The sequence below is a fragment of the Micromonospora sp. NPDC051227 genome (assembly GCF_044455385.1).
Lineage (GTDB): Bacteria > Actinomycetota > Actinomycetes > Mycobacteriales > Micromonosporaceae > Micromonospora.
The window spans coordinates 150,678-205,813 of sequence record NZ_JBITET010000010.1; the positions used below are offsets into that span (position 1 = coordinate 150,678).

Consider the following 55,136-nt stretch of genomic DNA (forward strand, 5'->3'; position numbering starts at 1 on the left):
ACACTCGGGCGGCAACGGCCCACTCAGCCTCTGTGCATAGCCTGTAGAGGCTGTATAGGCTGCATAAGGTGACCGACTGACTCGGGAGAGTGATCACCAATGCGCCCCTGTCCCCGCGCACGACACACCCGCAAGCGCCCCGCCGAGCAGTCCGACGGACCGGAAGCTGACCCGGTGACAGTCGCTCCGGACCCGGACCCGGATGAGGTCCTGGAAATCGCCATCGACGCCAACTTCAACCGGGTGCTGCGCAGCTCAAGCAGGCCGGAGCGGCAGATCATCGTCGGCCCAGAAGCGTGGGCGGCGTTCGTGGCGAGCATCCGCGCCGGTCAGACCTTCTGATGTACGGGGGCGTCGACACCTCAGTCGGTCGGCCCCCGCCGTCCGGCCCGTCCCGGTGCATGGGCTGCGCGTCGTGGATGGACCGCGGGCACAACTGCGGCGGCGACAAGATTCCCGACCAGGGCCTCGGCTGGTGGTGCGACTGCCCCGAGGACGAATGCCGCCGGCGGCAGGCCGGGCAGTGGCCGACCGCGCCCAAGCGCCAGCGAGCGGGGCGGCCGAAGACGTGACGAGGGGTGGCCGGTGGGCAAGCACCGGCCACCCCTCGATCCTGCGGGGACCGTCGATGTGCCAGATCAACGACGGGCGCCCGTGGGAGATCGCGCAACCGAGGTGGCGCGATCAGGTCCCGCGAGCCACGCGGCTGGACGACGCGATTCGGCCGCCGAGCTCGACGAGGCAGATGGAGGCGACGACCACCAGGCCGTCGACCGACAGCGGGAGCAGGTACTGCGCGCCGCCGGTCTCGCCGTACTCGCTGGCCACGCTCGCCATGTGCCAGTAGCTGACCCACGCGGCGATCCCGGCGATCAGCGCGGTGGCCGCCCACCGCGTGATCGCCAGGTGTCGGCGGTGCACCGGCACTCGGGAGATCAGCTCGACGGTCAGCAGCAGCGCCAGCGGCGACCACGCGCTGATGATCTGGCTGATCAGCTCGTCGCGGGCGTGCAGCACGTTCCCGGCGATCGACGCGGCCACCCCGAGGGCGAGCACGGCCCGGACCGCCCAGCGGACCCTCAGGAGCTGCGAGCGCTCGCCCGGCGTACCCGGGTGTCCGTGCGTCACCACCTGCGGCGATGTCTCCGGACCCGGGTTGCGGTCGGGCTGCTGGGGCACGCCGGGCGTGCCCGGGTCCGGATCCGGGTCTGCGGTGGGCTCGACGAAGACCGGTCGCAGGTCCGGACCGCCCTGGAATTGCGCGCCCGGGTTCGCATTTGGTACTGCGCTGAGGCTGAGATTCGGCACGTGGGTGCCGAACTCTGCGGGTAACTCCGGGGCGAAATCCGTATCGGCCGTACGGATTTCGGGGTCGGTCGGCGCGTCGGATTCTGCAGGAGACTGCGCGATCTGGGACTCGGCCCGGAGCCGGTCGAGCAACTCGCCGGCCTTCGGTGCGCCGATGCGGTACTCCCGCATCAGCCGGTTCCGCGACGGGACCTCGCCCAGCTCGACGACGAGCGTCCGCGCGGCCGGCAGCAGCTCGCCGACGGCCTGCGGGTAGCGGGTGCCGTTGACAGTCGGGGCGGTCACTGGGCATCCCCCCGCAACCATGCCTCCAGCTCGTCGACCAGCTGCCCGCCGTCGACGTGAGCCAGCGGCGTGGCGCCGGCCGCGTCGGCGACGTCGAGCAGGTCGTCGCCGGCGGCTTGACGGGACAGCTCCTCGAGGAGCGACGGATCGCCGTTCGCTGCTGCGTCGGCCGCCGACGCCAGTCGGGTGATTTGCTCGTCGCGCTGGCGGGTCCGCTCCTGGGCGTCGGCATACCCCGCCGCGTACCCGATGTCAAAGACGTCGTCGACCTGCTTGTCGGCATGCCGGCGCCCAGCGATCCGGGACCGCTGGGCCGGCCGCCGGGTCGACGGGGTCGGTCGCCACCACCGCTCAGCCCGGCTCATCGGGTGCCCCGCTCGTCGGCCAGTGCCCGGCACAGCCGCTCGATCGCGCGGACCTGACGGTGGGCGGCGCGGCCAGCGCGTCGACCCTCGACCGAGGTCAGCGGGTGGCGGCCGAACTGACGCTCCGACTCGCCGTACCGGGCGACCATCGCGACGATCGCGCGGAACAGTTGCTCGCGCCGGCTCATCGCGCGCCGCCGAAGTTGCCGGTGAGGTAGGCGTAGAACTCGCTGCACGTCCGGTTGATGCCCGGCAGCATCTCGATGCGGTACGCGGTCAGGTTGACCGTCCAGGCCGCCGCGATGACGTCGGTCTCGTGCGAGGTGCACGCGTAGACCGACGCGTCCAGCGAGCCGAAGGCGTCGCCGTCGACGGGGGTGTAGATCTCGATTCGCCCGGTGGCCGGCTGGTCACACGAGGGCAGGGGGAAGGGTATCTTGCCCATGGGTCGCCTCCTGGGGCGATCAAGGGCCCGGCCAGCGGTTGCGTCGCTGCGTCCGGGCCCGCCTACTTGGCGGGGGCGCGCGGGGCACATCCGGGGCACATGCCACCGGGAATCCACGCGATCTAATGAGAGATGGTGAGTGCCATTTCGGCTGCTCACGGGCCATGTTTGGCCATCACCGCAGGTCGGAAGCCTGCTCGTATCTCTTCAACGCCAAGTGACGGGCGCAGGTGCCCTGACCTGCACCTTAGGCCGTCCGGAAGGCCGTTGAACCATGATCATGCCGTCTCCAGGCCGTCAGCGGCTTCCGGGTCGTCATTGGCGGCCTGGTTCTCACCGAAGGCGGTGTCGATGGCGCGGCGCGTTCGGTCCTCGCTGGTCGGTAGGAGATGCGTGTAGGTCCGCGGGGTGAACCCGGGGTCGGCGTGGCCGAGGTATGTCGACAGGACCTTGATGCTCTCCCCGGCGTCCAGGAGGACCGAGGCGTAGGTGTGTTGAACTTTGAGCGACTGAGCGGCACGCCGTCAGCGGTGGTCAGGTAGAGCGTGACGGTCGTGGGGTCACCAGTCAGCGTTCCCCAGGGCAGGGTGACCTCTACGGGGGCGTACTGCTTGGCGTGGTCGCCCAGGCGGCGGGCTACTGAGGCGGGGAGGGGAACCTCCCGGGTCCTGCCACCTCTGGGCGGGGCGAGAATGAGCGCGCCGCGCCCGAGTTTGATCTGACGGACGACTCGGAGGGACGGCCGGGTCGCGTCCAGGTCGTCAGGGCTTACGGAGAAGATTCCTCCCTGTCGCAGTCCGCAGCCCGCGCCTAGGTCGATGGCGACTCGGTAGCGGTTTGGCCGTTTGGAGCGGAACGCGGCGAGCCGGTCGACTGACCACGGCTGCACCTTGGTGGGGACGTGCCTGGGGCGTTGAATGCTCTTGGCTGTGAACGGATTGCTGACGATCTTCTTATCGTCTACGGCGGCGTTGAGAATCATCGACACGTCGCTGAACAGCACCCGGCGGTAGCCAGGGGACAGTCCTTTCTCCTGCAACCCGCGCGCCCACGCTCGGACCGTCGCCGGTTGGATTAACGCGACCGGCTTGTCACCGAGGGCCGGATACACGTGCAGCCGAAGTTCGTATTCGATGCGGTCGCGGGTGAGGAGATCGGTCGTGGCGGCAGCGAGCCATTCGTTGGCGTACTGCCTGAAGGTCGTCCGGCCAGCATCGGGGTCGACATAGGTGCCATGCTTCGGGAGCGGAACGGCTGGAATGACGTGCTACGGCTGTCGGCCTACGGCCTCACGTTCTTCGACGTGGAGAAGCACGAGAAGCTATGCGTGATGATGGACCGAGTCGCCAGTGCGGAGCTGTCGCCCTCCGAGCCTGGCGCAGTGGGCCGGCGATGGCTTCGCTCGATCGACGAGGTCGCTTGGCGGCTATACATGATGGCGGAGTCCCAGCGGCCTCACACTCGTGAGTGATTAACTGGGTGACGACCAGCACGAGCGCCAGTGGACGTCCACGGACCACTGCGGACCAGCCACGCAGCTAGCTGCACTTGGCGACACAGGTCAAGGAGCCGTGTTGGTTGCCTGGGGGTCGAGGGGTCACCGGATGAAGCGGTTGCCCGCGTCCAGATGTTGGACTCGCAGAATTATTCTTGAAGTTAGTCCATTTCAGCCTCCGCCCGTCGAAGTCGGCTCCGTATCCTCTTGGCTTCTATGAGACCTAAAAGCACAGCAATCCCAACGGCCGCCAGCGCTGCGGCGAAATAAGCATATCCATTCGAGGGGCTAACTGATACTGCAATGAGCCATGCTGCGGTGAAGGCAACGGTTCCTCCCACGAGAATGGTAAGAATTAGAGCATTTACTGCGAGGCTCTGTACGGTCGAGCCTGCGTATCCAACTGCGTTCATTCTGGGAAACCTGGTATCGGTTGACAGGAGCAATGCCCTCCCTATTGTTGGGTCGCTTTCCACAAAGAAGCCCCGAATTGCATTCATGGCCCGCACATACTTGCGGCCCTGAATTTGGAAGTCCAGAGCGCGAAGGTAAGCTATATATGCCAGCAAAAATGTGGGAATGCCGAGTGCAAGGATTGCCCCAGACACCGCCTTCGCGCTCGAATTCTGGGATAAGAGTGCACCGATGAATGCCGCTCCAGCCGCCTGAAGTCCAATGATGAACTGGACGCGTTTTTCGACAATGGAATAAGCCAGGCTGCGGAGTTCTCGGATCGATTCGAACTCCGCGAGAAGGAACTGGACCGACGACTCTTGAATGAACTGCTTCTGGCGAATCGGACCTGGCATGGCTTCCGGCATCACTCACCAACCTCCACGGCTGAGGCTTTCTCGCACATTTAGCTAGCTGGTAGCAAACCCACCGTCGCAGGTCGATGCAAGGAGGATCCCGATCAGAGGTAGGGGGTGGGGCAGCAGCTGACGGAAGCCTGCACACCGCCGAGCGCGGGCAGCGCTGACAGCAACCACCCGGGACGAGGAAGGTCCCAGGCCGCCCAGCACGGACAACCCTCCGAGGTCGCAGACGTGGACGGACTCCGCCGGACGGAGCGACCAGAACTGACAAGCGAAGAGTCCAAACCTCGCCGCTAGAGCAGTCGAGGGCCAAGATCATGCCGTCTCCAGGCCGTCATAGAGGGGAACCCGCAGTGCCCAACGTTGACTATCAATGCCACACGTAACAGCAGCTCAGAAGCCAAGTCGTCCGCTTTGATCGACTACGCCCCGCCGCTGATCAATACAACGCCAAGTGTTGAACGCTTACGCCTGGGGTGGGGGAGTGAGCCAGGCCAGGGGTTGTCCGCTGAGGGCGGCGTCGGCAAGGCGGTGGGCGCTGGCGGTCTTGAGAGCGCCTCGTGAGCTGTCGATCCAGCGCTGCACGTTGTTGACGCCTTGGTGGCGGTATTCGACGGCTTGGATGAGGCATTCCAGCTTGTCAGCGTCACGGGCGACGACGGCTTCCAGTGTCTCGCCAGCTTCGTATTCGGCGACGGCGGCGGTGATCACGTCGGCGACGGCTGGGGGACAGGCGGCGACCTGGTCGGCGGTGACGGCGGTGTTGGGTACGGCGGTGAGGTAGCGCTTGGCGATGTGTGGGATGTCGGTTATTCGGGTTTCCTGGGTGTCGTGCAGGGTGCAGAGCATCGACACTCGGGCTGGGTCGGCGCCCTCCATCGCGGCGAGCATCATTCCGATGAGCGCCGTTCGGAAGGAGTGCTCGGCGATGGACTCGGGTTGCTTGACGCCGGCGAACCACCAGCCGGTCCGGGCGGCGCGTTTGAGGACGCCAGCTTCGAAGATGAAGTTCATCGCTCCGGCGGCGTCGTGGTCGTCGGTCATCTGCCCGTCCCTGTGCCGGTGAGTCCGTCCGCCCGCAGGCTGTAGACGATAGAGGTTAGTTCCTGCCGCGACTGCGCGGAGATCCGGTCACTGTCCAGGAGCGGGACACTGCGGTCGAGGAGCGCCCGAGTCGCGGCGGGGTTGTCGAGAGCGAGACCGCGTCGTGCGGCCAGCAGAGCCCAGACGTTGTGGATGTTGAGGTCCACGAAGGGATGCCCAGTTTCGAGGCGATGGACCAGGTGCTGAAGAAGGATCGAGCCATGCCAGTCAGCGAGCGCTTGGGGCATGAAGGAGTCGTCGCGGTGGCGGTAGGGGATCTCGCCCACCCAGTAGGCCGAGTAGTTGAGGGCTGCTCGCTCGCAGGCGTCGTCGGGGTGTGCGCGAGCGATGAAGTCTCGTAACGGTTCCGGGTCGCCCTGGTTGGCGAGGGACGTGACGACGGAGCGGGCGTCGGGCCACAGCGGTGACCAGGTGCGGAAGGTGGTCGTGCGGTGTGCTCGGGCCGTGGTCTGGGTGAGCCAACCTGCTGCTGCCTTGGTGGGGTCCATGCCGGCAAGGAAGCAGGCTTGCCGGTGCAGCAGCACGTTCCGATGCCGTCCGGCGGCGGCGCGATCGGCGAGCACGTGAAGGTGAGCGAAGAACGCTCGTTGCTCGTCGACGGGCAGGTTCGGCCCGGATGCGACTGGACCCCGCCGGGGATGGGCGATGGGTAGCCCTCTGGCGAAGGTCGGTGTCTGCCCGAGGACGGCCCAGAGGATCAAGTCGGTCAGACGGTGGGTGAGTACGGACCAGCCCAGCGGCTGTTCGGCGATGTCGCAGCGGCCCACATGTTCGTTGAGGACGGCGGCGAGGATGAGATCGGCCTCAGCGGCGTCGTCAAGTGCTGCGAGCAGGAGTGTGTTCGCGCCGAGCCGTCCGAGCCGGCGTCGGACGGCGATCGCCTGCCCGAGCGGTACCGCGGTGAATGGCCGGCGCCCGGACTCCCAGCTCTGCACGGTCACGCGATCGACGTCCAGGTCGACGGCGAGCTGCTCCTGCGTGAGCGGGATGGACTCCCGGATCAGCTTGAACAGGTAGCCGGTCACCTCGCCGCGATGCGGTGCTGATCGTCCGGGACCTCTCATGCGTCATTGCGGTACTGCTGGCATCAGACGAGGCGTTGGATGCGGACCTTCGGGCGCTCGTTTCTGAGATGGCCGTGCTTGTGCTGGCGGACCTGGCCGCTGGACTCCGTCGAGACATTCTCATGCAAAGTCGCCGGTCCGAGACACGGGGAGCGGGCTTGACGCCATGCGGATTCTGGGTGAGACGCTACCTGGATGCGGCAGGTCACAGTGCTGGGCAGTTCCGGTGGCTTTCCCGAGCCCGGCCGTGCCTGCAGCGGATTCGCGGTGGACTGGGACGGCTACCGCTTGGTGCTTGATCTGGGCTACGCCACGCTGCCGAGGTTGCTCAAGCACTGGCCGGATGGCGTGGTGGACGCCGTCGTCATCACCCACGAGCACCCGGATCACTGCGTCGACCTGCACGGTCTGTTCAGGATGCGGTTCTACGGTCAGCCCGAGGGACCGCGGCTGCCGCTGTACTGTCCGCCCGGCGTGCTCGCTCGGCTCGGTGGCCTGGAGCCCGATGTCGACCTGCACGCGGTATTCGACCTGCACCCCCTGCCCGGCAGCTACCGGGTCGGGCCGTTCGACCTCACCGGGCTCTCTCTGCCGCACTTCGTGCCCAACGCCGGCACCCGGATTCAGGCCGACGGGATTGCGTTGGCCTACTCCGGGGACACAGGGCCGAATCCCTCGTTGGCCGAGCTGGGCCGCGACGCCGACCTGTTCATCGTCGAGGCGACGGACCGCGACGGCGAGACCAGACGTCCCACCCGAAACCTCATGACCTCCACCGAGGCCGGTGTGTGGGCTCGCCGGGCGGGTGCCCGCCGCCTGATGCTCACCCACTTCTGGCCCGGCAACGAGCGGGCGGCCGCGGTGGCCGCCGCGCAGGTGGAGTTCGGCGGTGCGGTGCTGGCGGCTGAGGAAGGGCTCACAGTGATCCTCGGGACGCCAGACAGCTGACTGCGTCTGACCGGACGAACGTGCCGCGTGCCGTCCGCACCGAGGACGTCGCGTACATCCTTGTCGCCGAGCGATAAGGCAGTCCGCTCCGGATGTCGAGAACGGCCGGCTGGCTCCGTCTTCGGGGAGGATGCGGTCATCGTGACCGCACCGGAGCAGGGAGATCCAGCATGGCGATCCAGCGGATGGACAACGTCCTCATCGTTGTCGAGGACCTTGACGCGGTCATCGCGTTCTTCGTCGAACTCGGCATGGAGTTGGAGGGGCGAGGGCCGGTCGAGGGGCGGTGGGTGGAGCGTGTCATCGGGATCGACGACGTCCGGCAGGAGGTCGCGATGCTGCGGACCCCGGACGGCCACGGCAAGGTCGAGCTGGCGATGTTCCACCGACCGACGGCGATCGGCGCGGAACCGAAGGACGCGCCAGCGAACACGTTGGGCATTCGACGCATCATGTTCGCTGTCGACGACATCGAGGACGTGATCACCCGGCTGCGCGGCCACGGCGCCGAACTCGTCGGCGAGGTGGAGCGGTACGAGGACATCTTTCGACTCTGCTACGTCCGCGGCCCCGAGGGCATCATCATCGGCTTGGCCGAAGAGCTCCGCTGAAAGCCGCCGCCGCTCGGTCCGCCCGCTACTTCAGGGATGTAGGGGCCTCGCGAGCGGCGGAGACCACTACATCCCTGAAGTAGCGCGGATCTTGGCGGCGCGAACCCAGCGCGGCGCCGCAGCAGGCGACGGGTTCAGGCGATCAGGGTGCCGCCGTCGACGGTCACCACCGTGCCGGTGGCGTAGGTCGCCCGCAGGAGGTAGACGAACGCCTCGGCGACCTCCTCGGGCTCGCCCACCCGGCCGAGCGGAAGCGAGCCGCTGAGCTGCGCGTACATCTGCTCTCGGGTGTCGTTTGGCAGTGAGTCCCAGAGCGGTGAGCGGATCACGCCGGCGGAGACGGCGTTGACCCGGATCGGGGCGAGTTCGACGGCGAGCGCGCGGACCAGCGCGTCGATCGCCCCGGTGATGCTGGCCGCGACCGACCAGCCGGCGCTGGGCCGGTGGTTGGCGGTGCCGGTGGTGAGGGTGATCGACCCGCCGGGGCGCAGGTACGGCAGTGCCGCGTTGACCGCCGACAGGGAGCCGAAGTAGCGCAGGTCGAAGGCGGTGCGGGCGGCGGCGAGGTCGAGGGCGTCGACCGACATCAGCGCGAGGGGTTCGCCGGCGGTGTAGACGAGGTGGTCGAACGAGCCGAGATCGTGGAACAGACGGGACACGGCGCCCGGGTCGGTGAGGTTGGCGACGTACCCCTGGGTGGTGGTCGGCAGGGTTGTCAGGGCGCGGTCCACGCTGCGCTGGTTGCTGGAGGCGACCACGACCTGGGCGCCCTCGCGGGCGGCGCGGGCGGCGGTGGCGAGGCCGATCCCCGAGGTGCCGCCGAGTACGACGACGCGCTTGTCGATGAGGGTCATGATCGTGTCCTTCCGGATCGTGTGGTGGAGACGGTCACCACCGTGCTCCGCCGGGAGCGTCCGCGTCCAAGACCTCTTTCACCTGCTGTGATACCCGCAGGGTATCGTGCAGTGGTAGGGCACAGCGGGATGTGAACGGGGGCACGGTGGACGTCGATCTGCGTAAGCTCCGCTACTTCGTGGCGGTCGCGGAGGAGCTGCACTTCGGTCGGGCCGCGGCCCGGCTGCACATCGCCCAGCCGGTCCTGTCGCGTCAGATCCGGGCCTTCGAGCACGAACTGCGCGCCGAGCTCTTCGTGCGGGACCGCCGTTCCACGGTGCTGACCGAGGCCGGCCGCCAACTGCTGACCGACGCCCGTCCACTGCTGGCCTCGGCGGACGCCCTGCGGCGGCGGGTGCAGCGGGCCGCGCACGGCAGGCCGACGTTCACCATCGCGTTCATGCCCGGCATCATCGTCACCGCCGAGGCGCGCGCCATCGCCGCGCGGCATCCCGATCTGGCCGTCAACGTCGTCCGTACGTCCTGGGACGACCAGACCGACATCGTCCGCGAGGGGCGCGCGGACGTCAGTTACGTACGGCTCCCGGTCGACCAGCGCGGCCTGCGCCTGCGGCCACTGTTCACCGAACCCCGGGTCGTCGTCCTACCCACCGATCACCGGCTGGCCGGCAAGGAGTCGATCGACCTCGCCGAGCTGATCGAGGAACGGCTGTTGCAGGACCCGGACGCGGTGCCGGAGTGGCGGGACCTGCCGAACCGCCCCATCGACCCCGATCCCCGCCCTCGGCCCGAGCTGAACTCCGTCGAGGAGAAGCTGGAGCACGTCGCCGCGTACGCCGGGGTGGTGATCCTGCCCCTCTCGACCGCGACCTTCTACACGAGACCGGACGTCATCCACGTGCCCGTCGCCGACCTCGGCCCCAACCAGGTGTGCCTGGCCTGGGCCGAGGGCAACCGGTCACCTCTGGTGCACGAGTTCGTGGACCTCGCCGTGCGGTAGGCCCCGCCACCTGACGATCAACACCGAAGGGGGTCAGGCGGCGCCCTTCGGGAAGGTGTCGCGTAGGGCCGGGTCCAGCGGGCGGCCCGTCGTCGGCTCGATGAAAAGGTCGGCGAGCAGGAGGTCGCCGAGGTGGCTGGGGTTGATGCCCGACTCCTTGCGGCCGAGGGCCTGCGCGGCGCCGCCGAGCCGCAGCGCGGCCCGCGCCGCGCCGGCCGGCAGACGACCGACCCGGCGGGGCCGGCCCACCGCCGCGGCGATGCGCGCGATCATGTCGTGCCAGGTGAGGTTCTCGTCGGCGACCGGGAGGTCCGCGCCGCTGGCCTGCTCCAGGGCGTCGGCCGCGACCTCGGCCACGCTGCGCGCGGAGGCCGCGGCGCTGCCGCCGGTGGGGGCGACCAGCGGGGTACGAGAGCGGGCCCACCGGTCCAGCGGACCGGCCCAGTTGGGCAGCCGGTCGCCGGCCCGACCGAAGACGAACGGCAGTTCGAGTACGGCGACCGGCAGACCCGCGCCGGCGGCCGCCCGCCCCTCCCGGGCCTGCTCCAGGCGACACTGGATGTACGTGTGCCGCTCGGCCAGGCGCCACTGCGGGTGGAGCCGATCGAAGTAGGTGTAGTAGGAGCCCATCACCACACCCCGGGTGAGACCTTCCAGGCGGGCGGCGGTGAACAGACGCACCACCGGCTCGACGTTGTCACGGCGAAACGCGGGATAGATCGGCTTGGGCAGCGGCCGCTGCTCGTCCGTGCGGGTGGCATAGACGACGCCGTCATGACCGGCGAGCAGTGCCCGCAGTTCGTCGATCGGGGCCGACTCCACGTCGAGCAGGTGATCGACACCCGCACGGGCGGTACGCGCCACGGTGGTCGCGGCATGACCGCGCTCGCGCAGTACGTCCACGACATGGGCACCGATCAGACCACTGCCACCCACCACAAGAATTCGCACGCTGAATCGTCCACTCTGGAACCCGTGTCTTGTCAACCCTCGATCAGCACGACCGCCGACGCACGGAGCCTCCCGAGGTTGATGGTCGGAGCCGATACGCTCCGACGTCCTCCCGCAGACGCTAGGCTCGGGCAGAGGGTCTACAGTGGGCGTGTCGTTCACGGTCAGTGACGATTGCCTGACTGTGAGATGCGCCACCGTGTGTCCGGGAGCTTCTCATAAACGGGGGTTGAGGATGCCGGAGCCGCGCGCCTTCTGGCTGGACGAGCAGTTCGACCGTGAGCACGGCACTGACGGGCGCGGCCGGTACGAGGTCGAGGTGTTTCGTCGGATCGACGAGTTCGCCGACACCTGGGGTGACTTCGCGCCCGTGGCGTTCGCGGTGGCCGCCTGGCGGGTGGCCACCGAGCTGTCGCCGGGCTTCGTGCGTTGGCACCGGCGGATCATCTCGGCGACCTGCGCGCGTAGCCCGTGGGACGGCAGCCTGGTCTGCGCGGTGACAGTGGCCTCCCGCTGGCCGGCCGAGCTGACCTGGACCAAGCAGTGGCAGCGCGACCGCGGTTGGCAGGACTGGCCCCAACTGTTCGGCCAGTTCACCACACCCACCGAGCAGGACCAGACGCGCCGCCCGCATCTGCGCGCGCTGCTTCAGGTGGAGGCGCCGGTCCCGCTCGACGACCTGCCGCCGACGCCCGACGGTCCGGACGACGAGGTCGCCGCGGCGGCGCGCCGCGCCGTGGCGGTGCTGGCCCGGGAGCTCAACGACCTTCTCGCACCGATGATCGGGCAGCTCGACGCCGGGGTGCCGGCGGACTCCTGAGATGCCCGCCGGCCGGTAGGGTCGTCGGCGTGGATCTGGACGACATCGCGGCCCGACTCGGGGTGCCCGTCGAGGAGGTCGACCGCGTGGTCCGGCTCGCCGGTGACGGGCCGTCCGCTCCGTTGCCAGCCAAGGTCGACGCGCCCGCGCTCCTCGACCGGCTCGCCGTGCGGCCGGACGACGCCGCCGAGATCATGGCCGGCTGGCCCGACCCCGACTCTCCGCTGTGGACCCCGGAGCTGCGCTGGCTGCTCGACCGCTCGATCGCACTGGTCCGCGCCGATCTGTCGGGCTACGACTGGATGTCGCCCGGCCCGGAACTGCCGCGAGAGCGCGGGCCCGCCTGGCGGCACCTCTACGTGTACGCGTACCTGGCCCTGGTCGACGTGGTGCGCGGGTACCACAGCGACCACGGCGTCCCCGACGCCGTGACCTGGGTGACCCTGGCTGACCTGGGCCGCAACCTCGCCATCGACCGACGGATGCGCGGTGAGGGTTGGCCGATCATGCAGAGTTGGCTGACGCTGCACTCGCGCGGCAGCGTCTACGAGCTGGGCCGGCTCCAGCACCAGCGTGGCGACGCCGCGATCGGTCTGCACGTCCCCGATTCGGGGCCGTTGACCCCGGCGGCGGTCGCGGCGTCGCTCGACGAGGCCCGCGCGTTCTTCCCCCGACATTTCCCCGACGAGCGCTACACCGCGTTCTCCTGCGCCTCGTGGCTGCTCGACCCGCAGCTGCGGGAGTACCTTCCCGAGGACTCCAACATCGTGCGGTTCCAGCGTCGGTTCGAGCTGGAGCCCTACGACGAGTCGGCGGGGCCGGACGCCGACATTGAGGTGTTGCGGTTCGGGTTCCGGACCCTGACCACGCCGCTCGACGAGTTGCCGCGCCGCACGGTGCTCCAGCGCGCGATCATCGACCACCTGCGGGCCGGCGGCCACTGGCACTGGCGCCACGGCCGCTTCCCGATCTAGGCACCCGCGTCCCACCACGCCCCGTTGGCGGCCGCCTGGCCTGCCGGTTCGATGACCTCCCACCCCTCCGCGATCAATCCGTCGGCGATCCGCAGGACGTCGACCACCACAATTTCCGGCCCTCCATCGGGGAGTCGGCGTCGCGAGTGCACCACGACGTGGTCACCGTCGGCCAGCAGGTGCAGGATGTCGACCCGCATGCCGGCGGTCGGGCCCAGCGCGGCGCGGACCGCGGCGAGCCACTGCGCCCTGGTCGAGGTCGTCGAATCCGACCGGTGATGGGTGAAGTCCTCACTCAGGTACGAGGCGAGCGTGTCGACGTCGCCGGTGTCGACCAGCCCCGCCAACGCACGTCCGACGATGCTCTTGTTCTCGATGGTCATGGCCGCAGTGTTTCCCCGGCCTCGTGCGCTTGTCGATGACATCGCACTTCATGGCGTCCCGGGCGACGACGAGTAGGCTCATGATCGTGTATGCGGTCGGGGAACTCCTGCGGCAGTGGCGCAAGCGCCGGGGGCTCAGCCAACTCGACCTGGCGATCGCCGCGGATGTCTCGGCTCGGCACGTCAGCCTGGTCGAGACCGGCAAGTCCACGCCGAGCGCCGACATGATCCTCCGGCTCGCCGACCAGCTGCACGTGCCGCTGCGTGATCGCAACCAGCTGTTGCTCGCCGCCGGCTTCGCGCCCCGGTACGCGCAGCGCCCGCTCGACGACGCCGCCCTGTCGGGTGCCCTCGACGCGGTCCGCAGGGTGCTCCAGGCGCACGAGCCGTATCCGGCGCTGGTCTTCGACCGGCGGTGGAACATCGTGCTGACCAACCGCGCGGTCGACCCGTTCTTCGCGTACGCGGCGCCCGAGCTGTTACGGCCGCCGGTGAACCTGGTTCGGCTGGGCCTGCACCCGCGCGGGCTCGCCCCCCTGGTCGTCAACCTGGCGGACGTGCGGGCGGTGTTCCGCAGCCGGATCTCGCGCCAGCTCGCCGCCGCGCCCGACGCGGAACTCGCGGCGCTCTACGACGAACTGCTGAACCCGCTGCCCGAGGAGCCGACGGGCGAACCGGTCGACTCCGACGTGGTGATCCCGATGATCCTGCGGGTCGGTGGACGCGAGCTGCGGCTGTTCTCGACAATCACCACGTTCGGCACCCCGATGGACATCACCGTCGAGGAGATCGCTGTGGAGTCCTACTACCCGGCGGACCGGCAGAGCGCCGCCTACTTCACGCGGTAGGGCCCGGCCTGGCCACCAACCAGACCGGGCCCCACCTCTCGTTCGTCAGCCCGTGGTCAGGATGAACCTCTCCCAGGAGCCAACGGAGGTGCGGTTGGCGATGAGCGATCCCGCCCCGGCGTTCTCGGCGGCCACGATCTGGTTGTTGATCGTGGCGCGCAGACTGACCGTCCCGTCGGAGTTGTTGATGAGCTGGAAGGTCTCCCACGCACCCACTGACGTGCGGTTGGCGATCAACGGCTCCGCGCCCGCGTTCTCGGCGGAGACGTAGAGCCCGTTGGCGCGCGACCGCAGGGCGATGGTGCCGTTGCCGGCGTCCACCCTGTCGAACTGCTCGGTGGTGCCCACACTTGCCTTGTTGGCGATCAACGCGCTGGTGCCGACCGCCGACACGTACTGGCTGTTGACCTGCGCCCGCAGGGTGCTCGCCGGTGCGCTGCTACCGGTGCCGGTCGCGAAGGTGAACGCGTCGACATCGAACAGGTAGCCCGACCCACCCTTGAAGACCAGGTACAACGTCGTCGACGCGGTGGGTGGGTTGCTGATCGTGCCGGACGCCTCGACGAAGGTCTCCCAGTTGCCGGTCACCGGCACCGTGACGGTGCCCAGCAGGGTGCCGGTGGCCGACCCGGCCCGGACCTCGATGGTGCCACCGGCGCCGGCTGACGACGCCCTCACGGTGAAGCGGTTGGCGTTGGACAGGTTGTACGGCTGGTACGAGATCCAGTCGTTGTTCTCGATGAAGCCGGCCGTGCGGCCACCCTCGGCGTTGGTGTGCTCGGTGGCCTGGACACCGGACTGGGCGCCGAAGTGCTCACCCTGGCGGTGCTTGGGTTGCAAAGTCTTGATGCTGTGCGTGGTCAGCCCGCCGTTGTCGGTGTACGCGGCGTCGAAGACCCCGTAGATGTTGGCGGCCGAGTCATGCTCACCGTCGGTCGGCAGGGTGATCGAGCCACTGCACCCGGTCTTCGAGGTGATCTGGTGGGCGTGGCTGTCGTGGCCCAGCGCGTAGGTCAGGCTCACCTTGGAGCAGTCGATCGTGCCGTCCTGCGGGTCGCTCACCGAGATCTGGTACGGCACCGTGTCACCGAAGCTGAACAGTTGCCCGTTGGTGGGCGCGGTGAGTGACACCGTCGGTGCGGTGTTGCCCACGGTGACGATCAGGCTCGCCGTGCCGGACAGGCCGGTCGGGTCGGTGACCTTCAGGGTGGGGCTGTACGAGCCGTTGGTGGTGTACGTCTTGGTGGGGTTGGCCGCCGTCGACGTGGTGCCGTCGCCGAAGGTCCACAGGTAGCTGAGCGCGCCGCCCTCGGGGTCGGAGCTGCCGGCCGACGAGAAGTTGACGGTCAGCGGGTTGGCCCCCGACGTGGGGTTCGCCGAGGCGACAGCGATCGGGCTGCGGTTGCCACCACCGATGTACTCGATCCGGAAGAGCGCCTGGTTGTTCGAGCCGGTGCCGTAGTCCAGCACGTAGAGCGCGCCGTCCGGGCCGAAGGCCATGTCCATGACCTGGGTGCCGCTCCACGGGAAGTTGGAGATCTCCCCGCGCGAGCCGTCGGAGTTGACAGCGATGGCCTTGATCCAGCGGCGGCCGTACTCGCCGGCGAAGAACTGGCCGTTGAGCGACTGCGGGAACTTGATGCTGGAGTTGAGCGAGGCGTCGTACCGGTAGACCGGCCCGCCCATCGGCGACTCCGAGCCGCTGCCGAACTCCGACGGCGAACCGGAGTCGCCCGCGTACTTGATCCAGGCCGGCTTCGCCGCGGGCAGCGTGCCGAGCCCGGTGTTGCGGAACGAGTTGTTTGTCGGCCCGCCCGTGCAGTTGTACTTGGACTGCGACGGCCCGGACGGGAAGGTGTATTCATTGTATGTTTCCGTGCTGGTGTTGCTGCCGGTGCAGTACGGCCAGCCGTAGTTGCCGGGCGCCGCGATGCGGTTGAACTCGACCTGACCCTGGGGGCCCCGGCTGGAGTTGGTGCTGCCGGCGTCGGGGCCGTAGTCGCCGAGGTAGACGACGCCGGTCCCCTTGTCGACGCTCATCCGGAACGGGTTGCGCAGACCCATCGCGTAGATCTCGGGACGGGTGTTGGCCGTGCCGGGCGCGAACAGGTTGCCCGCCGGGATCGTGTACGTCCCGTCGGCCTGCGGCTTGATCCGCAGCACCTTGCCCCGCAGGTCGTTGGTGTTGCCCGCCGAGCGCTGGGCGTCGAACTGCGGGTTGCGGTTGGTCCGCTCGTCAAGCGGCGCGTAGCCGGACGACTCGAACGGGTTGGTGTCGTCGCCGGTGGTCAGGTACAGGTTGCCGGCGGCGTCGAAGTCCAGGTCACCGCCGACGTGGCAGCACTGCCCACGGTCGTTGGCGACCTGGAGCACGATCTTCTCGGTGCCCAGGTTGAGCGTGTCGTCGCTGTTGAGGGTGAACCGGGACAGCCGCAGGTGCCCCTTCCACCGGTCCCAGTCGGACTGCGAGCCGGTGGTCGGGGCGTCCCCGGACGGGGTGCTCAGCGTGGGCGAGTAGTACAGGTAGATCCACCGGTTGGTGGCGAAGTTGGGGTCGACGGCGACGCCCTGCAACCCCTCCTCGTCGTGGGTGTAGACCGACAGGGTGCCGGAGACCTTGGTGTTGCCGGCCACGTCGGTAACCCGTAGGACACCGTTGCGGGCGGTGTGCAGCACCGAGCGGTTGGGCAGAACGGCCAGGGACATGGCCTCACCCAGCTCGCCCGAGCCGGTGGCGAGCTTGACCTGCTGATAGTCGGAGGCGGGAATCACCGCAGCCTGCGCGGTGGACGGAGCAGCCACAGCGAGGGCCGCGCTTGCGACGGTGAGAACCGCCGCGAAGAGCGCCCGGGGCCAGCGCCGGGGATACCAGAGCATGATCGTCCTTTCTCGACGACCGGGGGACGGGCGCGCGGGGGCGCACCACGACCAGGTGGTGGTGGAGAGCGAGCGGGGGGACCAGGTCAGTTGGTGGTGACCAGGTCGAACTTCTCCCACTGACCGATGGAGGTCCGGTTGGCGATCAGCGGGGACGCGCCCGCGTTGTCGGCGGCGACGTAACGGTTGTTCACGGTGGCCCGCAGGCTCACCGTGCCGTCGGAGTTACGGACCAGCTGGAACGTCTCCCAGGCGCCGGCGGTGGCCCGGTTGGCGATCAGCGCGGCGGCCCCGGCGTTCTCGGCCGCGACGAACTGCCCGTTGCCCTTGGCGCGCAGCGCCACGTTGCCGTTGGCGAGGTTGACCAGGTCGAACCGCTCGGTGGTGCCGACGGAGGTCTTGTTGGCGATCAGCGAGGTGGTGGCGTTGGGCGCGCTCACGTACTGGTTGTTGGCGCGGGCCCGCAGGGTGGAGCCGCTGGCGGTGGGCGGCGGGGTCGTGGTGCGCGGCGAGCAGTCGGCCGTCACGGAGCCCGCGGCGACCTGGAGGCCACCGAGCAGCATGCGGGTGAAGTTCGGGTCGGTGTACGACGCCTCGGTGTGTCCGAGGCCCGTGTACCAGGCACGCCCGCCGCCGTACGCCTTGCACCAGGTGATCGGGTGGTCGCCGCTCATGTTGCCGCCGCTGTAGGACGACTCGTCGAGGCTGGCCAGGACCCGCGCGCTGGACCGGGGGTTGGTGCGGTAGTTGTACCACTCGTCGGAACGGACCCAGGTGGTGCCGAGGTGGGCGGTCGACGGGTTGGTCTGGTCCTCGATCTTGACGGTCGCCGTCTGGATCGCCGGGTGCGAGTCGAACCAGGCTCCGACCAGCGAGCCGTACCACGGCCAGCTGTACTCGGTGTCGGCCGCGGCGTGCACGCCGACGTAGCCACCACCGGCGGCGATGTACGACTCGAACGCGCTCTGCTGGCTGGCGTTGAGGACATCGCCGGTGGTCGACATGAAGACCACCGCCTGGTACTGGGCCAGGTTGGAGGTGGTGAACTGGGCGGCGTCCTCGGTCGAGGTCACTGTGAAGCCGTTTGCCGAGCCGAGCTGCTGGATCGCGGCGATGCCGTTGGGGATGGAGGAGTGCCGGAAGCCGGCGGTCTTGCTGAACACCAGGACCTCGGTCAGGGGTGCCGCCGAGGCGGGGGTCGGCAGGGCGACCAGGCTGGCCAGCATGACGGCCAGGCCGGTGACGAGTGCCAACAGGCGGGGACGGGAACGCATGGTCTTGCTCCTCTGCTGAGCGTCGACCTCAGGCTGTGGACACGGGCAGACCGGAGGCCGCGATGGCGGTGGTGCGGAAGCCGGGCCGCCGATGCTCGGCTGAGGTGGTGCGGGGTGGTGGGGGTGGGTCGGTGAAACCAGCCGATGATGCGGACCACCCACAGTGGACGGTCAGAATTCATCGACTGACATCATTGACGCAGTAAACCTCCGATGTCTACGCCCCGTCAAGCCCGTGTACTCCGGTCCGAGTACGCCCGTGCACGGTCGGCGTCGGCGTGGAGGTAGGACGTATGGTCGATGGCAGGGCCACCGACGAAGATCGAGAACGGCGCGCCGGGCAACTCGTGGCGCCGCGTGCGCCCTGACCTGAGCGCCACGTCGGCCGACAGTCGCGCGGCCAGCCTCTGCCGCCCTACGCGGGGCTGCGGGTGCCCCGGGTCGCCATCAGAATGAGGTCGGCGATCGTCTCCGGGTGAGTGACCATGGCGAGATGCGATGATTCGACCTCGATGGCCGTCGCGTTCATCCGATCGGCCAGAAACCGCTCCAGCTCCGGCGCGGTCGTGCGGTCCTGCGTGGAAATCGAGTAATAGCAGGGCCGGTCCCGCCAGGCAGCCGTCGTCGTGCGGCCCTGGAAGAGGTCCTTGGCGATGGGGCCCTGCACCGCGTACAGGGCGCGGGCGCGGGTCTCCTCGATTCCACCGGCGAAGTCGGCCAGGAAAGCGCTCTCGCTGAGCTGCGCGTACCCGTCGTGGTGCACGAGGCCGGCGTTCGCCGGCGGCGTGGGGTATTTCGCCGCGAGAGCGGCGTAGTCCTCGCCGGCGTCCGGCGCGCGGGCCGCGACGTACACCAGGGCGGTGACGCTCGGGTGGTTGCCGGCCTCGCTGATGATCGTGCCGGCCCAGGAGTGGCCCACCAGCACCGTCGGGCCGTCCTGGCGGTCGAGGGCGCGATTGGTGGCCGCTACGTCGTCGGCCAGGGAGGTCAGCGGGTTCTGGACCGCGGTGACCGTCAGCCCGGCCCGCTGTAGCAGCGGAATGACGTCGGACCAGGAGGAGCCGTCGGCGTACGCGCCATGGACCAGGACGACGTTGCGGGCGGGCGTGGCCGGAGACGTGTCGCTCATCGGGAACCCCCACGTGCTCGCTGGTCGACGACAACTCTCGCCCGTCACTTTTCCCCACGCCGGTCGACCCGGTGGGCCAAACGCCCAGGCTTCAGCCGCTCAGCGCACCGGGTCCGGTGCGAGGGCGCGCCAGTTCAGGTGGTCCCGGTAGTGGTGTCGCAGGACCAACCAGCTGACCGAGAACGGAATGGCCCCCATGGCCACCACGCCCAGGACGTCCGCGCCGACCACGTCGAAGACCGCCCCGACGTCGCCGAACAGCTGAGCGACCGTCTGGAACGCGACGTGCAGGCCGATGCCGGCCCAGATGTCGCCGGTGGCGGCGCGGAAGGCACCCAGCAGCAGCGCGAAGACGAAGAAGAGCGCCAGTCGGTCGACGGATCTGGCCGCCCCGACGAGGAACCCGAAGACTGCGAACAGCGCTGCCTGCCCGAGGACCGCCTGCCCGGCGGGCAGCCGGGTGGCGAGGTTGTGTTGCAGGTGCCCGCGGAAGATCAGCTCCTCCGGCAGCGCCTCCTTCAGGAAGACCAGCACGAGCAGCAGCGCCGCCACCCGCAGCACATCCCCGACGGACGTCCGGACACTGATCTCGACCCAGCCGAGGCCGAGGCAGAGCGCGAACCCCGCCGCAGCGGGCACGAGCCAGCAGGCCATGCCGAACAGCAGACGGCGCCAGCCGGCGCGCAGCGACGGCAACCCGAGGCCCGCCCAGGGCCGTCGGTCCAGGACGCGACGGGCGACGACCACCAGGGGTACGACGACAGCGGTGGTGAGGACCGCCCCGACCGCATGGGTGGGTCGGTCGTAGTCACGGTCGAGCAGGGCGCCCAGGAACAGCCACACCAGCACGGCGGCGGTGGCCACCACGAGGATCCGCCAGGGCAGGGCGAGACGGGATCCGGCGCTCACCACGCGCAGCGTAGCCAGCGGCGTCAAGGGCGGACGGTCAGCGGCCGAGGACGAGGTAGCCCAGGCCGAGGACACCCCGGTAGCCGCCGACGTACTGGCGCAACCGGTCGTCGAGTTCCGCGCGGACCTCGGCCGCCCGGGGATCCTCCGGGTACGCCAGCAGCCACTCCTGTCGGCCGGCGAGCCAGGTGGACTCGAAGTCGTCCCATTCCCGCTGGTCGGCGGTGCTCAGGTGCAGCAGTCGCCAGCCCCGCTGGCGGGCGGCCTCGACCAGCCCGGGAAGGGTCGGGACCTCCGGTCCGAAGACCTCGGCGATCTCCGCCGTGGGAGACCGCTCCCAGTACGCGTCGCCGAACAGCAGCCGCCCACCGGGCCGGACCACGGCGGCGAGGGCGTCGAGGGCGGCCTCGGTGCCGCCGAAGGCGTGTGCCGAGCCGATGCAGAGAACCCGGTCGGCCGGCTCCTGCCAGGCCGCCGCTTCCCCCATCACGAAGGCGACGTGCCGGTTCAGCGACCGCCCCGCGGCCAGCCGCCGCCCTCGGGCGAGCGCGGCCTCGTCGGTGTCGACGCCGACGCCGCGCGTCGCGACCGGGCCGGAGGCACCGCCGGCGGCGACCGCCCGCAGCAGCAGCTCACCCCAGCCACAGCCGAGGTCGAGCACACGCGCGCCGGGGCGGACGTCGAGCCGTTGCAGCAGCAACGCGGCGTGCTCCGGGGAGAGCGGGGTGTTCCAGCGCATCCGCGCGTAACGGCTGGCGGCGAGGTGGTCGGTTGACTGCATCCGTTGAGGGTGTCAAGCCCTGCGCCGGGTCCGGCACCGGGGCGTACGGCAGGATCGGTGGGATGGACGCGCAGCGTGCCGGGCCGGCGCGGCGGCCGACCCCGCAGGAGGTGGCGGCGGCGGCCGGCCGGGGTCTGCCGGACATCGTCGGTCCCGGGCTGCGCGTGCTGTTCTGCGGCTACAACCCGGGCCTCTACTCGGCCGCGGTGGGGGAGCCGTTCGCCCGTCGGGGCAGCCGATTCTGGCCGGCCCTGCACGGAGCCGGCTTCACCGACCGCCGGCTTCACTCGTGGGAACGCGACGAGCTGTTGCGGCAGGGCCTGGGCATCACCAGCCTGAGCAACAGGGCCACCGCCCGCGCCGCCGAGCTGACCCCGGAGGAGCTGGTCGCCGGGGTGACCGGGTTGGCGGTGAAGGCCGAGCGCTACCGGCCGCGCTGGGTGGCGATCCTCGGAGTGACCGCGTACCGGATCGCCTTCGCCCGACCGAATGCCGGGCTGGGCCCGCGACCGGACCGGCTGGGGCCGGCCCAGGTCTGGGTGCTGCCGAACCCCAGCGGCCTGAACGCGCACTTCCCGCTGCCGGCGTTGACCGCCGAGTTCGCCAAGCTTCGGCGGGCCCTCGACCCCTAGCCGGCCGTGGCGATCAGCCCCTGGTAGTAGGGCTGCATGGCCGGGTGGTAGTCGTCGAACTCCGGGCGGGGCGAGCCGTCCCGGGAGGCGACCAGCAGGTCCAGGTAGTACTCCCAACCGGCGCCCACCTCGGCGATGCCCTCCACGCTGCTCAGGTGCTGCACGAACCGCAGCTCGGTGGTGCCGTCGGTCTCGGTCAGCGACAGCTCCAGCAGCCAGCTGCCGTAGCTGTCGACCATCGACACGGCGAGGCGCTGCTGCGGTTCGCACGCGTCGATGCGCATCTCGCACCAGGGCTGCTGCTCCTCGTACGCCATCTGGACCCGGATGGTCCGTCCGGGCCCGGCGTCGCCTTCCCACGGGCCGAACCAGCGGGCCGTACGCTCCGGCTCGGTCAGGCTGGCCCAGACGTCCGCCGCCGGGGCGCGGAAGGTTCGGGTGAGGACCAGATCGTGGCCGGTATCGGTCTGAAACAGGCGTCCGGCGGGTGTGCGGGTCATGCCGTGTGCTCCCTTCGGTGCTCCGCCGGGCCGCGGCTGCGGCGCTCTCGGCGGGTGCGATAGACCTCGGTCTCCAACGCGTCGAGGTGCCAGCCCCACCGGTCGACTGTGGTGAGCCCGGTGAGCCAGTCGAGCAGCGGGGCGAGCGGGCCCGGGTCGAGCCGGTAGATCCGCTGCCGTCCCACCAGCTCGTCACGGACCAGCCCGCTGTCGCGCAGCACCCGCAGGTGGCGGCTGATGGCGGGCCGGCTGATCGTGAAGCGCCGGGCGATGTCGCCGGCGGAGAGCGGCTCGGCGCGCAACATGGTCAGGATGTGCCGCCGCACCGGGTCCGCGATCGCGACGGCCACCTCATCCACCCGGGAAGCGTAACCCATGTGTTACGGGTTTGCCCGGTGTGGACCGTCGGCACCGCAGGTCGGTGCGTCGATGGTGGGCACATGATCACCTGAACTGGCACCCTTTACGGCATGGCCGCCCTGCTTCGTTCCCGCCTGACCGACTGGACCTTCGTCGTACCGGTGCTCGCCGTTCTGGTGTTGATCGTCACCTGGGGGCGGAGCCTGCCCGGCCCGGTCATCGTGGTGGTAGCGGTGCTGCTGGGGGGTGCCGTGCTCGCGGCCGTGCACCACGCGGAGGTGGTCGCCCACCGGGTGGGGGAGCCGTACGGGTCGCTGGTGCTCGCCGTCGCGGTCACCGTGATCGAGGTCGCCCTCATCGTCACGCTGATGATCAGCGGCCCGGAGAAGACCCAGTCCCTCGCCCGGGACACCGTCTTCGCCGCCGTCATGATCACCTGTAACGGGATACTCGGCCTGTCCCTGCTGCTCGGAGCGCTGCGCCGCCGCGTCGCGGTGTTCAACCCGGAGGGCACCGGCGGGGCCCTGGCCACCGTGATCACCCTGGCCACCCTGAGTCTGGTCATTCCGACGTTCACCACGGCCCGGCCCGGCCCGGAGTTCAGCCCGGCACAGCTCGCCTTCGCCGCCGTCGCCTCGCTCGCGCTCTACGGGCTGTTCGTGCTCGTGCAGACCGGCCGGCACCGCGACTACTTCCTGCCGGTCGACAGCCAGGGCCAGGTGATCGACGCGGAGGAGCACGCCAAGCCGCCGACCACTCGTGCGGCGCTGATGAGCCTGGGGCTGCTGCTGGTGGCGCTGGTCGCGGTGGTCGGCGACGCCAAGACCGTCTCGCCGACCATCGAGGCCGGTGTCGCCGCGGCGAACCTGCCGCACGCGTTCGTCGGCGTGATCATCGCCCTGCTGGTGCTGCTGCCGGAGACCCTGGCCGCCGCCCGTGCCGCCCGCCGCGACCGCGTGCAGATCAGCCTGAACCTCGCGCTCGGCTCGGCGATGGCCAGCATCGGCCTGACCATCCCGGCCATAGCGATCGCCTCGATCTGGCTGGACGGCCCGCTGCTGCTCGGCCTCGGCGGCACCCAGCTCGCCCTGCTCGCGCTCACCGCCGTGACCGCCGTCCTCACCGTGGTGCCCGGCCGGGCCAACGTGTTGCAGGGCGGCGTACACCTGGTGCTGATGGCCGCCTTCGTCTTCCTGGCCGCCAGCCCGTGACCCGCACGGCTCGCCGGCTCAGCCCGTGACCCGCGCGGCTCGCCGGCTCAGCCCTTGACCCGCGCGGCTCGCCGGCTCAAACCGTGACCCGCACGGACGGTGCGGCTCAGCCGGCGCGCGGCGGGTCGCCCGCGAGGCGCTCCGCGCGGGCGTTGAGGTAGCGCTGCTGCGCCAGGTTCGTCGAGCGCGCCGCCGCCATCCGGTACGCCTCCCGCGCCGCGACCCGGTCACCCTCCAGCTCCCATAGGTGGGCGCGGGCGGCCGGCAGTCGGGGGTCGTCGGCGAGACGAGGGTCGTCGGTCAGGTCGGCGAGCAGCGCCAACCCGGCCGGCGCGCCGCGGCTCATGGCCACCGCCACCGCGTGGTTGAGCGCCACCACCGGGTTGTCGGACATCCCGAGGAGCACCTCGTACAGGGCGGTGATCTGCGCCCAGTCGGTGGCCGCCGCGCTGGGCGCCTCGTCGTGCACGGCCGCGATGGCCGCCTGGAGCTGGTACGCCCCGACCACCCCGCGTGGCAGCGCCCCGGTGATCAGCTCGACCCCCTCGGCGATCTGCTCGGCCCGCCACCGGGAGCGGTCCTGCTCGGCCATCGGCACCAGCTCACCGTGCGGGCCGATCCGCGCCGGAGCGCGGGCGTCGGTGAGCAGCATCAACGCGAGCAGCCCGGTGACCTCGGGGTCCTCGGGCACCAGCCGGTGCACCAGCCGGGTCAGCCGGATCGCCTCGGCGGTCAGGTCGGCGCGCAGCAACCCGGGCCCGACGGTGCGGGCGTACCCCTCCGTGAAGATCAGGTAGAGCACGTGCAGCACGGCGGCGAGCCGGTCAGCGCGCTCCGGGCCGGTGGGCGGCGCGAACCGTAGCCCACTGTCACGGATCCGCTGCTTGCCACGGCTGATCCGCCGGGTCATCGTCGCCTCCGGCACCAGGAACGCGCGCGCCACCTCGGCGGTGCTCAGCCCGCCCACCGCGCGCAGGGTGAGCGCGATCTGCGACGCCGCCGACAACGCCGGGTGGCAGCACAGGAACAACAGGATGAGCGTGTCGTCGGCGTCCGCCGGCGGGTGGTCGGCGGCGGGGGAGCGCCACTGCTCCGGCAGCACCCACCGCGCCACCGTGTCCTCCCGCCGCATCCGGGCCTGCTCGCGACGCAGCAGGTCGGTCAGCCGCCGGGACGCCACGGTGATCAACCAACCACGCGGATTCTCCGGTACGCCGTCGCGCGGCCAACCCTTCGCGGCGGCGATCAGCGCCTCCTGCACCGCGTCCTCGGCCGTGTCGAAGTGCCCGTAGCGGCGGACGAGCGCGCCGAGGACCTGCGGCGCCAGCTCGCGCAGCAGGTCCTCGGCGGGAGTCTCCGGCACCGGGTCAGCCGGCCAGGTCCTCGACACCGTCGAGCACCGGCCGCACGTCCACGTACCCACCGGGGGCGTCCGGGTCGACCAGGCCGGCGGCGATCTCGGTGGCCCGGTCGAAGCTGGCGCACTCCACGATGGTGTAACCGGCGAGGACCTCCTGCGTCTCCGGGTACGGGCCGTCGGTGATCACGGGTGCCCCCTCGCGCACCTGCACCCGGCGGGCGTGCACCGGCTCGCTCAGGCCCCGGGCGTCGACCAACTCCCCGGACTCGGCCAGCGACTGGTGGAAGGTCTCCATGTGCTGGTGCATCGCCGCGATCTGCTCGGCCGACATCGCCGGCCGGTCGGATGCCCGCCCGGACAGCACGTCGTAGTCCTGCTGCGACCCGTAGAGCAAAATCATGTACTTCACGGTTCTCTCCTCCTCCTGCAAGGACACCACCCCGGCGCCCACAGGAAACGTCGAACCCCAACGCCCCACCCGGACACCCCACCCACCCCGGGTCTGCCTCCTCCCACCCGAACCGGTGATCATGAAGTTGGCGTCACGACACGCCGAGCGGGATGACGCCAACTTCATGATCACCGAGGTTCGGGGTGGTGGGCGGGGCCTAGGTTGGCGGGATGACTGTGGTGTGGGTGGTGGTCGGGGTTTTTGTGCTGGTGGCGGGTGTGGCTGGGGGAGTTCTCGTGTGGCGGGGTCGGGGAGGCGGCGGCGTCAGTTTTGATCGTGGGGCGGAGCGGGAGGCTCGTGGTCGACAGCACAGGTACGAGGCCGAGCGGCACGGTGACCAGGGCGAAACGTGGCATCGCGGTCGGGAGTCGGGCGGGTGAGCAGCGCCCAGCCGAGCCCACCGTGCCGCAGTCCGATCGGGCCCGCCGTGCGTGAACCGTCCGGCCACCTCGTGCGTGAAACCGGTGACGGGCGTTTCGGTCCTACCGTCGGGGTACTACCAGCCTGAGCACCATGTCTGGGGAGGCGCAGTGGGGGCACGGTTCGGACGCGACGCGCGGAGCCCGTTGGCGGGTCTGCTGATCGCCGCCCTGGTCTCCCTGGCCTGCGCCGGCGGTGGGCTGGCCGAGCCGGAGGCCGAACGCCCCGGGGCGAACCCGCCGGCAGCCTCACCGGGCCCGAACACCACCCGGGCCGACAGCACCACCAGCGTGGCCGAGTTCGAGCAGGACGTCGCCGACGCGCAGGCGGTCGCCGAGCGGTACTGGGCGGCCCGGTTCAAGGAATCCGGGCAGCGGTTCCGACCGATCCGGCGGATCATCCCGTACCAACGCGAGGGCGAGGTGTCCTGCGGCGGCCAGGCGTTGCCCCGCAACAACGCCGTCTACTGCTCGCAGGGCGACTTCATCGCGTACGACGTCGCCTGGTCGGTGGCGGCGTTCCGCCAGGTCGGCGACGCGTTCGTGTTCTACCTGCTGGGGCACGAGTACGCGCACGCCATCCAGGTGCGGCTCGGCATCAACTACAACTTCACCATCCAGCAGGAGTTGCAGGCCGACTGCATGGCCGGGGCGTACCTCGGCGACTCGGTGCGCTCGGAGGCCCTGACCCTCGCCGAGGGCGACCTGGACGAGTTTCGGGAGGGGGTGGCGGCGGTCGGCGACGACCCGGACCAGCCGTGGTTCGCGGAAGGGGCGCACGGCACCGCCGAGCAGCGCACCGACATGTTCTTCCGGGGCTACGAAGGTTCCCTGAAGGAGTGCGACCTGGGCTGAACGGGGTTGCCCGGATCACCCTGGCGCCCGTTGCCGCCACCGGCCCCGGGGGGTGCTGGCAGGATCGCCGGTGTCGGTCACGACCCTGGAGGTTCCGCTGAGCAGCCATCACCCCGCCGCTGTGCTCTTCGACATGGACGGCACGTTGGTCGACAGCGAGAAGCTGTGGGACGTCGCGTTGCAGGAACTCGCGAAGGAGTACGGCGGGGAACTCTCCGTCGACGCCCGCCAGTCGATCATCGGCACCGCCATGGCCGAGTCGATGCGCATCCTGCACGATGACCTGGGGCAGCCCGAACGGGATCCGGAGATCAGCGCGGCGTGGATCAACGCCCGGATCCTGGAGCTGTTCCGCACCGGTCTGCGCTGGCGGCCGGGTGCGTTCGACCTGTTGCGCGCGGTCCGCGCGGCGGGAATCCCCACCGCGCTGGTCACCTCCAGCCCTCGGGCGCTGGTCGAGATCGCCCTGGACACCCTCGGTCGGGACAACTTCGACACGGTGGTCGCCGGCGACGAGGTGGTGGCGGCCAAGCCACACCCCGAGCCCTACCTGACCGCGGCCCGGCTGCTGGGTGTGCCGATCGAGCGTTGTGTGGCGATCGAGGACTCACCGACCGGGGTGGCCAGCGCGTTCGCCTCGGGCGCGGCGGTCCTGGCCGTACCGGCGGAGGTGGCCTTGCCGAGCACTGTCGGCGTACACCAGGTGGAGAGCCTGACCGGCGTGGACCTGGCGCTGCTCGCGGCGCTGCTGACCGATCGGGCAGCAGCGACCGGCTGACGCACCCGGCGCGGGTCAGGGGCGCTCGGCTGTCGCGACCGGCCTCGTTCAGGGGCGCTCGGCGAAGACCGCGGCGACCACCTGGTAGCTGTCGAACGCCCGCGCGGCCCCCGCGTACGCGGCCAGGTGGATGAACAGTTCGACGATCTCCTCCCTGGTCACGCCCGAGGTCAGCGCGATGCGCAGCTGCCCGCGCAGCGGTTCGTGGGTGCCGAGGGCGGCGGCGATCGCCACCGAGACCAGGCACCGGGTGCGCAGGTCCAGGCCCTCCCGGGGCCAGGCCGCGCCGAAGGTCTGCACGGTGGCGAGACGACGGAAGTCCTGCCCCACCGACGGCTCACCCTCGCCGAGCGGCAGGACCAGCGGCTGCCCGAGCAGCCGCTCGGCGTTGTCGAGTGCCCGCTGGTAGGCGTCCTGATCGGTCATGTCAACGGCCCCGGCCCTCCGGCCGCCCGCTTGCGGGGCGGGCCGGCGCCCTGCCGGCACCACCAGCCTGGCAGTCGCGTACGTGTCGCCGAGGGGGAATGGAACAGGCCGAGGCCCCCGGTCGCGCGGATGGCGACCGGGGGCCTCGGCAGTGCCGATCAGTCGTGGGCGATGGCGCCCAGGACGTTGATCCGGGCCGCCCGGACGGCCGGGAGCACAGCGGCCACCACGCCGATGATGGCGGCGAGACCGAGGAAGACACCCATCTGCCCCCACGGCAGAATCAGGTCGGTGATGCCCTCGTCCTTGAGGGCCTCGACCACCGCGGCGCCGAGGCCGGTGCCCACCGCCACTCCGAGCAGCGCGCCGAACACCGAGATCACCACCGCCTCCACGGTGATCATGCCCATGGTCTGGGACCGGCGCAGGCCGATCGCCCGCAGCAGACCCAACTCGCGGGTCCGCTCCAGCACCGACAGGGCCAGGGTGTTGATGATGCCCAGCACGGCGATCACGATGGCCAACGCGAGCAGGATCTGGATCATCGTGAGCAGCCCGTCGAGCGAACTGGTCTGCTGCTTGATGAACGCGTCACGGTCGGCCACCGACACCTCGGGGCTGTCCGCGAGCAACGCCTCCACCTGCGGCTGAACGTCGGACACCCGGGTGCCCGGGTCCAGCTGGATGAAGCCCTGGATGGGCTGCGGGATGGCGAAGTCCTTCGCCGCGGTCACCGGCAGCGTCACCGGGTTGGTCAGCTGCGACGACTCGTAGATGCCGCTGATCGTGTAGGTGCGTGCCTCGCCCCGGGTCAGCTGCACGTTGACCGTGGAGCCCACCGACCAGCCACGGGATGTGGCCGTGTCCGAGCTGGCGAGCATCTGGGTCGGCCCGAGCCGGTCGATGTCACCGGCGGTGGGCTTCGCGCCGAAGATCTGCCGTAGCGAAGCGATGTCGCTGCTCGCCGCGACCCAGGTGCCCTCGCCGTCGATGCGCGCCATGTCGCCGTACTCGCCGTCGACCAACCGCACACCGGGCAGGGCCTTGGCCTGGTCCAGCACACCCGGGTCGAAGGTCGGCGGACGCGGGCCGCCCTGCTGGCCGGCGATCACCAGCTCGGCCTTGATGGTGTCCTTCGCGAGCGCGCTGATGCTGCCCTTGGCCGAGTCGAGGATGACCGTGACGCCGGTGACCAGCGCGATGCCGACCATCAGCGCGGCGGCCGTGATGGCCGTACGACGAGGGTTGCGCCCCGAGTTGAGCCGGCCCAGCTTGCCCGGCACCGACCAGGAGAAGATCGCCCCGAGCAGGCTCACCACCGGCCGGCTGATCAGCGGAGTCAGCAACGCCACCCCGATGAAGGCGAACAGCACCCCACCAAGGATGGTCGACAGCGTCTGACCACCGGCGTTGCCGCTGAGCCCGAGGAACAGCAGCACCGCGCCGATACCGGTGACCAGCGACCCGGCCACGGTGATCTTGGTCAACGGCCGGTCCGGGGTGGCCACGTCCTGCATGGCCGCGATCGGCGGGATCCGGGACGCCCGCAGCGCCGGCAGCAACGCCGCCACCACGGTGATCACCAGACCGACGGCGAACGAACCGATCACCGCCGCCGCCGGCACGCCGATGCCGGCCAGGGTGAGCCCGCCGGCGAGCTTGCCGAACAGGAACGCCAGCAGCGCGCCCACCCCGATACCGGCGGCGAGGCCGAGCACCGACGCGATCAACCCCACCGCGATGGCCTCCAGCACCACCGAACCGATGATCTGCCGGCCGCTGGCCCCGATGGCGCGCATCAGCGCCAACTCCCGGGTCCGCTGCGCCACGATGATCGAGAAGGTGTTGAGGATCAGGAAGGTGCCCACCAGCAGCGCCACCGCGGCGAAGCCGAGCAGGATCTTGTTGAAGAAGGACAGGCCCTCCTTCAGGCTGGCCGAGGCGTCCGCGGCCACCTGCTCGCCGGTCTTCACCTCGAAGTCCGCGCCCAGGGTGCGGGCCACGTCGTCGCGCAGCTTCTCGTCCGAGACCCCGTCGGCGGCCTGCACGGTGATGCTGCTGAACACGTCCGGCTCGCCCAGCATCAGCCGCTGCGCCACCGGCGTGGTGAAGAAGACCTCGTTGACCCCGCCGATCGAGTCCCGGTCACCGCTGTAACCGAAGACGCCGACCAGGGTGAAATCCCGCTTCTTCGACTCGAACGCGGTCAGCACGCCGACCTTCTGGCCGACCTGCACCTTCGCGGCCGTGGCCAACGCCTTGTTGATGACGATCTCGTCCTCGGCCTGCGGCGCGCGCCCCTCACGCAGCTGCAGCAGCTCGCTCTCGCCGGTCCAGTTCTCGCCCAACTGCGGAGGACCGAACGACGTGACGACCTTGCCGTTGCTGCCGATCACCCGGGCGCCGTCGGCGTTGACCACACCGGTCGCCGAGGCCGCCCCCGGCACCTGCTTCACCCGGTCCACCAGGGCGGCCGGCAGGGGGGCGACGGTCTGCTCGCCCTCCATCTCGTTGACCTGCACCTTCGGCTTCGCCGCGACGTTCACGTCGATCTCGGAAAAACCGTCGGCGAACACCGAGTCGAAGGAGCGACCCAGCGTGTCGGTGAGCACGAACGCGCCGGAGACGAACATCACCCCGAGCACCACCGCCAGGCCGGACAGGATCAGCCGGACCTTGCGGGCCAGCAGACTCTTCAGCGTCGCGCGGAACATCAGTTGCCCACCTCGGCCGGAGTGTCCAGCTTCTTCATGGTGTCCAGCACCGTCTCGGCGGTCGGCTCGATCAGCTCCGAGACGATCTCGCCGTCGGCGAGGAAGACCACCCGGTCGGCGTACGCGGCGGCCGTCGGGTCGTGAGTGACCATCACGATGGTCTGGCCGTGCTCCCGCACCGAGTCACGCAGGAAGTTGAGCACCTCCGCGCCGGAGCGCGAGTCCAGGTTGCCGGTCGGCTCGTCCGCGAAGATCACCTCGGGGCGGGAGACCAGCGCCCGGGCACACGCCACCCGCTGCTGCTGCCCACCGGAGAGCTGCGCCGGCCGGTGGTCCAGCCGGTCCTTCAGACCCACCGTCTCGATCACCGTGTCGTACCAGGCCGGGTCCGGCTTGCGCCCGGCGATCGACAGCGGCAGCAGGATGTTCTCCTTGGCCGTCAGCGTCGGCAGCAGGTTGAACTGCTGGAAGATGAAGCCCACCTTGTCGCGGCGCAGCTTCGTCAGCCCCGCGTCGCCCAGCCCCGTGACCGTCGTCTCACCGATCGACACCGTCCCCCGGGTCACCGAGTCCAGGCCGGCCAGGCAGTGCATCAGCGTCGACTTACCGGAACCCGACGGGCCCATGATCGCGGTGAAGCGGCCACGTTCGAACTCCGCGCTGACCCCCCGCAGCGCGACGACCTGAGCCTCGCCGCTGCCGTACACCTTCCACACGTCGTTGGCCCGGGCCGCGGCCTGCGCCTGCTGGCCTACCGTCGCGGTCACGTCATCTACCTCTTCCGTCTGTCCGAAAATGCACGCCGCCCCCCGATGGTCCGGCGCGACTGTTCAATCATCGGTGCTGGGTACGCCCGTCCCGTCCGACCCTGGGGGGACCCGGCGCGGATTTCCCGCTGCGGGTGCACCCCCATGTCGGATCAGGGTTGCCCCTGAGTCGACGGCCGGTCGACCGTTTTTCCCCTCGGTGGCGGGCGGCCGCACCGACACTTGCACCTGACGCCACAGGAGGGTCAACCGAACCAGGCCATCTCCGGTCACGGTAGGTGACGACGGCAACGGCAGCCGTCCCCCCACGGAGGGATCTTCGAGTACGCCGGGTGAGGTACCCGGGCCGGTCCGGCTACGCCCGGGGGCGGACCAGACCCGACTCGTACGCCAGCACCACCGCCTGCACCCGGTCGCGCAGCCGTAGCTTGGTCAGCACATGCCCGACGTGCGTCTTGATGGTGGTTTCGCTCACCGACAGGACCGTCGCGATCTCGGCGTTGGACAGCCCCCGGGCGACCTGCACGAGCACCTCGCGCTCCCGGTCGGTGAGCGCGTCGAGCGCCGCCGACGGCGTCGCCGCCGGGTCGGGCAGCAGTTCGGCGAAGCGGTCCAGCAGTCGCCGCAGGATCCGAGGTGTGACCACCGCGTCCCCGCCGGCGACCGTGCGGATCGCCGCGATCAGATCCTCGGCCGGCACGTCCTTGGCCAGGAACCCGCTGGCACCGGCCCGCAACGCGCCCACCACGTACTCGTCCAGGTCGAAGGTGGTGAGCACCAGCACCCGCACCGGCAGCCGGGCGTCGACGATGGCCCGGGTCGCCGCCACCCCGTCCATCCGGGGCATCCGGATGTCCATCAGGACGACGTCGGGCAGCAGCCGGCGGGACAACTCCACCGCCTCCACGCCGTCACCGGCCTCCGCCACCACGTCCAGGTCGCTCTCGGCGCCGAGCACCATCCGGAACCCGGTCCGCAGCAGCGGCTGGTCGTCGGCGAGCAGGATCCGTACCGGCCGCGCCGAGGGCGCCTGATCGCTCATGTCGTCTCCCGTCCCGCCGACGTCCTGGCGCGCACCGGTCATCCTCGCGTACCCGAGCCGGTGCGTCGCGGATCACCGTAGAGGCCGGCCGGTCGCCCTGTCCCGACCGCGACGGCACCGCTGCGGTCGGGTTTCCGGCGTCGGCCCGCGGCAGGCGATCCCGGCGGGCCCGAATCGCCCGCCGGGCGGACGCGTCGGTCAGGAGGCCGTCACTCGTCGGCGCCCGGCGCCACCGGAGTGGACCGGGAGTCGCGCAGCGGGTCGGCGCTCGCCGCGGCGACCGGGAACGGCGGCGGGGTGCCGCCGAAGCTGGGACAGAGTGCCTGGTGGCTGCACCAGTCGCAGAGCCGGCTCGGCCGGGGCCGGAAATCCTGTCGGGCGGTGGCCTGCTCGATCGCCCGCCACAGCGCCACCACGGTGCGCTCGAAGCGGACCAGCTCGTCGGCATCGGGGGTGTAATCCAACACCTCGGCGTCGCGCAGGTAGAGCAGCCGCAGCACCCGGGGCACCACCCCCCGGGTGCGCCACAGCACCAGGGCGTAGAACTTCAGCTGAAACAGCGCCCGCGCCTCGAACGCCTCCCGCGGAGCGCCGCCGGTCTTGTAGTCGACCACCCGCAGCGCGCCGTCCGGAGCGACGTCGAGCCGGTCGAGATAGCCCCGGATCAGCAGCTCCTCGTCGACGACCGCGGAGATCAGGCTCTCGCGTTCGGCCGGCTCCAGCCGGGTCGGATCCTCCACCGCGAAGTAACCCTGCAACAGCCCGGCGGCGGAGCGGAGGAACTCCACCGGGCCGGCGGGCTCCGCGCCGTCGAAGATCCCGGCCAGCTCCGGCTGCTCGGTGACCAGCCGGTCCCACTGGGGGGCCACCAGGTCGCCGGCCGCCTCCGGCGTGCGGCCGGTGGCCGGCAGGTCGAACAGGCGCTCCAGCACCGCGTGCACCAACGTGCCCCGGGCCTGCTCGATGGTGGTGCGCTCGGGCAGCCGGTCGATGCTGCGGAACCGGTAGAGCAGCGGGCAGGTCTTGAAATCCGCCGCCCGCGACGGGGACAGCGAGGCCCGCACCGTTGGCGGCGTCTGCGCCGCGGGGGAGGGCTGGGAGGTGGTGACCGATTCCGCCGTCATGTCGGCAAAGGTTAGGGCACCGGTGTGACACCGACCGCCGCCCGCCCCACACAACGACGGTCCGTAGCATCGTGGCGATGGAGCAGACAACCAGGCCGCCGCGCCGACCGGACCGACGTCTCGGCCTGACCGTCGGCAAGGTGTTCGGGGTGCCGCTTTACCTCAACGGCTCCATGGTCCTGCTCGCGGTGCTCATCGCGGTGCTGTACGGCGAGTTCGCCCGCCGACAACTGGACCTGCCGCAGCTCAGCGGCTACCTGATCGGCTTCGGGTTCGTCGTGTCGCTGCTCGGCTCGGTGCTGCTGCACGAGCTGGGCCACGCCCTCACCGCCCGGCGGTACGGCATCGGTGTGCGTGGGATCACCCTGGAGCTGCTCGGCGGTTACACCGAGATGGACCGGGACGCCCCGTCGCCCCGCGTCGACCTGCTGGTCTCGCTGGCCGGCCCGGCGGTCTCCGCGGTGCTCGGCGTCCTGGCGGTCGCCGCCACGCTCGCCCTGCCCGAGGGGACCGTGGCGCACCAGCTCGCCTTCCAGCTCGCGGTCAGCAACGTCATCGTGGCGCTGTTCAACAGCCTGCCCGGGCTGCCGCTCGACGGCGGCCGGGCGCTGCGCGCCGCCGTGTGGGGGCTGACCCGCGACCGGCACCTCGGGACCGAGGTCGCCGGGTGGGCCGGCCGGGTCGTCGCCGTCGGCACCGCGGCCCTGGTCCTGCTGCTCACCGTCGAGCGGCGGCTGGCGCCGCTGGCGCTGCCGCTGATGCTGCTGGTCGCCGTCACCCTCTGGCGTGGCGCCGGGCAGTCGATCCGGGCCGCCCGGGTCAGCCGCCGGTTCCCGCTGATCGACCTCGCCCGGCTGGCCCGTCCGGTCTGGCCGGCGGTCACCGGCACGCCGCTGGCCGAGGCTCAGCGTCGACGCGCCGAGAGCGGGCAGCCCGACGCCGCGCTGCTGGTCACCGACTCCAACGGTCGACCGGTGGCGCTTGTCGACCCGGCCGCCGCCGACGCGGTGCCGGTCGAGCGCCGACCGTGGCTGTCGGTCGACGCCGTCGCCCGGTCGCTGGGCACCCTCCCCACGTTGTCGGTCGGGTGGGACGGCGAGCGGGTGATGGAGGCCGTACAGACCCACCCGGGCGCACAGTACGTGGTGACGTCAGGCGAAGATGTCGTCGGCATTCTGCACATCGCGGACCTGGCACAGCTCCTCGAACCCAACCGGAAGATGACACCGTGACCGCAACTCCCTCCACCGTCGCCGCCGACCCCGCCGACCCGGCGCTGACACCCGTGCACCGCGGGCCGTTCCGGCCCGGCGACCGGGTCCAGCTGACCGACCCCAAGGGGCGGATGCACACAGTGACGCTGGAGCCCGGCAAGGAGTTCCACACCCACCGTGGCATCCTGGCCCACGACGCGCTGATCGGGCTCCCCGACGGCAGCGTGGTGACCACCTCCGGTGGGGGCACCGCCTTCCTGGCCCTGCGGCCGCTGCTGTCGGACTACGTGCTGTCCATGCCGCGCGGCGCCCAGGTGATCTACCCCAAGGACTCGGCGCAGATCGTGGCGATGGGCGACATCTTCCCCGGCGCGAAGGTCCTCGAGGCCGGCGCCGGCTCCGGCGCGCTGAGCTGCTCCCTGCTGCGTGCCGTCGGCACGGAGGGCGAGCTGCACTCCTTCGAGCTGCGCGACGACTTCGCCCAGATCGCCAAGCGCAACGTCGAGGCGTTCTTCAACGGGCCGCACCCCTCGTGGAACCTGCACGTCGGTGACGTCGCGCAGTGCCGGGAGACCGGCTTCGACCGGATCATCCTGGACATGTTGACCCCCTGGGAGACCCTCGACATGGTCGAGCGGGCGCTGGTGCCCGGTGGGGTGTTCATCGGCTACGTCGCCACCACACCGCAGCTCTCCGAGCTGGTGGAGGCGCTGCGCGAGCGCGGCGGCTGGACCGAGCCACGGGCCTGGGAGTCCCTGGTGCGCGACTGGCACGCCGAGGGCCTCGCTGTCCGTCCGGACCACCGGATGATCGCGCACACCGCCTTCCTGGTGTCCGCGCGCAAGCTGGCCCCGGGGGTCACCGCGCCGCCGCGCCGGCGCAAGCCCAGCAAGGGCACCGAGGCGTACGCGCAACGCCGCCAGGACCTGCGCGAGGCGGAGGCGGCCCGACAGGCCGCGGCCGCGCAGGCCGCGGCCGCGCAACCCAACGGTGCGGGGGAGATGGACAGGCCGTGACCATCGAGCTGGGTGTCGGCAGCGCCGAGCAGGGGGAGACGCTGGCATGAGCCGACCGGGCTACGGCGGTGGAGACCTCCCCGCGGTCTTTCCCGACTGGTCGCCCTACCAGGACCTGGAGTCGGCGGCGCGGGCCTACCTGCGCGACCCGGACGTCGCCCTGGAGGCGCTCGGCGGCGTGCTGCGCGGCGCGTCGGTGCTCGGCTTCACCCTGGAACGCTTCGTCAACGAGGTCAACGGGGTGTGGCAGGAGGTTGTGGTCTGCGACGGCAGCCGGCTCATTCTCTGGCACGGCGAGGACGTACCGCCGGAGGAGGGTCCGCCGGGCTCGATGACCTCGTCGCTGCGGGTGGTGCCGGTCTCCACCGTCACCGAGGTGGGCTGCCGGCGGCGGCTCAACCGTGCCGAGAGCGGCGAGATCCGGGTCGACAGCATCGACGTCTACCTGCTGCTCACCTCGTTGGACGAGGCGCCGCCGAGCGAGGAGATGGCCGGCACACCCCGGCACGACGCGTTGCGCTTCGGCAAGACCCTCGACGACGGCGGGGCCGGGCAGATCGCCCGGTTGGAGGAGTTCGCGCGGCTGGTCGCCTCGGTGGTCGGCCGTCCGATGCTCTGAGGCGTACCCCGTTCTGGACCCGACCGGGCCTTCGCCGCCCGGCCGGTGGGTCAGTCCTGCTCGGCGTCCGGGCCGGCGACCTCGACGCCGTCGCCGCGCACCACGTGGATGCAGTCGCCCGGGCACTCCTTCGCGGAGTCGATCACCTCGAGTCGCAGGTGCGCGGGGACGTCAACCCGGCTGCCCGGTGCCATCCGCAGCTCACCGTCGACGCCCTTGACGTAGGCCAGACCGTCGATGTCGAACTCGAACACCTCCGGCGCGTACTGCACGCAGAGCCCGTCGCCCGTGCAGAGGTCCTGGTCGACCCAGACCTGCAATTCGTCGGTCGCGACCTCGGCCACCTGTGCACCCCCCATGTTCTCCCGTGCCACGCTCCGACGGTACCCGAACGCCGGTAACGGCCCGTCAGGCCACCCTTGGCGATCAAGGTTCGGTGACGAGGGTGTTGCGTGGGACCGAATCGGCCTCATAGCGGCTAGTGTTAGGGCAGAACGTTCAAGCCCCCCGGGGAGGTGGGACGTGGCAGCACGTAGCGACGACGCGGACTCGCGCGCCGCACGGTGGGAGAAGGAAGCCCACGATCTCTCCACGCAGGTCGCGTTCCTGCAAGAGGAACTCGCCCTGGTGCGGCGCAAGTTGACCGAAAGCCCCCGACACGTCCGGCAGCTCGAAGAGCGGCTGGCGGCCACCCAGGCACAGTTGGCGCGGCTGACAGAGAACAACGACCGGCTGGTGAGCACCCTCAAGGAAGCTCGCACGCAGATCGTGACGCTCAAGGAGGAGATCGACCGGCTCGCGCAACCGCCGAGCGGTTACGGCGTCTTCCTGGCCAAGCACGAGGACGGCACGGTGGACGTCTTCACCGGTGGCCGCAAACTGCGGGTCGCGGTCTCGCCCTCGCTCGACGTGGGTGACCTGCGGCGCGGCCAGGAGGTCCTGCTCAACGACGCGCTCAACATCGTCGACGCGTTCGGTTACGAGCGGGTTGGCGAAGTGGTGATGCTCAAGGAGATCCTGGAGGGGCCGAACGGCGGGCCGGGCGACCGGGCGCTGGTGGTCTCCCACTCCGACGAGGAGCGCATCGTGCACCTCGCCGAGACGCTCATCGGCTCGGCGATCCGGGCCGGCGACTCGCTCATGATCGAGCCCCGCTCGGCCTACGCGTACGAGCGGATCCCGAAGAGCGAGGTCGAGGAGCTGGTCCTGGAGGAGGTGCCCGACGTCGACTACGGCGACATCGGTGGCCTCCAGTCGCAGATCGAGCAGATCCGCGACGCGGTGGAGTTGCCGTTCCTGCACGCGGACCTGTTCCGTGAGCACCAGCTCCGCCCGCCCAAGGGCATCCTGCTCTACGGCCCACCCGGCTGTGGCAAGACGCTCATCGCCAAGGCGGTGGCCAACTCGCTGGCCAAGAAGATCGCCGAGCGGCAGGGCAAGGAGAAGCACACCAGCTTCTTCCTCAACATCAAGGGCCCGGAGCTGCTCAACAAGTACGTCGGTGAGACCGAGCGGCACATCCGGCTGATCTTCCAGCGCGCCCGGGAGAAGGCCGGCGAGGGCACGCCGGTGATCGTGTTCTTCGACGAGATGGACTCGATCTTCCGGACCCGCGGCTCCGGTGTCTCCTCCGACGTGGAGAACACCATCGTCCCGCAGCTGCTCAGCGAGATCGACGGCGTTGAGGGGCTGGAGAACGTCATCGTCATCGGCGCCTCCAACCGGGAAGACATGATCGACCCGGCGATCCTGCGCCCCGGTCGCCTCGACGTGAAGATCAAGATCGAGCGACCGGACGCCGAGGCGGCCAAGGACATCTTCTCCAAGTACATCCTCTCCGGGCTGCCCCTGCACCCGGACGACCTGGCCGAACACGGCACCGACCCCCAGGCCACCGTCGCGGCGATGATCGACGCCGTGGTGCTGCGGATGTACTCGGAAACCGAGGAGAACCGATTCCTCGAGGTCACCTACGCCAACGGTGACAAGGAAGTCCTCTACTTCAAGGACTTCAACTCCGGCGCGATGATCCAGAACATCGTCGACCGGAGCAAGAAGATGGCCATCAAGGAGTTCCTCACCTCGGGTCGCAAGGGACTGCGCCTACAGCACCTGCTCGACGCCTGCGTCGACGAGTTCCGCGAGAACGAAGATCTCCCCAACACCACCAACCCCGACGACTGGGCGCGCATCTCCGGCAAGAAGGGTGAGCGGATCGTCTACATCCGCACACTCGTCTCCGGCGGCAAGGGCGCCGAGGCCGGCCGGTCCATCGAGACCGCCAGCAACACCGGCCAGTACCTCTGACCCCAACAGCGAGGGTGCCCACCGGACGGTGGGCACCCTCGCTGCGGGTATGCCAGTGCGTCGGTCAGGCCGCGAAGATCCACCGCTTCGACACCACGTAGTTCGCCGCCGAGAGCGATGCCGTCACCAGCAGCTTCGCCAGCAGGTACGGCATGCCCGCCCAGGTCAACGCGGACACCAGCACCACGTTGGCGGTCAGGTTGGCGAGGACCAGCGCGAAGTAGCGCCCCACCTGCGGCACCATCTGGGCGGACGAGCCGAACGACCACGCCCGGTTCAGCCCGAAGTTGACCCAGAACGAGGTCAGGAACGACATGGCGGCCGCAACGGGCAGGACAATCCGGAGAACTCCGTGGTACACGAAGAGTGATCCCGTGTCCACGGCAACGCTCAGACCACCGACAACCAGGAACCGCACAGCACTGTGTCGGGACAGGTGGCGGACGGAATCGGCAACAGGTGACAGCAAAGAGTTCTCCAAGGGGGGACCCGGAGCGGTGAGGACGACGAGGGAGTCTATCGTCTGTCCATCCACCCAGCGGGGCCTGCCCGCGCGAGCCGCGAGGTTGACGTGCCTGATCCCGGAAGAGTGACGCCGCCGGCCGCCGGCGCAAGCCCGGCAACCACGACGAGCACCGCCCGACGACACTGGGCCCTCGCCTTCGCCGCGTTCTTCCTGATCATCTTCGCCTGGTCGATGGCCGCCCCCTACGACGGCACCCCGGACGAGCGCGAGCACATCGTCCGGGCGGCCGGCGTCGCCGCCGGGCAGATCGCACCCCCGCCGGCCGCCGCGAAGAAGGGCACCGGCGCCTTCCAGACCGTCCCCGGTGGTCTCGTCCGCGAACAGTGCTGGCAGTTCAAGAAGGAAATCTCTGCGGCCTGCGCCCAGCCACCCGGCAGCGACGACACGCCAACCCGGGCCGGCACCGGGGCCGGCCGTTACTTCCCCGCCTACTACGCCCTCGTCGGCGCGCCGACGGTGCTCTGGCCCGGCTGGTCCGGCGTCCTGCTCGCCCGCATGATCAGCGCCCTGTGTTGCGCCGCGCTGCTCGCCTGCGCGTACGTCGTGATCCGCAACCGCTCCCGCCGCGGCCTCATGATGGGTGCCCTGGTCGTCGTCACCACCCCGATGGCCGTGCACATGGCCAGCGCGGTCAACCCGAACGGCCTGGAGATCGCCGCCGGCATTGCCTTCTTCAGCGCGGTCATCCCCCTGCTACTCGGCCCACCCGGCCCACGGCGCGGCCTCATCGTCCTCGTCGGGATCAGCGCGCTGCTCCTGGCGGTGCTGCGCCAGACCGGCCCGCTCTGGCTGGCGACCGCCTTCATCGCGTTCGCCTTCCCACTGCGCCGCAGCAACCTCCTCGGCCTGCTACGGGACCGGGCCGCGCAACTCTGGGCGGGCGGCATCGTCCTGGCCACCCTCGTCGTGCTCGCCTGGTCCGTCCGCCAACAGACCTCCGACCTCGGCAACTACTCCGCCGACCGGCTCACCTACGGGCAGGCGGCGCTGCGCGAGGCCGACCGGTGGCGGGGATACCTCGACCAGATCGTCGGGGTCACCTCCTGGCTGGACACCCGGATGCCCGCCCCGCCGTATGTGATCTGGCAGCTCGTCGCCGGCGCGCTGCTGCTCATCGGTGTCGTCTGGGGCAGCACACTCGACCGGTGGCGGCTGCTCGTGCTGCTCGGCGGCGGCGTGGCCGTCCCCTCCCTCATGCAGATCGCCCTGGTCAACGAGAGCGGCTTCGTCACCCAGGGCCGCTACATGCTGCCCATGCTGGTCGGCGTCCTGCTCTACGCCGCGTGGATCGCCGAACAACGCGGCTTCGAGATCGCCCGGGCCCGCTCGTTCACCCGACTCGCCGTGCTGCTCCTCCTGCCGATCCAGCTCTTCTGCCTGGCGTACACGATGGTTCGCTGGCAGAACGGCCTGCCCGCGAACATCGGGTTGAGCAGTCTCAACCCCCTCGCCGGCGACTGGCACCCGGTGGTCGGCTCGGTGATCCCGCTGCTGAGCGCCAGCCTCGGCCTGGTGCTGTTCGGGTGGCTCGTCTGGACCACGCGCTCCACCGCGAGCGACGACCCGACGCCGACCATTGAGCGTTCCGACACCGAATCCACCGAACTGTTCCGCCCCGCCGGCACTCACCTGCAGAGTGCAGGTGCTCAGGGCGGACTACGCTCGACCTGACGGGGGACCGGGTCGGGCGAGCGAAGCGGGTAGGTCGATGAGCGTAAGACGGATCATGGGCACCGAGGTCGAATACGGCATCTCCGTGCCCGGGCAGGCCGGAGCCAACCCGATGGTCACCTCATCGCAGGTGGTCAACGCCTACGGGGCACGCCCAGAACTCAACCGGGGCGGCCGGGCCCGGTGGGACTACGAGGAGGAGTCGCCGCTGCGCGACGCCCGCGGCTTCACCTACTCCGGCGCCGCGTACGACCCCGCTGAGGCCCTCGCGGACGAAGACCTCGGCCTGGCCAACGTGATACTCACCAACGGCGCACGGCTCTACGTGGATCATGCCCACCCCGAATACTCCACCCCCGAGGTCACCACCCCCAGGGACATCGTGCGCTGGGACAAGGCCGGCGAGCGGGTGATGGCCGAGGCGTCCCGCCGGGCCGCCACCATCCCGGGCACCCAGCCGATCCACCTCTACAAGAACAACACCGACAACAAGGGCGCCAGCTACGGCGCCCACGAGAACTACCTGATGCGCCGGCAGACGCCGTTCGCCGACATCGTGGCGTACCTGACGCCGTTCTTCGTCACCCGACAGATCGTCTGCGGTGCCGGCCGGGTCGGCATCGGCCAGGACGGCGGCCAGAGCGGCTTCCAGATCTCCCAGCGCGCCGACTTCTTCGAGGTCGAGGTGGGCCTGGAGACCACCCTCAAGCGGCCGATCATCAACACCCGCGACGAGCCGCACGCCGACGCCGACAAGTACCGCCGGCTGCACGTCATCATCGGCGACGCCAACCTCTCCGAGATCTCCACCTACCTCAAGGTCGGCACCACCGCGCTGATCCTCACCATGATCGAGGAGAAGGCCCTCGGCGCCGACCTCGGCATCGCCGACCCGGTCAGCGAGCTGCGCGCCGTCAGCCACGACCCCGCTCTGACGCACCGCATGCGACTGCGCGACGGCCGTCGGCTCACCGCCCTCGACCTGCAGTGGGCGTACCTGGAGCGGGTCCGGTCCTTTGTCGACGACCGGTACGGCACCGACGCCGACGAGCAGACCATCGACGTGCTCGACCGCTGGGAGAGCGTCCTGGACCGGCTGGGCCGGGATCCGATGCTCTGCGCCGACGAGTTGGACTGGGTGGCCAAGCTGCGGCTGCTGGAGGGCTACCGGGAACGGGAGAAGCTCGGCTGGGGCTCGCACAAGCTCCAGCTCGTCGACCTTCAATATTCCGACGTCCGGCCGGAGAAGGGCCTCTACCACCGCCTGGTCAGCCGGGGGGCGATGAAGACGCTGCTCACCGACGACGAGACGCGCAGCGCGATGACCGAGCCGCCGGAGGACACCCGGGCCTACTTCCGCGGTCGCTGCCTCGCCCAGTACGCCTCCGAGGTCGTCGCCGCGAGCTGGGACTCGGTGATCTTCGACGTGGGCCGGGAGTCGTTGGTCCGGGTCCCGATGATGGAGCCGGAGCGGGGCACCCGTGCGCACGTCGGGGCGTTGTTCGACCGCTGTGCCAGCGCCAAGGACCTGTTGGAGACGTTGACCGGGGGCTGAGATCCGGTGCCTCCACCGGCGATCACTCTGTGGCATGCTAGGCCGTCCCCCGATCCGTCGACCCACACGGTGATGCGATGCTCCCCTCTGCCCGGCAGGTTGGCCTGCGTGCGATGACCGCTGTACCGCTGTCGAACGCGTACGCCGGGCGTGCCAACAGTTCGGCTTCCTGCGGCTCTGCTTTGCCGTAGCGGTCGTCCTGGCGCACACCGCGGTGATCGGGTACGCCCGACCGTTGACCGAGGTTGTCGACGTGGCCGGTCTCGGGTTGGCTGGCTTCTTCGGCATCTCCGGCTTCCTCATCACCCGCAGCGCCCGGCGGGCCAGCCTGCCCCGCTACCTGTGGCACCGCGCCCTGCGGATCTGGCCGGGCCTCTGGGTGTGTCTGCTGTTCATCGGCTTCGTGGTGGCCCCGATCGTCTGGTACGCCGATCGCGGCAATCTGGACGGCCTGTGGCGGCACCCGGCCGGCGTGGTCAACTTCCTGCAGGCGAACTGGTGGGGTGGCTACCGCCAGCAGGGGATCGTCGACGTCTTCCGGCACACGCCGTACGGCGACCTGGTGCGTAAGAGCGTCCTCGACGGCTCACTCTGGACGCTCAGTTACGAGATCTTCTGCTACCTGATCGTGGCTTCGCTGGCCGTGGTGGCGGTGCTGCGCCGTGCCCGCTGGCTGGTGCTCGCGGCAGCCGTACTCGTCTTCGGTCTGCTGCTCTGGAACCAGTACGAGGCGCTGCGCTTCGGCGGATCGACGTACTTCACCAGCGGCAGCATCGGTCCGCTGCCGCTGCTCGGCGCGCTCAGCAAGATCTGGTTCCTGCGGTTCGGCTTCATGTTCCTGGTGGGCGCCGTGGCGGACCTCTACAGCGACAAGCTGCCCATCAGCGACGTCCTCGGCGTGCTCGCCATCGTCGTGACCGGCTGGCAGACCCTGGAGGGCCACCTGTTCGGCCCGGCGTTGCTCGCCTACGAGTACGCCATCCTCTACCTCGCGGTCCGGTTGCCACGGCTGCTGCACCGCGTGGGCCAGAAGAACGACTACTCGTACGGCATCTACATCTACTCCTTCGTCGTGCAGCAGATGCTGGCCTGGCTGGGGGCGGCGGCCTGGGGCTTTGTCGGCTACTTCGCGGTGGTCATGGTCTGCACCGTCGTGCTGGCGTTCCTGTCCTGGCATCTGGTGGAGAAGCAGGCGCTGCGGTTCAAGGACTGGACGCCCCGCCTGCGGCGCGGGGCGGCACCGGCAGAGGCCTCGGCGGAGCGGCAGCCCGAGCCGGAGCGGGTGCCGGTGCCAGCCACGGCCGACGCGTCGGCTCCTCGGGGCTGACAGCTTCGGCGCAATCGAACGCCCCCGACCCGAACACGGCGGACGTGAGGGCTTTCTGTCGTCTGCGCGGGGTAGATTTCATCCCAGACGATCGTGGAGGAGACAGCCATGGCCACTCATGACAGCGGCGGTCAGTCGCAGTCCGGCAAGTCCCGTCAGGGCGAGGAAATCGAGGACGTCACCACCGAGGCCAACCCCGAGGTGGCCGAGCGGCACGCCGAGATCACCGAGGACGTCGACGACCTCCTCGACGAGATCGACTCCGTCCTCGAAGAGAACGCAGAGGAATTTGTGAGGGGTTACGTCCAGAAAGGGGGTCAATAGAGGCATATGTCCGATTCGCCGGCGAGCCGGCGTAAGCGCGGCATCGCCCCACAGCGAAAGTCGCCCACGCCCGTCGGTGAAGGTCTCAAGTGGTGTCCAGACCGCGAGCAGATCAAGTCTCTGGACGACTTTCCCACCACCACTACCAAGGCCAGTGGCCGGCACAGCTACTGCAAACCCTGCCATAATGCCCGCGGCAAGGAGTCAGCGCAGCGACTCTACGGCGGAACTCGCGAGTACCACCTGCGGCGCCGATACGGCATGGGTGAGAAAGAGTTTCAGGAGTTCCTGGCCGAGCAGGGCGGGGTCTGCGCCATCTGTGGCGGTGCCGACCCTCAACATCTGGACCACGATCATCGCACCGGATGGGTGCGCGGGATACTCTGCTTCAACTGCAACGGTGGTCTTGGCCAGTTCCGTGACAGTCCCATGAGGCTGGCCAGGGCGATCACGTACCTGAGAGGAACCACGTGGCAGCGGGCTTTGATCCATCCGGGCGTCTTCCAGATGTGTTCACCAACGCGGGGACGTCCTCCTTCACGACGTTTCTGAGTCGGGTGGCCCCCGAGATGTTGCCCGGTCGGCGACCGCTGCCGCCGGGCATGGCCGCCGACCTGGCGCCGCACGCGACCACCATCGTGGCCATCGCGGCCGCCGAGGGTGTGGTGATGGCGGGCGACCGACGGGCCACCATGGGCAACCTGATCGCTCAGCGCGACATCGAGAAGGTGCACCCCGCCGACGCGCACTCGCTGGTCGGCATCGCGGGCACCGCCGGTATCGGCATCGAGCTGATGCGACTGTTCCAGGTGGAGCTGGAGCACTACGAGAAAATCGAGGGCGCGATGCTCTCGTTGGACGGTAAGGCCAACCGGTTGGCCTCGATGATCCGGGGCAATCTGGGGGCGGCCATGCAGGGGTTGGCCGTGGTGCCGCTCTTCGCCGGGTTCGACCTGGCCGCCGCCGACGCGGCGCGCGCCGGTCGGATCTTCAGCTTCGACGTGACCGGTGGCCCGTACGAGGAGACCGGCTACGACGCGATCGGGTCCGGGTCGCTGTTCGCGAAGTCCGCGTTGAAGAAGCGGTTCCGGGCCGGGTTGTCCGTCGAGGACGCGACGCGGCTGGCGGTCGAGGCGCTCTACGACGCCGCCGACGACGACACCGCGACCGGTGGGCCGGATCTGACCCGCCGGATCTACCCCGTGGTGATGACCGCGACCGCCGAGGGCACCCGCCGGTTGACCGACACCGAGACGGCGGCGATCGCCGAGGGTGTGGTCGCCGGCCGGATGGAGAACCCGGGCGGTTGAGACCCGCACCTCACCAGTCAGCAGTCGTCAGCACAGCGCCGTAAGGAGAACCGCCGACGTGGCCATGCAGTTCTACGCCTCCCCCGAACAGATCATGCGCGACCGCTCCGAGTTGGCCCGCAAGGGCATCGCTCGGGGTCGCAGCGCGGTGGTCCTCAGCTACGCCGGCGGGGTCCTCTTCGTCGCGGAGAACCTCTCCAGCGCCCTGCACAAGGTCAGCGAGATCTACGACCGGATCGGGTTCGCCGCGGTCGGCCGGTACAACGAGTTCGAGAACCTGCGCCGCGCCGGTGTCCGGATGGCCGACCTGAACGGGCTCAGCTACGACCGGCGTGACGTCACTGGTCGGGCCCTGGCCAACGCGTTCGCCCAGACCCTGGGTGCGATCTTCACCGAGCAGTCGAAGCCGTTCGAGGTGGAGATCTGCGTGGCGGAGGTCGGTGCCACCCCGGAGGCGGACGAGCTGTACCGGCTGACCTATGACGGTTCGGTCAACGACGAGCCGGGGCGGATGGCCATGGGTGGTCAGGCCGAAGCGATCACCGGCGTGTTGAAGTCGCAGCATCGGGCGGACATGTCCCTGGCCGAGGCTGTCAGGGTGGCGGTGCAGGCGTTGAGCTCCGTCGGTGGTGAGGGCGGTGCCGCCCGCACGATCGCCGCGAACCAGCTCGAGGTGGCGGTCCTGGACCGTCAGCGGATCGGACGGACGTTCCGGCGGATCACCGGTGCCGCGCTGACGGCTCTGTTGGACGGGGACGCGGCGGCCGAGGGGCAGGCGGCGGATGCGGCGGGAGGCCCCGCCGAGCCGGTCGTGCCGACCACGGAGGGGCACAAGCCGACGAGTTCGGCCGGTTCCGCGGACCTGGAGGACCGGCCCGCGGAGGGCGGCGAGCGCTAAGGTTTCGCCCGCTGGTGCCGGGCCCGTGTCCGGGGCCGGCACCAGCGGTCATCCTCGGCGCAACAGAGGCCGGGCCAGGGCCCAGTAACCGCCGGCGACGGCGTTGAACGCTCCCAGGCCGGGCGTGGTGGGCACACCGGACGGGGTGACCCGACCGGTCATCAGCTCCGCGATGACCCCGTCCGGCACCCGGCGTTCGGCCTGCAGCTGCCGTCGACGGCCGCGAACCCAGTCGCGGTTGCGCCACAACCAGCCCCAACCCCGCAGCTTCTGGCGGGACCAGCCGCCGACGACCGCGGCGGTGAGCATGGCGGCCTCGGTGAGTAGCAGTGCCGGGGCGAGCACCACGAGTGTCCGCGCCTCGTAGGCGGTGAGCAGGGTGACCAGTCGGTTTCGCTCGACCAGGTAAAGCTTCAGGGCGTTGCGGGAGAACTCGTAGTGGTGACGCACGACGGCGTCCGGCACGTACTCCAGTCGTAGTCCGCGCTGCCACAGTCGCAGGCTGAGTTCGGTGTCCTCGTGGTACGCGAAGTATTCGGCGGCGAAGCCGTCGAGCTCGCGCCAGAGTCGCCGGCTGATCACGAAGCAGCAGCCGCTGAGGGAGGGCACGGCCCGCCGCTCGGCGTGGTTGCTGGCCGGTTCGCCGTTGCCGCCGGCCCAGGAGAGGCCGGTGAAGTGCAGCGGGTTACCGCTTGTGTTGATCAGCTCGGGAGTGTCGGCCAACCGGATGGACGCCATGGCCGCGCCGACGCCCGCTTCGGCGGCTACGGCGGTGGTCTTGGCCAGGGCGTCGGGTGCGACGACGGCATCGGAGTTGACGAACGCGAGCCAGTCACCGGTGGCCTCGGCCGCGCCGACCCGGCAGCCGCCGGAGTAGCCGGTGTTCTCCTCCGGTCGGATCACCCGCACCCCGGGGAGGCCCTTGACGATGTCGATGCCGTCCCCGGTGCAGCCGTTGTCGACGACGATGAGATCGATCTCGACGTCGGTGCTGGCCAGCACCGCCTGGGCGGCGTCGACGAGGTACGGCTCCGGGCCGTAGGCGAGCATGACGGCGCTCACCCGGGGTCGGGTCATCGGATGCCTCCGGATGCGGCAGGGGCGACGGCCTCGGCGAGCGGCCGGGTGGGGGTGGTGGCTCGACGGACGCCGCCGCGCAGCAGCAGCATCGCCATGGTGGCCGCCACGATGACTGAGCCGATGGTGTACGCCAGTTCGACTCGGAGGGTGACCGGAGCCGGGATCAGCGTCACGGCGATCAGGGCGGCGACGCCGGCGGTCCAGGCGAGGGCCTGGGCGCGGTGCCGGTCGAGGGCGAGTAGGGCCTGACCGAGCACCATCGCCCACAGGTAGGCGAGCGTGGCGGCCGCCAACCAGGCAAAGTCGCCGTGGCCGAGAACGCCGGGTGCGTCGAAGAGAGTGCCGACCAACCATGGGCCGAGCAGCACGGCGCCGAGGGCGCCGGTGAGGCCGAGTGCGGTGACGATGCCGAGCGCCCGGCGCAGCAGGCTGTGGAAGCCGGCCTGGTCGCCGGTGGTGGCGGTGGTGGCCAGGCCGGGCAGCAGTGACGCCTGGAGGGAGCCGAAGACGAACAGGGGGATGCGGACCAGCACGAGGGCGGAGAGTAGTGCGCCGGCGGCTGCCGCGTCGGAGGGGGCGAGTAGCTGCACGTTGATCACGCCGATGTTCACCACGACCTGGGAGAGCAGGCTGGAGGCGGTGAGCAGGCCGAGGCCGCGTAGCAGGGTGGCCCAGGCCACCGGCGGGCCTCCGCCGATGGCGCCCAGCACCGGCGGCAGGGTGAGCAGGACGCTGACCAGTGGGGCGGCGACGAGCACGAGCCCGTACCAGACGGGTGACGTCACTCCGGCCAGCCCGAGCAGGGCGACCATGATGATCCGCAGGCCGCCGTCGATCCCGAGTTGAGCGCCGTACCAGGGGAACAGTTGCAGGCCGGAGAGGACGCCTCGGGTGGCGTAGGCGACGGCCATCGCGGCGAGCGCGCCGATCAGCACGGTGACCAGGTTGCCGTCACCGGCGAAGAGCTTGTCGGCGAGCGGCTGACGGCCGATGGTGACGGCCAACACCAGCACCGCGAGCATCACGGCGGCGACGGTGACGCCGCGGGCCAGTACCGGCCCGGGGGGCAGGCCCTGGCTGTGTCGGGCGGCGACGACCCGGGCGACCTCTTGCTCGATCGGCATGAACACGCCGATGCCGAGGGTGAACACGATCGACCAGAGCACCGACAGGGACGAGTAGTCGGCCTGGCTGAGGCTGTGGCCGGCGACTGCGAGGTGAACGTAGGAGGCGAGCCCGAGAAGGGCCAGCCCGGCACCGACAGCGACGGTGCCGGGCGGGACCAGGCTCAGTAGCCGTCGGATCACCGGCGGATGAGCGCCAGCGTGAGAACGGCGAACGCGCGGCCGAGGTAGACCATCGCCTTGGCGGGGGAGTGGCTGGGTGTGCCAGCCATCCGCTTGCGCATGGCGACCGGCACCTGGCGGATGCGGTAGCCGCGGCGGGCGGTGTGCACCAGGGTCTCCACCGTGTCGCCGAGGTACTCGGCCGGGTACCAGCCGGCGAACATCTCGATGACCCGCCGGTTGGCGGCCCGGAAGCCGGAGGTGGTGTCGGTGAGCTTGGTGCGGGCGACGCGGGACAGCACGGCGGAGAGCATCACCATCGCCCAGCGGCGGGGGCCGCGGACGTTGTAGTCGCCCTCACCGGCGAAGCGGGCGCCGATGACGAGGTCGTTGTCGTCGAGCAGGTCGACGAGCTTCGGCACGTACCGGGGGTCGTGCTGGCCGTCGGCGTCGATCTGGATGGCGACGTCGTAGTCGTGGTCCCGGGCGTAGCGGTAGCCGAGGCGCATGGCCCCACCGACGCCGAGGTTGTACGGCAGTTTGGCGACCAAGGCTCCGGCGGCGGCGGCGACGGCGGCGGTGCGATCGGTGGAGCCGTCGTCGACGACGAGCACGTCGACGCCGGGCAGTTCGCCACGGACCTCGCCGACGACGTCAGCGATCGAGCCCGACTCGTTGAGAGCCGGGATGATGATCAGTGTGCGCTTGCCGTTAACCATCGGTCGACACCAGTTCGTCTCGGGCTGCCCGGTCCGCGTCGATTTCAGCGCGGAGCAGGGCGAAGTCTTCGGCCAGGGTGCGGGTCTCTTCTTCCAGGGCGCTGACCTCCCAGCTGAGGTGTACGCACACCAGCAGCAGGAAGACGATGCCGAGGAAGAGCACCAGGCTGACACCGGAGGCGACGCCGAGGAGTTCGGCGACGTTGTCGAGCAGCCGGGGGAAGAGGGACAGCGGAATCACGATGATCAGTACGGCGAGCCAGAGCATGCCGTACTTCTCGCGCAGCTGACGGCGGCGCAACAGCTCGACGATGGTGCCGAGGAGCAGCAGGCCGGTCAGGCCGGTGACGAGGGTGAGCTTCATGCGACCTTCCACGGGGCGGGTGGAGCGGGGGAGTGGAACGCGTCAACCAGGGCGCTGTGCCAGTCTGGAAGCGGGGGCAGACCCACGGCTGCCCAGCGGCTGTGCCCTAGCACACTGTACGCAGGCCGGGGGGCGGGACGCGGATACCGGTCGCTGGTGGTGGGTCGGATCCGGTCCGGGTCCAGTCCGGCCAGCGTGAACGCGGCGCGGGCCAGCCCGTACCAGGTCGTCTGCCCGGCGCAGGTGCTGTGGTAGACGCCGGGCGTCGCGTGACCGGCCAGCGCGGCGTCGGCGAGCGCGACGAGCCGCTCGGCGAGCGCGTACGACCAGGTGGGTTGGCCGTGTTGGTCGTCGACCACGTCGAGGTGTTCGCGCTGGGTGGCAAGTCGGAGCATGGTGGCCACGAAGTTCGGGCCGTGCGCGCCGTAGAGCCAGGCGGTGCGCACGACGTACCCGGTGTCGGGCAGCAGCCGCGCGACGGCCTGTTCGCCGACCAGCTTGCCGCGGCCGTAAGCGTTGACCGGCGCGGTGGGCGCGTCCTCCGGGTACGGGGTGTCCGCGTTGCCGGCGAGGACGTAGTCGGTGGAGACCTGGATCAGCCGGGTTCCGTCGGTGGCGCACGCCGCGGCCAGGTTGGCCACGGCGTGGCCGTTGACGGCGGTCGCCGCGGCCTCGTCGGCCTCGGCGGCGTCGACGTTGGTCCACGCGGCCGCGTTGATCACCAGGTCGTGCCCGGCGACGGCGGCGTGGACCGCCGCGCGGTCGGTGACGTCCAGGTCGGCGCGGGTGGCGGCGGTCACCTTGAGGTCGGGCCGTGTACCCAGCACGGTGACCAGGTCCCGGCCGAGCATCCCGCCCGCGCCGGTGACGAGGATTCGGGTCATGCCGTCGGCGCGGACTTGAGGGGTTCCCACCAGCTGCGGTTGTCCCGGTACCAGCGGACGGTGTCGGCGAGGCCCTGGTCCAGGGTGATGCTGGGGTGGTAGCCGAGCTCTTCGCTGATCTTGGTGATGTCGAGGGAGTACCGGCGGTCGTGGCCCTTGCGGTCGGTGACCGGGACGACCCGGTCCCACCCGGCGCCGCAGGCGTCCAGGAGCAGGCCGGTGAGTTCCTTGTTGGTCAGCTCGGTGCCGCCGCCGATGTTGTAGACCTCACCGGCGCGGCCCTTCTGCTGGACGAGGGCGATGCCCCGGCAGTGGTCGTGCACGTGCAGCCAGTCACGGATGTTGCCGCCGTCGCCGTAGAGGGGAACGGTGCCACCGTCGAGCAGGTTGCTGACGAACAGCGGGATGACCTTCTCGGGGAACTGGTACGGGCCGTAGTTGTTGGAGCAGCGGGTGACGACCACGTCCATGCCGTGGGTGCGGTGGTAGGACAGCGCGAGCAGGTCGGAGCCGGCCTTGGATGCCGAGTACGGCGAGTTGGGGGCGAGGGGCCAGCTCTCGGTCCAGGAGCCCTCGTCGATCGAGCCGTAGACCTCGTCGGTGGAAACGTGCACGAATCGGCCGGTGCCGTGGCGCAGCGCCGCGTCGAGCAGCGTCTGGGTGCCCAGCACGTTGGTGGTGACGAACGGCGCGGCGCCCGCGATCGAGCGGTCGACGTGTGACTCGGCGGCGAAGTGCACGATCACGTCGTGCTCGGCCACCACCTCGTCGACCACGACCGGGTCGCAGATGTCGCCCTGCACGAACCGCAGTCGCGGGTCGTCGCGGACGGGCTCGAGGTTGGCCAGGTTGCCCGAGTAGGTCAGCTTGTCCAGCACGGTCACGACGGCCGGCTCGAGTGGCGGCACGCCGTCCGCACTGCCGAGGGGCTTGCCCAGCAGCAGACGAACGTACTCCGACCCGATGAATCCGGCTCCGCCGGTGACGAGGATCCTCACGGGTCCGGAAGTATACGCGACGGGCGGCGCGGCTCCTGGTATGCGACCCCCGCACAACGTGTCCGGGTGCGGTTAGGCTTCCCCGATGCGCGGAATCCTACTTGCCGGCGGCACCGGGTCCCGGCTCTGGCCGATCACCCGGGCGGTCTCGAAGCAGCTGATGCCGGTCTTCGACAAGCCGATGATCTATTACCCGCTCTCCACCCTGGTGATGTCCGGGGTCCGGGAGATCCTGGTGATCACGACTCCGGACGACCAGGACCAGTTCCGTCGGCTGCTCGGCGACGGCAGCCAGTTCGGGCTGCGGCTGGAGTACGTCAGCCAGGAGCGCCCGGAGGGCATCGCGCAGGCGTTCATCCTCGGCGCGGACTTCATCGGCACCGAGTCGGTGGCGTTGGTCCTCGGCGACAACATCTTCCACGGCGTGGGTCTGGGTCGGCAGCTCGCCGACCACGGTGACCCGGTCGGCGGGCGGGTCTTCGCCTATCAGGTGGCCAACCCGCAGGAGTACGGCGTTGTCGACTTCGACGCCGATGGTCGAGTGCTCTCGATCGAGGAGAAGCCGGCCCGCCCGAAGTCCCGCTACGCGGTGCCGGGCCTCTACTTCTACGACAACCGGGTGGTGGACATCGCCCGCAAGCTCACCCCGAGCGCCCGCGGCGAGCTGGAGATCACGGCGGTCAACGAGGTGTACCGGGAGACCGGGGAGCTGGCGGTGACGGTGCTGGATCGGGGCACCGCCTGGCTGGACACCGGCACGTTCACCTCGATGATGCAGGCCGCCGAGTTCGTCCGGGTGGTCGAGGAGCGGCAGGGTCTCAAGATCGGTTGCGTCGAGGAGGTGGCCTGGCGTGCCGGCCTGATCGACGACGCGCAGCTGCGTGCGCTCGCCGAGCCGCTGACCAAGAGCGGTTATGGCAACTACCTGCTCGGTCTGCTCAGCGACAAGGGCGGCGACGACGGGGGCTCCTGGTGAAGATCCGCGAGCTGAGCATCGAGGGCGCCTGGGAAATCATCCCCCAGCAGCACGGTGACCCGCGCGGCATGTTCATGGAGTGGTACCGCTTCGACAAGCTCGCCGAGGTGGTGGGGCATCCGCTGCGGCTGGCCCAGGCCAACCTGTCGGTCTCCGCACGTGGCGTGGTGCGCGGCGTCCACTTCGCCGACGTCCCGCCCGGGCAGGCCAAGTACGTCACCTGTGTGCGGGGCGCGGTCCTCGACGTGATCGTGGACCTGCGGGTGGGCTCGCCGACCTTCGGTCGGTGGGAGGGCGTCCGACTGGACGACACCGACCGTCGGGCGGTCTACCTCAGCGAGGGGCTGGGGCACGGGTTCTGCGCGTTGACCGACGACGCGACGTTGAGCTATCTCTGCTCGGCCACCTACAACCCGACCGGCGAGCACGCGGTGCACCCGCTGGACGAGGAGTTGGGCATCGAGTGGCCCGCCGACGTTCCATTGCTGTCCGCGCGCGACGACGCGGCGCCGACTCTGGCGCAGGCGCGCGAGCGGGGCCTGCTTCCGGAGTACGACAGCTGCCGGCGGTTCGTGGCCAGTCTCGGTCCGGACGGAATGTCGCACTCAACCGGTATGTGACCGCGCTCGGGGCACGACCTGTGGTCTGACAGTGACGAACCGGGCCTCCGGGCGGCTAATGTCACACCATGGAGCGGCGAATCTTCGGCCTCGAGACCGAGTACGGCGTCACCTGCACCTATCGCGGGCAGCGGCGGCTGTCCCCGGACGAGGTCGCGCGGTATCTGTTCCGTCGCGTGGTGTCCTGGGGCCGGTCGAGCAATGTCTTTCTGCGCAATGGGGCCCGGCTCTACCTGGACGTCGGGTCGCATCCGGAGTACGCGACACCGGAGTGCGACTCGGTGACCGATCTCGTCGCCCACGACCGGGCCGGCGAGCGGATCCTGGAGGGCCTGCTCGTCGACGCGGAGAAGCGGCTGCACGACGAGGGCATCGCGGGTGAGATCTACCTGTTCAAGAACAACACCGACTCGGCCGGCAACTCGTACGGCTGCCACGAGAACTACCTGGTCTCCCGGCACGGCGAGTTCGGCCGGCTCGCCGACGTGCTCATCCCGTTCCTGGTCACCCGGCAGTTGATCTGCGGGGCCGGCAAGGTTCTGCAAACCCCACGCGGCGCGGTCTACTGCCTCTCGCAGCGGGCCGAGCACATCTGGGAGGGCGTCTCCTCGGCGACCACCCGCAGCCGCCCGATCATCAACACCCGCGACGAGCCGCACGCTGACGCCGAGCGCTACCGACGGCTGCACGTGATCGTCGGTGACTCCAACATGAACGAGGTCACCACGCTGCTCAAGGTCGGCACCGCCGACATCGTGCTGCGGATGATCGAGGCCGGGGTGGTGATGCGCGACCTGTCCCTGGAGAACCCGATCCGGGCCATCCGGGAGGTGTCGCACGACATCACCGGCCGGCGCAAGGTGCGGTTGGCCAACGGCAAGGAGGTCAGCGCCCTGGACATCCAGCAGGAATACCTCGCCAAGGCCACCGAGTTCGTCGAGCGACGCGGTGGCGACCAGGCCGCCAAGCGGGTCGTCGAGCTGTGGGGCCGGGTGCTCAACGCGGTGGAGACTGGCGACCTTGAGCCGGTCTCCCGGGAGATCGACTGGGTCAGCAAGCTGCGGCTGATCGAGCGCTACCAGCGCAAGCACGACCTGCCGCTGTCGCACCCCAGGGTGGCGCAGATGGATCTGGCCTACCACGACGTGCGCCGTGGCCGGGGCCTCTACGGGCTCCTGGAGCGCCGCGGCGAGGTCGACCGGGTGGCCACCGACCCGGAGATCTTCGAGGCCAAGGAGACCCCGCCGCAGACCACCCGGGCCCGGCTACGGGGCGAGTTCATCCGGCACGCCCAGGAGAAGCGCCGGGACTTCACCGTCGACTGGGTGCACCTGAAGCTCAACGACCAGGCGCAGCGCACCGTGCTCTGCAAGGACCCGTTCCGGGCGTACGACGAGCGGGTGGAGCGGCTGATCGCCAGCATGTGACCGGTGGCCGGCCCCGTCGGTGCGCTGCGCCGACGGGGCCGGTCAGCCCGGCGCACTCAGCGGTTAAGCTGAGCGCGCCATGACGACTTCTGGACCTTCCGATCGCCCCGAGCGCGGCACCGAGCGGCAGAACTG

At 70.2% G+C, this 55,136-nt stretch carries 59 protein-coding genes (1 of these 59 only partly in view); 27 read left to right on the forward strand and 32 right to left on the reverse strand.

Annotated features, from left to right (window positions below):
• The first annotated feature begins 174 nt into the window (after positions 1–174).
• Entirely contained in the window at positions 175–342 is a 168-nt protein-coding gene (locus tag ACIA47_RS23600; RefSeq protein ID WP_396710700.1) for a hypothetical protein, read from the forward strand.
• A 342-nt stretch (positions 343–684) separates the two neighbouring features.
• Here ACIA47_RS23600 and ACIA47_RS23605 read toward each other — a convergent pair whose 3' ends face one another.
• From ACIA47_RS23605 to ACIA47_RS23620, 4 genes are read right to left on the reverse strand one after another with little or no spacing between them, the layout of a single operon-like run.
• Entirely contained in the window at positions 685–1,593 is a 909-nt protein-coding gene (locus tag ACIA47_RS23605; protein ID WP_396710702.1) for a DUF2637 domain-containing protein, read from the reverse strand.
• A complete protein-coding gene (locus ACIA47_RS23610) occupies positions 1,590–1,958 on the reverse strand; it encodes a hypothetical protein (protein ID WP_396710704.1) in 369 nt (122 codons plus the stop codon). The genes ACIA47_RS23605 and ACIA47_RS23610 overlap by 4 nt, the downstream gene beginning before the upstream one ends.
• The gene (locus tag ACIA47_RS23615; protein WP_396710706.1) at positions 1,955–2,146 is read right to left on the reverse strand and encodes a hypothetical protein; all 192 of its coding nucleotides are present in this window, start codon (positions 2,144–2,146) and stop codon (positions 1,955–1,957) included. The genes ACIA47_RS23610 and ACIA47_RS23615 overlap by 4 nt, the downstream gene beginning before the upstream one ends.
• Complete coding sequence (locus ACIA47_RS23620) at positions 2,143–2,403, reverse strand: hypothetical protein (protein ID WP_396710708.1); 261 nt, start codon at positions 2,401–2,403, stop codon at positions 2,143–2,145. Before ACIA47_RS23620 ends, ACIA47_RS23615 begins: the two co-directional genes overlap by 4 nt.
• 1,111 nt (positions 2,404–3,514) lie before the next feature.
• Here ACIA47_RS23620 and ACIA47_RS23625 point away from each other — a divergent pair.
• Positions 3,515–3,874 carry a hypothetical protein gene (locus tag ACIA47_RS23625; RefSeq protein ID WP_396710710.1) on the forward strand — a complete coding sequence of 120 codons (360 nt, stop codon included), beginning with the start codon at positions 3,515–3,517 and terminating at the stop codon, positions 3,872–3,874.
• Positions 3,875–4,059: 185 nt separating this feature from the next.
• Here the strand turns inward: ACIA47_RS23625 and ACIA47_RS23630 are convergent, their stop codons facing one another.
• The 3 genes from ACIA47_RS23630 to ACIA47_RS23640 all read right to left on the reverse strand — a co-directional run bounded on the left by ACIA47_RS23630 (position 4,060) and on the right by ACIA47_RS23640 (position 6,881).
• A complete protein-coding gene (locus tag ACIA47_RS23630; protein WP_396710712.1) occupies positions 4,060–4,722 on the reverse strand; it encodes a hypothetical protein in 663 nt (220 codons plus the stop codon).
• Positions 4,723–5,178: 456 nt separating this feature from the next.
• On the reverse strand, positions 5,179–5,757 hold the full coding sequence (locus ACIA47_RS23635; protein WP_396710714.1) for an HD family hydrolase: 579 nt from the start codon (positions 5,755–5,757) through the stop codon (positions 5,179–5,181).
• Positions 5,754–6,881, reverse strand: coding sequence for a helix-turn-helix domain-containing protein (locus ACIA47_RS23640; protein ID WP_396710716.1), 1,128 nt, complete (start codon positions 6,879–6,881; stop codon positions 5,754–5,756). The genes ACIA47_RS23635 and ACIA47_RS23640 overlap by 4 nt, the downstream gene beginning before the upstream one ends.
• A gap of 195 nt (positions 6,882–7,076) precedes the next feature.
• On the opposite strand from ACIA47_RS23640, the gene ACIA47_RS23645 reads away from it, so the two are divergent.
• Positions 7,077–7,829, forward strand: a complete 753-nt coding sequence (locus ACIA47_RS23645; protein ID WP_203124619.1) for an MBL fold metallo-hydrolase — start codon at positions 7,077–7,079, stop codon at positions 7,827–7,829.
• 170 nt (positions 7,830–7,999) lie between these two features.
• Positions 8,000–8,440, forward strand: coding sequence for a VOC family protein (locus ACIA47_RS23650; RefSeq protein ID WP_396710718.1), 441 nt, complete (start codon positions 8,000–8,002; stop codon positions 8,438–8,440).
• 134 nt (positions 8,441–8,574) lie between these two features.
• Here the strand turns inward: ACIA47_RS23650 and ACIA47_RS23655 are convergent, their stop codons facing one another.
• On the reverse strand, positions 8,575–9,294 hold the full coding sequence (locus tag ACIA47_RS23655; protein ID WP_396710720.1) for an SDR family oxidoreductase: 720 nt from the start codon (positions 9,292–9,294) through the stop codon (positions 8,575–8,577).
• Between the two features lie 146 nt (positions 9,295–9,440).
• On the opposite strand from ACIA47_RS23655, the gene ACIA47_RS23660 reads away from it, so the two are divergent.
• Positions 9,441–10,295 carry a LysR family transcriptional regulator gene (locus ACIA47_RS23660; RefSeq protein ID WP_396710722.1) on the forward strand — a complete coding sequence of 285 codons (855 nt, stop codon included), beginning with the start codon at positions 9,441–9,443 and terminating at the stop codon, positions 10,293–10,295.
• 33 nt (positions 10,296–10,328) lie between these two features.
• On the opposite strand, the gene ACIA47_RS23665 is transcribed toward ACIA47_RS23660, so the two are convergent.
• Positions 10,329–11,246 carry an NAD-dependent epimerase/dehydratase family protein gene (locus tag ACIA47_RS23665; RefSeq protein ID WP_396710724.1) on the reverse strand — a complete coding sequence of 306 codons (918 nt, stop codon included), beginning with the start codon at positions 11,244–11,246 and terminating at the stop codon, positions 10,329–10,331.
• Between the two features lie 235 nt (positions 11,247–11,481).
• Here ACIA47_RS23665 and ACIA47_RS23670 point away from each other — a divergent pair, with 235 nt between their 5' ends.
• Entirely contained in the window at positions 11,482–12,066 is a 585-nt protein-coding gene (locus ACIA47_RS23670) for a hypothetical protein (RefSeq protein ID WP_238410716.1), read from the forward strand.
• Between the two features lie 29 nt (positions 12,067–12,095).
• Positions 12,096–13,040 carry an acyltransferase domain-containing protein gene (locus ACIA47_RS23675; RefSeq protein WP_396710727.1) on the forward strand — a complete coding sequence of 315 codons (945 nt, stop codon included), beginning with the start codon at positions 12,096–12,098 and terminating at the stop codon, positions 13,038–13,040.
• Here ACIA47_RS23675 and ACIA47_RS23680 read toward each other — a convergent pair.
• Positions 13,037–13,423: a nuclear transport factor 2 family protein gene (locus tag ACIA47_RS23680; protein WP_396710729.1), complete on the reverse strand. Its 387-nt coding sequence runs from the start codon at positions 13,421–13,423 to the stop codon at positions 13,037–13,039. The two genes, ACIA47_RS23675 and ACIA47_RS23680, sit on opposite strands and share 4 nt — an antisense overlap.
• Positions 13,424–13,503: 80 nt before the next feature.
• Here ACIA47_RS23680 and ACIA47_RS23685 point away from each other — a divergent pair, with 80 nt between their 5' ends.
• Positions 13,504–14,271, forward strand: a complete 768-nt coding sequence (locus ACIA47_RS23685) for a helix-turn-helix domain-containing protein (RefSeq protein WP_396710731.1) — start codon at positions 13,504–13,506, stop codon at positions 14,269–14,271.
• Between the two features lie 45 nt (positions 14,272–14,316).
• Here the strand turns inward: ACIA47_RS23685 and ACIA47_RS23690 are convergent, their stop codons facing one another.
• The 5 genes from ACIA47_RS23690 to ACIA47_RS23710 form a co-directional block, all read right to left on the reverse strand.
• Entirely contained in the window at positions 14,317–17,148 is a 2,832-nt protein-coding gene (locus tag ACIA47_RS23690) for a PQQ-dependent sugar dehydrogenase (protein WP_396710733.1), read from the reverse strand.
• An 86-nt stretch (positions 17,149–17,234) separates the two neighbouring features.
• A complete protein-coding gene (locus ACIA47_RS23695; protein WP_396710735.1) occupies positions 17,235–18,422 on the reverse strand; it encodes a ThuA domain-containing protein in 1,188 nt (395 codons plus the stop codon).
• 415 nt (positions 18,423–18,837) lie between these two features.
• Positions 18,838–19,551, reverse strand: coding sequence for an alpha/beta fold hydrolase (locus tag ACIA47_RS23700; protein ID WP_396710737.1), 714 nt, complete (start codon positions 19,549–19,551; stop codon positions 18,838–18,840).
• Between the two features lie 99 nt (positions 19,552–19,650).
• Complete coding sequence (locus ACIA47_RS23705; RefSeq protein ID WP_396710739.1) at positions 19,651–20,460, reverse strand: type II CAAX prenyl endopeptidase Rce1 family protein; 810 nt, start codon at positions 20,458–20,460, stop codon at positions 19,651–19,653.
• A gap of 37 nt (positions 20,461–20,497) precedes the next feature.
• Positions 20,498–21,241 carry a methyltransferase domain-containing protein gene (locus ACIA47_RS23710; RefSeq protein WP_203120213.1) on the reverse strand — a complete coding sequence of 248 codons (744 nt, stop codon included), beginning with the start codon at positions 21,239–21,241 and terminating at the stop codon, positions 20,498–20,500.
• Positions 21,242–21,303: 62 nt separating this feature from the next.
• Between ACIA47_RS23710 and mug the strand changes: the two genes are divergently transcribed.
• Entirely contained in the window at positions 21,304–21,873 is a 570-nt protein-coding gene (gene mug / locus ACIA47_RS23715) for a G/U mismatch-specific DNA glycosylase (protein WP_396710813.1), read from the forward strand.
• On the opposite strand, the gene ACIA47_RS23720 is transcribed toward mug, so the two are convergent.
• Entirely contained in the window at positions 21,870–22,373 is a 504-nt protein-coding gene (locus ACIA47_RS23720) for an SRPBCC family protein (protein ID WP_203120212.1), read from the reverse strand. The genes mug and ACIA47_RS23720 overlap by 4 nt on opposite strands.
• A complete protein-coding gene (locus tag ACIA47_RS23725; protein WP_396710742.1) occupies positions 22,370–22,732 on the reverse strand; it encodes an ArsR/SmtB family transcription factor in 363 nt (120 codons plus the stop codon). Before ACIA47_RS23725 ends, ACIA47_RS23720 begins: the two co-directional genes overlap by 4 nt.
• A gap of 111 nt (positions 22,733–22,843) precedes the next feature.
• Between ACIA47_RS23725 and ACIA47_RS23730 the strand changes: the two genes are divergently transcribed.
• Positions 22,844–23,944 carry a calcium:proton antiporter gene (locus tag ACIA47_RS23730; RefSeq protein WP_396710744.1) on the forward strand — a complete coding sequence of 367 codons (1,101 nt, stop codon included), beginning with the start codon at positions 22,844–22,846 and terminating at the stop codon, positions 23,942–23,944.
• 106 nt (positions 23,945–24,050) lie between these two features.
• Here ACIA47_RS23730 and ACIA47_RS23735 read toward each other — a convergent pair whose 3' ends face one another.
• Both ACIA47_RS23735 and ACIA47_RS23740 read right to left on the reverse strand, forming a co-directional pair.
• Positions 24,051–25,334, reverse strand: a complete 1,284-nt coding sequence (locus tag ACIA47_RS23735; protein WP_396710746.1) for an RNA polymerase sigma factor — start codon at positions 25,332–25,334, stop codon at positions 24,051–24,053.
• Positions 25,312–25,704: a YciI family protein gene (locus ACIA47_RS23740; protein ID WP_238410724.1), complete on the reverse strand. Its 393-nt coding sequence runs from the start codon at positions 25,702–25,704 to the stop codon at positions 25,312–25,314. The genes ACIA47_RS23735 and ACIA47_RS23740 overlap by 23 nt, the downstream gene beginning before the upstream one ends.
• A gap of 581 nt (positions 25,705–26,285) precedes the next feature.
• Here ACIA47_RS23740 and ACIA47_RS23745 point away from each other — a divergent pair.
• The gene (locus tag ACIA47_RS23745) at positions 26,286–27,029 is read left to right on the forward strand and encodes a neutral zinc metallopeptidase (protein ID WP_396710748.1); all 744 of its coding nucleotides are present in this window, start codon (positions 26,286–26,288) and stop codon (positions 27,027–27,029) included.
• Positions 27,030–27,150: 121 nt separating this feature from the next.
• Positions 27,151–27,807, forward strand: a complete 657-nt coding sequence (locus ACIA47_RS23750; protein WP_396710816.1) for an HAD family hydrolase — start codon at positions 27,151–27,153, stop codon at positions 27,805–27,807.
• A gap of 48 nt (positions 27,808–27,855) precedes the next feature.
• Here ACIA47_RS23750 and ACIA47_RS23755 read toward each other — a convergent pair whose 3' ends face one another.
• The 5 genes from ACIA47_RS23755 to ACIA47_RS23775 all read right to left on the reverse strand — a co-directional run bounded on the left by ACIA47_RS23755 (position 27,856) and on the right by ACIA47_RS23775 (position 33,880).
• Entirely contained in the window at positions 27,856–28,233 is a 378-nt protein-coding gene (locus tag ACIA47_RS23755; RefSeq protein WP_203120208.1) for a carboxymuconolactone decarboxylase family protein, read from the reverse strand.
• Positions 28,234–28,391: 158 nt separating this feature from the next.
• The gene (locus ACIA47_RS23760; RefSeq protein WP_396710751.1) at positions 28,392–30,947 is read right to left on the reverse strand and encodes an ABC transporter permease; all 2,556 of its coding nucleotides are present in this window, start codon (positions 30,945–30,947) and stop codon (positions 28,392–28,394) included.
• Positions 30,947–31,714, reverse strand: coding sequence for an ABC transporter ATP-binding protein (locus tag ACIA47_RS23765; protein WP_396710753.1), 768 nt, complete (start codon positions 31,712–31,714; stop codon positions 30,947–30,949). The genes ACIA47_RS23760 and ACIA47_RS23765 overlap by 1 nt, the downstream gene beginning before the upstream one ends.
• 355 nt (positions 31,715–32,069) lie before the next feature.
• A complete protein-coding gene (locus ACIA47_RS23770) occupies positions 32,070–32,756 on the reverse strand; it encodes a response regulator transcription factor (RefSeq protein ID WP_112680965.1) in 687 nt (228 codons plus the stop codon).
• A 209-nt stretch (positions 32,757–32,965) separates the two neighbouring features.
• Positions 32,966–33,880, reverse strand: coding sequence for a PD-(D/E)XK nuclease family protein (locus ACIA47_RS23775; RefSeq protein ID WP_112587336.1), 915 nt, complete (start codon positions 33,878–33,880; stop codon positions 32,966–32,968).
• Positions 33,881–34,020: 140 nt separating this feature from the next.
• On the opposite strand from ACIA47_RS23775, the gene ACIA47_RS23780 reads away from it, so the two are divergent.
• Genes ACIA47_RS23780 through ACIA47_RS23790 form a run of 3 tightly spaced genes read left to right on the forward strand, consistent with a single transcriptional unit; the run spans position 34,021 to position 36,729 of the window.
• Complete coding sequence (locus ACIA47_RS23780; protein ID WP_396710818.1) at positions 34,021–35,112, forward strand: site-2 protease family protein; 1,092 nt, start codon at positions 34,021–34,023, stop codon at positions 35,110–35,112.
• The gene (locus tag ACIA47_RS23785) at positions 35,109–36,110 is read left to right on the forward strand and encodes a tRNA (adenine-N1)-methyltransferase (protein WP_396710756.1); all 1,002 of its coding nucleotides are present in this window, start codon (positions 35,109–35,111) and stop codon (positions 36,108–36,110) included. Before ACIA47_RS23780 ends, ACIA47_RS23785 begins: the two co-directional genes overlap by 4 nt.
• Before the next feature lie 46 nt (positions 36,111–36,156).
• Positions 36,157–36,729, forward strand: a complete 573-nt coding sequence (locus ACIA47_RS23790; protein ID WP_091408625.1) for a hypothetical protein — start codon at positions 36,157–36,159, stop codon at positions 36,727–36,729.
• Positions 36,730–36,779: 50 nt separating this feature from the next.
• Here ACIA47_RS23790 and ACIA47_RS23795 read toward each other — a convergent pair whose 3' ends face one another.
• Positions 36,780–37,073, reverse strand: a complete 294-nt coding sequence (locus ACIA47_RS23795) for a ferredoxin (RefSeq protein ID WP_203120223.1) — start codon at positions 37,071–37,073, stop codon at positions 36,780–36,782.
• A 178-nt stretch (positions 37,074–37,251) separates the two neighbouring features.
• Between ACIA47_RS23795 and arc the strand changes: the two genes are divergently transcribed.
• The gene (gene arc, locus ACIA47_RS23800) at positions 37,252–39,036 is read left to right on the forward strand and encodes a proteasome ATPase (RefSeq protein ID WP_030332887.1); all 1,785 of its coding nucleotides are present in this window, start codon (positions 37,252–37,254) and stop codon (positions 39,034–39,036) included.
• A 64-nt stretch (positions 39,037–39,100) separates the two neighbouring features.
• On the opposite strand, the gene ACIA47_RS23805 is transcribed toward arc, so the two are convergent.
• Positions 39,101–39,685 carry a GtrA family protein gene (locus ACIA47_RS23805; protein ID WP_396710759.1) on the reverse strand — a complete coding sequence of 195 codons (585 nt, stop codon included), beginning with the start codon at positions 39,683–39,685 and terminating at the stop codon, positions 39,101–39,103.
• On the opposite strand from ACIA47_RS23805, the gene ACIA47_RS23810 reads away from it, so the two are divergent.
• The 7 genes from ACIA47_RS23810 to prcA all read left to right on the forward strand — a co-directional run bounded on the left by ACIA47_RS23810 (position 39,608) and on the right by prcA (position 46,647).
• A complete protein-coding gene (locus ACIA47_RS23810; protein WP_396710761.1) occupies positions 39,608–41,233 on the forward strand; it encodes a DUF2142 domain-containing protein in 1,626 nt (541 codons plus the stop codon). The two genes, ACIA47_RS23805 and ACIA47_RS23810, sit on opposite strands and share 78 nt — an antisense overlap.
• A 37-nt stretch (positions 41,234–41,270) precedes the next feature.
• Positions 41,271–42,788 carry a depupylase/deamidase Dop gene (gene dop / locus ACIA47_RS23815; RefSeq protein ID WP_112726389.1) on the forward strand — a complete coding sequence of 506 codons (1,518 nt, stop codon included), beginning with the start codon at positions 41,271–41,273 and terminating at the stop codon, positions 42,786–42,788.
• A gap of 169 nt (positions 42,789–42,957) precedes the next feature.
• A complete protein-coding gene (locus ACIA47_RS23820) occupies positions 42,958–44,115 on the forward strand; it encodes an acyltransferase family protein (protein WP_396710820.1) in 1,158 nt (385 codons plus the stop codon).
• A gap of 108 nt (positions 44,116–44,223) precedes the next feature.
• Positions 44,224–44,439, forward strand: a complete 216-nt coding sequence (locus ACIA47_RS23825; protein ID WP_030332902.1) for a ubiquitin-like protein Pup — start codon at positions 44,224–44,226, stop codon at positions 44,437–44,439.
• Between the two features lie 261 nt (positions 44,440–44,700).
• Positions 44,701–44,991 (forward strand): endonuclease VII domain-containing protein, encoded by a 291-nt coding sequence (locus tag ACIA47_RS23830; RefSeq protein WP_396710822.1) that lies wholly within the window; start codon positions 44,701–44,703, stop codon positions 44,989–44,991.
• Positions 44,910–45,749, forward strand: a complete 840-nt coding sequence (prcB, locus tag ACIA47_RS23835; RefSeq protein ID WP_396710764.1) for a proteasome subunit beta — start codon at positions 44,910–44,912, stop codon at positions 45,747–45,749. Before ACIA47_RS23830 ends, prcB begins: the two co-directional genes overlap by 82 nt.
• 58 nt (positions 45,750–45,807) lie before the next feature.
• The gene (prcA, locus tag ACIA47_RS23840) at positions 45,808–46,647 is read left to right on the forward strand and encodes a proteasome subunit alpha (RefSeq protein ID WP_203120197.1); all 840 of its coding nucleotides are present in this window, start codon (positions 45,808–45,810) and stop codon (positions 46,645–46,647) included.
• Between the two features lie 48 nt (positions 46,648–46,695).
• On the opposite strand, the gene ACIA47_RS23845 is transcribed toward prcA, so the two are convergent.
• From ACIA47_RS23845 to rfbB, 6 genes are read right to left on the reverse strand one after another with little or no spacing between them, the layout of a single operon-like run.
• Positions 46,696–47,724, reverse strand: a complete 1,029-nt coding sequence (locus ACIA47_RS23845; RefSeq protein WP_203120188.1) for a glycosyltransferase family 2 protein — start codon at positions 47,722–47,724, stop codon at positions 46,696–46,698.
• Positions 47,721–49,034: a lipopolysaccharide biosynthesis protein gene (locus ACIA47_RS23850; protein ID WP_396710767.1), complete on the reverse strand. Its 1,314-nt coding sequence runs from the start codon at positions 49,032–49,034 to the stop codon at positions 47,721–47,723. Before ACIA47_RS23850 ends, ACIA47_RS23845 begins: the two co-directional genes overlap by 4 nt.
• Positions 49,031–49,732 (reverse strand): glycosyltransferase family 2 protein, encoded by a 702-nt coding sequence (locus ACIA47_RS23855; RefSeq protein ID WP_112587315.1) that lies wholly within the window; start codon positions 49,730–49,732, stop codon positions 49,031–49,033. Before ACIA47_RS23855 ends, ACIA47_RS23850 begins: the two co-directional genes overlap by 4 nt.
• Positions 49,725–50,096, reverse strand: coding sequence for a DUF2304 domain-containing protein (locus ACIA47_RS23860; RefSeq protein WP_112587313.1), 372 nt, complete (start codon positions 50,094–50,096; stop codon positions 49,725–49,727). The genes ACIA47_RS23855 and ACIA47_RS23860 overlap by 8 nt, the downstream gene beginning before the upstream one ends.
• The gene (gene rfbD, locus ACIA47_RS23865; protein ID WP_203120186.1) at positions 50,093–50,980 is read right to left on the reverse strand and encodes a dTDP-4-dehydrorhamnose reductase; all 888 of its coding nucleotides are present in this window, start codon (positions 50,978–50,980) and stop codon (positions 50,093–50,095) included. The genes ACIA47_RS23860 and rfbD overlap by 4 nt, the downstream gene beginning before the upstream one ends.
• Positions 50,977–51,978, reverse strand: coding sequence for a dTDP-glucose 4,6-dehydratase (gene rfbB / locus ACIA47_RS23870; protein ID WP_396710769.1), 1,002 nt, complete (start codon positions 51,976–51,978; stop codon positions 50,977–50,979). The genes rfbD and rfbB overlap by 4 nt, the downstream gene beginning before the upstream one ends.
• A gap of 85 nt (positions 51,979–52,063) precedes the next feature.
• On the opposite strand from rfbB, the gene rfbA reads away from it, so the two are divergent.
• The 4 genes from rfbA to ACIA47_RS23890 all read left to right on the forward strand — a co-directional run.
• Positions 52,064–52,954, forward strand: a complete 891-nt coding sequence (gene rfbA / locus ACIA47_RS23875; protein ID WP_396710771.1) for a glucose-1-phosphate thymidylyltransferase RfbA — start codon at positions 52,064–52,066, stop codon at positions 52,952–52,954.
• A complete protein-coding gene (gene rfbC / locus ACIA47_RS23880) occupies positions 52,951–53,574 on the forward strand; it encodes a dTDP-4-dehydrorhamnose 3,5-epimerase (protein WP_091408691.1) in 624 nt (207 codons plus the stop codon). Before rfbA ends, rfbC begins: the two co-directional genes overlap by 4 nt.
• 68 nt (positions 53,575–53,642) lie before the next feature.
• The gene (gene pafA / locus ACIA47_RS23885; RefSeq protein WP_088989658.1) at positions 53,643–55,001 is read left to right on the forward strand and encodes a Pup--protein ligase; all 1,359 of its coding nucleotides are present in this window, start codon (positions 53,643–53,645) and stop codon (positions 54,999–55,001) included.
• A gap of 79 nt (positions 55,002–55,080) precedes the next feature.
• Positions 55,081–55,136, forward strand: the start of a protein-coding gene (locus ACIA47_RS23890) for a hypothetical protein (protein ID WP_396710774.1). Its footprint extends 139 nt past the window's final position; the window shows 56 of its 195 coding nt (coding positions 1–56); its start codon is at positions 55,081–55,083; the stop codon falls past the right edge of the window.

Bases quoted from the DNA above. Each gene is read 5' to 3' on its own strand.
- ACIA47_RS23610 (WP_396710704.1), bottom strand. From the start codon at position 1,958: ATGAGCCGGGCTGAGCGGTGGTGGCGACCGACCCCGTCGACCCGGCGG.
- ACIA47_RS23615 (WP_396710706.1), bottom strand. From the start codon at position 2,146: ATGAGCCGGCGCGAGCAACTGTTCCGCGCGATCGTCGCGATGGTCGCC.
- ACIA47_RS23620 (WP_396710708.1), bottom strand. From the start codon at position 2,403: ATGGGCAAGATACCCTTCCCCCTGCCCTCGTGTGACCAGCCGGCCACC.
- ACIA47_RS23635 (WP_396710714.1), bottom strand. From the start codon at position 5,757: ATGACCGACGACCACGACGCCGCCGGAGCGATGAACTTCATCTTCGAA.
- ACIA47_RS23640 (WP_396710716.1), bottom strand. From the start codon at position 6,881: ATGAGAGGTCCCGGACGATCAGCACCGCATCGCGGCGAGGTGACCGGC.
- ACIA47_RS23645 (WP_203124619.1), top strand. From the start codon at position 7,077: ATGCGGCAGGTCACAGTGCTGGGCAGTTCCGGTGGCTTTCCCGAGCCC.
- ACIA47_RS23650 (WP_396710718.1), top strand. From the start codon at position 8,000: ATGGCGATCCAGCGGATGGACAACGTCCTCATCGTTGTCGAGGACCTT.
- ACIA47_RS23655 (WP_396710720.1), bottom strand. From the start codon at position 9,294: ATGACCCTCATCGACAAGCGCGTCGTCGTACTCGGCGGCACCTCGGGG.
- ACIA47_RS23670 (WP_238410716.1), top strand. From the start codon at position 11,482: ATGCCGGAGCCGCGCGCCTTCTGGCTGGACGAGCAGTTCGACCGTGAG.
- ACIA47_RS23680 (WP_396710729.1), bottom strand. From the start codon at position 13,423: ATGACCATCGAGAACAAGAGCATCGTCGGACGTGCGTTGGCGGGGCTG.
- ACIA47_RS23685 (WP_396710731.1), top strand. From the start codon at position 13,504: ATGATCGTGTATGCGGTCGGGGAACTCCTGCGGCAGTGGCGCAAGCGC.
- ACIA47_RS23690 (WP_396710733.1), bottom strand. From the start codon at position 17,148: ATGCTCTGGTATCCCCGGCGCTGGCCCCGGGCGCTCTTCGCGGCGGTT.
- ACIA47_RS23695 (WP_396710735.1), bottom strand. From the start codon at position 18,422: ATGCGTTCCCGTCCCCGCCTGTTGGCACTCGTCACCGGCCTGGCCGTC.
- ACIA47_RS23700 (WP_396710737.1), bottom strand. From the start codon at position 19,551: ATGAGCGACACGTCTCCGGCCACGCCCGCCCGCAACGTCGTCCTGGTC.
- ACIA47_RS23710 (WP_203120213.1), bottom strand. From the start codon at position 21,241: ATGCAGTCAACCGACCACCTCGCCGCCAGCCGTTACGCGCGGATGCGC.
- mug (WP_396710813.1), top strand. From the start codon at position 21,304: ATGGACGCGCAGCGTGCCGGGCCGGCGCGGCGGCCGACCCCGCAGGAG.
- ACIA47_RS23720 (WP_203120212.1), bottom strand. From the start codon at position 22,373: ATGACCCGCACACCCGCCGGACGCCTGTTTCAGACCGATACCGGCCAC.
- ACIA47_RS23730 (WP_396710744.1), top strand. From the start codon at position 22,844: ATGGCCGCCCTGCTTCGTTCCCGCCTGACCGACTGGACCTTCGTCGTA.
- ACIA47_RS23740 (WP_238410724.1), bottom strand. From the start codon at position 25,704: ATGATTTTGCTCTACGGGTCGCAGCAGGACTACGACGTGCTGTCCGGG.
- ACIA47_RS23755 (WP_203120208.1), bottom strand. From the start codon at position 28,233: ATGACCGATCAGGACGCCTACCAGCGGGCACTCGACAACGCCGAGCGG.
- ACIA47_RS23760 (WP_396710751.1), bottom strand. From the start codon at position 30,947: ATGTTCCGCGCGACGCTGAAGAGTCTGCTGGCCCGCAAGGTCCGGCTG.
- ACIA47_RS23770 (WP_112680965.1), bottom strand. From the start codon at position 32,756: ATGAGCGATCAGGCGCCCTCGGCGCGGCCGGTACGGATCCTGCTCGCC.
- ACIA47_RS23775 (WP_112587336.1), bottom strand. From the start codon at position 33,880: ATGACGGCGGAATCGGTCACCACCTCCCAGCCCTCCCCCGCGGCGCAG.
- ACIA47_RS23790 (WP_091408625.1), top strand. From the start codon at position 36,157: ATGAGCCGACCGGGCTACGGCGGTGGAGACCTCCCCGCGGTCTTTCCC.
- dop (WP_112726389.1), top strand. From the start codon at position 41,271: ATGAGCGTAAGACGGATCATGGGCACCGAGGTCGAATACGGCATCTCC.
- ACIA47_RS23825 (WP_030332902.1), top strand. From the start codon at position 44,224: ATGGCCACTCATGACAGCGGCGGTCAGTCGCAGTCCGGCAAGTCCCGT.
- ACIA47_RS23830 (WP_396710822.1), top strand. From the start codon at position 44,701: ATGGGTGAGAAAGAGTTTCAGGAGTTCCTGGCCGAGCAGGGCGGGGTC.
- ACIA47_RS23845 (WP_203120188.1), bottom strand. From the start codon at position 47,724: ATGACCCGACCCCGGGTGAGCGCCGTCATGCTCGCCTACGGCCCGGAG.
- ACIA47_RS23855 (WP_112587315.1), bottom strand. From the start codon at position 49,732: ATGGTTAACGGCAAGCGCACACTGATCATCATCCCGGCTCTCAACGAG.
- ACIA47_RS23860 (WP_112587313.1), bottom strand. From the start codon at position 50,096: ATGAAGCTCACCCTCGTCACCGGCCTGACCGGCCTGCTGCTCCTCGGC.
- rfbD (WP_203120186.1), bottom strand. From the start codon at position 50,980: ATGACCCGAATCCTCGTCACCGGCGCGGGCGGGATGCTCGGCCGGGAC.
- rfbA (WP_396710771.1), top strand. From the start codon at position 52,064: ATGCGCGGAATCCTACTTGCCGGCGGCACCGGGTCCCGGCTCTGGCCG.
- pafA (WP_088989658.1), top strand. From the start codon at position 53,643: ATGGAGCGGCGAATCTTCGGCCTCGAGACCGAGTACGGCGTCACCTGC.